We start from the raw sequence: 57135 nt of genomic DNA on the forward strand, positions 1-57135 counted from the left end.
CGGGCGATCCGGTTGCTGGCCCGCGTACCCGCCGTGGTGCGGCGGGACTACGTCGCCACGGCGGGAACGTTCTGGCTGACGACCGCCTCCGGGCTGTTGCTGTTCCACCTGGTCGCGCAGCGGTCAGGGGTAGCGGGGTTCGCCTACTACCAGGTCGCGCGCGGGGCGGTCGCCACGGTTCAGCCGCTCGTGCTGGTCGGGCTGGTGCCGGCGCTGCACCGCTACCTGCCCCGGGCCGGGCGCCGGATCCGCGTGCTCGCCCGGCAGGTCTTCCTCCTCGAGGTCGTCGTGCTGAACGTGCTCGGCCTGATCACGCTGCTGTTCGCCGAGGACGTCGGGCGGCTGTTCGGGATCGGCGGGGCGCCAGAGGTCCGCGCGGTGGTGCTGCTGACCGCGGGAAGCAGCCTGTCTGCGCTGGCGGGGGCAGCGCTGCGGGGGTGCGGGCAGGTACAGGTGTCGAATCTCGTCGTGCTGATCGGGGTCGGCGTGCTGCCGCTCGCGGCGTTCGCCGTGACCAGCGAGATCCACGTTTTCCTGACGCTGCAGGGAGTGGCGCTGACGGCGGTGGCCGTGTGGGGGATCGTCCAGGCCGGGCCGCGCGACGCGGAGAAGTCCCCCGCCGGTCCGCGGCCGGCGCCACCGTTGCGCACCCTTCTCCGGTACGGGATCCGCCGCGTGCCCGGTGACGTCGCGTTGCCAGGTCTGTTCGCGTTTCCCACGTTCTTCGTGGCCGGGGCGGCGAGCAACTCGGCCGACGCCGGGTACGTGGGGTTCACCACCTCCACCATCACCTTGGTCTGCTCGATCTTCGGGATGTTGACTCCGGTCCTGCTTCCCCGGCTCAGCGGGCACGCGCACGAGGCGGCGGCCGCCGACCGCGGATTCGACCCGGAGCTGGCCCACGGACTGCGTGTCCTGCCGTTCGCGGCGGCCGGGGTGGCGGTCCTGACGAGCGTCGTGGTGATCATCACGGCCGTGCCGGTGGTGCACTGGTTCCTCGGTGCCGACTTCGGCGGGGCGGTCGCGGTCGTCCGGTTCGGGGTCCTGGTGTCGATTCCGCTCGCGGTGTTCTTCGCGGCCCGGCCGACGATCGACGCGCTGCGCGAGGCCCCGGTCACCATGTGGCTGCTGGTGGGCGCGCTCGCGGCCGAGGTCGTGGCGACCTACGCCGCCGCCCTGGTGATGCCGGCCTGGCCCGCCGCGCTGGCCGGGTTCGCGGCGGCGGCCGTCCTGCTCGCGGTGTTCTCGTACCTGGCGCTGCTGCGCGCGATCCCCCGGACGCCACGGAAACCGTCGCCGTGACCTCGCCGCGGCCCAGCCCGTTCCTGGTGGTCGTCATCTTCCTGACGACGCTGGCCGGGCACTTCACCCTGGACCGGGCCGGGCTCACCGTCCCGGTCCTCAACGACGTGCGCGTGCTGCTGTTCTCGGCGGTGCTGATGGCGTTCGTGCTCGAGGGGCACCACGGCGGGGTCCACCCGCTGCACTCGGCGCCCGCCCGGCGCTCGCTGCAACCGATCCTGCTGCTGTTCGGATACCAGATCCTCTCCGCGGCGTGGGTGCCCCCCAACGCCGTGATCGCTGACGTCCTCGGCGACCTGCTGTCGTTGATCGTGCTGGTGAGCGTCTACGCGGCCCTCGCGGAGTGGGACCGCGACCGGGTCGTCCGCATGACCATGAGCTGCATGTACATCGCGGGCTGGCTCTATTTCCTGTACGCGGCATCCGGCCGGGGCCGTGCACCGGGGAACCGGTGGACAGCCTTCGGCGGCGGCCCGAACGTCTTCGTCCGGGTCGAGGCGCTCGCCCTGCTCGCCACCGCGTACTTCTACTTCCGCAGCGGGGGTCGCCTGGTCTGGCTGATCGGGGCGCCCGCCTTCCTGCTCGGCGCGGTGGCCTCGGGCTCCCGCGGCGGCATGATCGCGCTGGTTCTCACCACGGCGCTGGCGTTCCCCAGTCTGGTCCGCTTCGGCCGGCACCACGGCGCCCTCAAGCCCCTGGCGCTGCTCCCGCTGATCGGCGCCGTGATCTGGCTCCTGCTGGGCGACGCGATCATGGCCCTGATCAACGACCGTTTCGTCGGCGCCACGGTCGAGCAGGGGTACACCTCCGACCGCGACGTCCTGTACGCGAAGGGCCTCTGGCTCTTCCTGGAGCGCCCGATCGTCGGCGTCGGCGTGCACGGCTTCTATGCCATCACCAACCTCGGCCCGGGCGAGAGGTACGTCCACAACCTCCCGCTGGCGGTGGCCGTCGAGGGCGGCGCGGTCGGCCTGCTGCTCCTGCTGCTGGCTTTGGGGGCGCCGGCGTACGAGTACGCGAAGGTCCCGCGGGCGCGGCGCGCGCTGGAGGCTCGGGTGTGCGCCTACTCCGCCATCTTCATCCTGGTTTCGGGCTTCTTCTCCGGCGACTACTACGACGCCCGGTTCCTCTGGATCTTCCTGCTCCTCGCCGCGATTCCCGCCTCTCCCCCGCGGCCGGTCCGCCCGCCATCCATCACGCTTGTCCCGCACGGCGGACCGCGGCCGCCGCCCTGACCGCGCTGAACGGAGGGTTCCTCAGCGCGGCCGCGCATGCTCGAATGAGGTCCCGGCCACCCGATTTCCGCGAAGGGGACCCCCGCATGCTCAACCTCTCCGTCCTGCTGGAAGACAGCGCACACCATTACCCGGAGCGCACCGCGGTCGTGCTGGGCGACACGCGCCTCAGCTACGCCCAGGTGGACGCGGCGGCCCGCCAGGTGGCCGGCCTGCTGGCCGAGCGGGGCATCCGGCCCGGCGACAAGGTGGCCCTGTCCTGCCCCAACCTGCCGTACTTCCCGGTCGTGTACTACGGCATCCTCAAGGCGGGCGCGGTGGTCGTCCCGCTCAACGTGCTGCTCAAGGGCCGCGAGGTCGCCTACCACCTGGCCGACTCGGAGGCGAAGGCGTACGTCTGCTTCGAGGGGACGCCGGAGCTGCCGATAGGCGCCGAGGGGCATGCCGGGTTCGCCCAGACCGACGGCTGCGAGCACTTCTTCCTGATCACGGCCGATCCCGCGGCGGCGTCGCCGATCGAGGGCGCCGAGACGCTGGGGGCCGCGCTGGCCGGCCGGGCGCCGGACTTCGAGACCGTGCTGCGGGCCGAGACCGACCCGGCCGTGATCCTCTACACCAGCGGCACCACCGGGCAGGCCAAGGGCGCCGAGCTGTCCCACTCCAACCTGGTGCTCAACGCGCTGACCTGCAACCGGCTCTTCCGCACGACGCCGGGCACCGACACGCACCTGCTGGTGCTGCCGCTGTTCCACTCGTTCGGCTCGACGGTGAACATGAACGCGGGCTTCGCGACGGCGTCCACGCTCGTGCTGCTGCCCCGGTTCGAGGCGGCCGCGGCAGTGCGGCTGCTGCAGTCGGAGAACGTGACCTTCTTCGCCGGCGTGCCGACGATGTACTGGGGCCTGCTCAACGCGCTGACCGAGGACGTGGATGTCGAGCGGATCGCGCGCAACATGCGGGTGGCGGTCTCCGGCGGCTCGAGCCTGCCGGTCGAGATCATCAAGGCGGTCCAGGAACGCTTCGGGGTGACCATCCTCGAGGGGTACGGGTTGTCCGAGACCTCGCCGGTCGCGACGTTCAGCGACCCGGACAGCGACCCGCGGCCCGGCTCGATCGGCATCCCGATCTGGGGCGTCGAGGTGAAGCTGATCGACGAGTCGTGGAACACGGTCGAGGGCGTGGACGAGATCGGCGAGATCGCGATCCGCGGGCACAACATCATGCGCGGCTACTACAACCGCCCGGAGGCCACCGCCGAGGTGATCCGGGACGGCTGGTTCCGGAGCGGCGACCTGGGCCGGCGCGACAAGGACGGTTTCTACTACATCGTCGACCGGGCGAAAGACATGATCATCCGCGGCGGCTTCAACGTGTACCCGCGGGAGATCGAGGAGGTGCTGATGACGCACGAGGCGGTCTCGCTCGCCGCGGTCATCGGCGTCCCGCACCCCAGCCACGGCGAGGAGGTGAAGGCGTTCGTGATCCTCAAGGACGGCGCCACGGCGACCGAGGACGAGCTGATCGCCTGGGGCAAGGAGCAGATGGCCGCCTACAAATACCCGCGGATGGTCGCGATCGTCGACTCGCTGCCCATGACCGCCACCGGCAAGCTGCTCAAACGTGCGCTGAGCTAGGCGTACGACCGGCTAGCATGGCCAGAGGTACGCCGGGCTGTCATGCCGAACGCATCCCCCTGTGCAAGCGGGCACCTGACGCTCAGGTGTGGGTGGCGGGGGGATGGGTTCCGCATGATGGACATCTTCGATCGAGTCCTCGCCCGTGCGGCCGCGGATCCCGGCGTCCGCGGCGTGATCCTGAGCGGGTCGCGGGCGCGCGGCATGGCGCGCCGCCTGCTAGCGGTGACGAAGCTTGGCAGCTCACTCATCGCTGGGTCTGGAATCGCGTTCGGATCGAGACGGCCATCGCTGCGTCCGGTCATCCGGATGACGTGGTGTTCGTCTGCGGGATCGCACTGAACCAGGACCGGATGCTGGATCTGTTCGAGCGCGTCTTCGTGCTGACGATCGAGGCGGACGAGCAGGATGCCCGGCTCGATCGAGCGCCGTCGCCGCAGCGCACCGAAGGAGTCAGGCAGCAGATCCGCGACGGGCGTCCGGTTTTCCAGGCCAAGATGCTCGCCGCCGGGGCGATTCCCCTGGACGCAACTGCCTCGCCGGCGTCGCTCGCAGACACCGTGCTTGCCGTCGTTCAGATCTGACGAGGACTCCCCAGCGGAAACGGCATGAGACGTGGAGGCTCACCACGACGTCCGGCTGGTTCGCCACTGGTCTCCGACGTGCTCAAACAGGCCCGAGCGATTCGTGCCTACGTCCTACAGTCCGGGCAGAGGTCGGCGGCGATGGTCGCAGCGACCGCTCGCCACGACAACTCCTGCCCCGCGCGGCGGATGCGTTGTTCGAGCGCCGCAGCGTCCTCGGGTGACAGACCGGCATGACGGCGGAGGGCTTCAGCCGCCGCATCCACGTCGTGGGGCGGGACGGTGTAGCCGACGCCCCACTCGGTGACGTAGTCGAGCAGGTCCGGGGGGCCCGCCGCGAGCAGCGGCCGGGAGAACGCGCGCACCCGCTTCGCCGTCCCGCTCTCGTGCGTCATCGCCGGGTCGTAGAACGCGGACACCAGATCGGCCGCGCCGAAGTAGAGGGGGTGCTCGACCGCCGGGATGAACCGATTGTGGATCACGAGCCGGTTGCCGAGCCCGTTGGCCTCACCCAGCTGCTCCAGCTCCCGGTAGGACGCGTCGCCCTCGGGGCCGGCGTGCACGAGCACCCAGTCCGGGCTGGCTGCGACGGCGCGCACCGGCGTGGACAGATCCTTGTCGCGGCGGAGCGTGCCCAACGACAGCAGGATGTTCCCGGCCGGGAGCCCGAGCACCTCCCGCGCCTTCTCCCGGGTGGGGAGCACGACTTCGGCGGGGTCGGGGGCACCGTAAGCAAGCACCCGCACGGGCGAGGTCTCGGGCAGGGACAGCTCGTCGAGGAGCCTGCGGCGCATCTGCGGGCCGTGCACGTACACCACGGCCAGGCTGCGTGCGATTCGCCGTGCCGCCCGGGTCGAGACCCGCTTGTATGCCGTCCGCAGCACGCCTTCCCGTTCGGAGCGGAACGTGGTGGTGTGGAAGATGCCCCCGGTGCGCCCCCCGTTGTGCCGCCGCAGATAGCGGGCGAGGCTCAGGTACTCGAACGTCTCGAACAGCACCGGGGCGTCCGGGTGCTGCGCTCTGACCCGGCGCAGCGTGGACAGCAGGCGAGGCTCCGCCAGCAGCCGGAATGCGTGCCTGCGCAGTCTCGACGGCAGGACGTCGAGCAGCCGGTCCCAGGCCGCGGAGGTGGCAGTATGCACAACGACATCGGACAGCTCCAGCGGCCCGTCGTGCGTCACGACGTGCACCTGGTGGCCCTGGTCGCACAGACCGGACCCGAGTCCGCCGACGTAGTCGAAGGCGTGACCGTAGGGCTGCAGCGCACCGGGACTGTAGATGATGAACGTCGCCACCCACGGAAACCTACCGAGCGGCCCGCCCCCGTGACGCGAAACGCCCGAATTGAGCCCCAGCGAACCGTTCCCCGCCGCACACCGTCGAACGCGCGCTCGGATTGCGTCAACGGCGCTGTGGAGCAGGGCCGCCGGCGCTTCTATACCAAGCTTCTCGACTCGGACACCACGACGACGTTGCCGGTGCCCTGGCCATCGAGCCGGCCTTCATCGATGGATCGAGGCTTGGCCAAGCGACGGGTGAGGAAGCTGCGTAGCCACCGTTCGGCCGGTCGTTCAACGGCAACGTAGAGAAGATGTGCGGCGCCGACGGAAGCGGCTAGCAGCCCGATCGCCAGCGCCAGGTTGGCGGTGGGGTTGAGGTTTCGCCCGGCCACACCCGCCTGGAGGGCCATGATCAGCTGCCAATGGATTAGGTACAGTGCGAATGAGCGGTCCCCCAGAATTACCAGCGAGCGCTTTCGTAGTAGCGTTCTTCTGCCCTTGATGTCGGCGGTTGCCGCTGCTGCGATGATGGCGAGGAAGAAGGGTAGCAGCGCCAAGTTCGTGAGAAATCTCGGTATATTTCCCATACTGTCGTGCGGAGCAAACATCAGTAGCGCCACGAAGGGGAACACGCAACCCGCGGCAGGGATCCAGGTTGGCCATGATGCCCGCCAGCCACGTCGCATTGCTATGGCAAGGAGCATCCCGAGGATGAATTCGCCAATTCGGTAAAGAGGGTTCGTAACCAGCAGGTACCCCCACTGGATATCGGGGGTGAGAGATACGACGGCAAGCGCGGATATCGCCATCATTGCTACGGTGGTGGCGGCAAGGTAGCGCAGGCGCCGTTGTTGCCATCGGGCCACTCCGATCAGAAGTGGGAACAGCGCATAGAAGAAGACTTCGGCTGCGAGTGACCAGGCCGGCGGGTTAAACGCGTTGCGCCACTCCTTGCTGGGAATCCACAATTGCGTCAAGGTCAACACGAATGGGAGTGCGCCCCAGACGATCTTTTTTCCAGCCAGATAGATCACGGGAACAGCGAGTGCGATTACGGCGACATGAGCGGGCCAGATCCGGGCGAATCGACGGCTGTAGAAAAGACGGGCGGTGTCACCGGGTTTGGCTGTCCAGGTGAGGACGAAACCGGACAGGACGAAGAAAAAGGTGACGCCTGCGTATCCAAGGCTCGCTACATCCTCGATTACGTGCAGATCGAAAGCAGCCTGGAGATGGTGTATTACGACTGCTGCGGCAGCGAAGAACCGAAGACTGGTCAGGGAGTCCAGACGGCTTGGCGGGGCCGGGCTCGCGGGTGTCGTCATGGAGGTCCTTTCGCCGACCGGGTCGTCGGAAGTAGGTAGCCGCCCGGTCCCGACGGCCACAGCTGGGTCGTGGCTCATCGAGAGTTAAGCGGGGTTGAGGTGTCCGCGGCAGCGTCAGGTGGTTGTGGTTCGGGTGCATAGCCGCTCACGGCTCACCGAAGCACGCAGCGGTTTTCCGTCGACCACGGTCGGACGAGACCGCCGCCCGTCGCAGCCTGTCCCGGATCGCCTCGGCCAGGACGGGCTCGTCCTCGACGATCAACGCATGCATGCGGCCGGCGGATGGGGCTTGTCAAGGACGCCTGAAAACTGAGACTGACCCAAGCTCACGGGAGTCCACTGTGTATGGTCGGCCGTCGTGCGGGCTTCTGATCTTGCTGTGGTCCTGCCTCACCTGGCAGTTGTGGTTGTCGAGAAGGTCGAACGCGTGGCGTCTGGGCTGCGGCTACGTGTTCGAGCACGCGCCCGCCGGGCTGCGTGTCCGCGATGTAGCAGCCGGTCGAGCCGGGTGCATAGCCGATACGAGCGTCGCTTGACGGACGCCGCGGTGGCGGGCTCCCCGGTGGAGTTGCGATTGCGGGTTCGCCGATTCTTCTGCGACGTCGATGTCTGCCCGGCCCGGACGTTCGCCGAACAGGTTCCGGGACTGACCAGCAAGTGGGCGCGTCGCAGCCCGCTGATGCGCAGATCGCTCGAGATCATCGCGCTCGCCCTTGCCGGGCGCGCCGGCGCCCGACTGGCCGTGCTGATGGGGCTTGCGGCCAGCCGCAGCAGCATGCTGCGCCTGATCCGCGCGCTGCCAGATCCCGCTGACGGTGAGGTGACGGTCCTCGGCGTCGATGACTTCGCATTGCGCCGGGGCCACCGCTACGCGACCGTGCTGGTCGACGTCGATACCCACCGACCGATCGACGTGCTTGCCGACCGCCGTGCGGAGACGTTGCAGCGCTGGCTGGCCGCGCATCCCGCAGTGCGCGTGATCTGCCGCGACCGCGCCGGCAGCTATGCCGAAGGCGCGCGGTCCGGTGCCCCGGACGCCGTGCAGGTCGCCGACCGATGGCACCTCTGGAAGAACCTGGGCGAACATGCCGAGAAGACCGTCGCCCGACACCTGCGCTGCCTGCTCGCAGCACCCGCCGAACCCGCGGTGGCGGTCGCAGATTTAGAAGAGATCGCTCTGCCGGCCCCCGTCTACCGGTCCGAGCAGGGCTTGCTGGCACCTCGCACCCGCCAGCGCTACCAGCGGGTCCAGGACCTGCTCGAGCAAGGTGCCACCATCCGGGCGATCGCCCGAGAACTTGGCCTGGCCCGCGGAACCGTGCGCCGGTTCGCCCGCGCGACCAGCGTCGACGAACTCCTGGCCAAGCCCCATCCCGGACGTCCCCGCGTCCTCGACGACCACGCCGACTACCTGCGCGCGCGCCTGGCCTGTGGCGTCACCAACGCCGTCACGTTGTGCGCCGAGCTCCGCGAGCGCGGCTACCGCGGCAGCGCTACCACCCTGCGCACCTACCTGCGGCCGCTGCGAGCCGCCGCCGGCCGACCACCGGCGCCACGACGGCCACCGAAGACCCGCCAGCTGACCAGCTGGCTACTCACCCACCCCGACCGGCTCGCCGACGACGACCGCGACCAACTCGCACGAGCGCGTGCCGCCTGCCCGCATCTCGATGCCCTGGCCACCCACGTCTCGGCGTTCGCCGAGATCTTGACCGCCCGACAAGGGCAGAGGCTTAACGACTGGATCACCGCGGTCGAAGCCGACGACCAGCCCGACCTGCGATCCTTCACCGCCGGCCTACGCCGTGACCACGACGCCGTCGTCAACGGGCTGACCATGACCTACAGCTCAGGAGTGGTCGAAGGGCACGTCAACCGCATCAAGATGATCAAGCGCCAGATGTACGGCCGCGCCAACCTCGACCTGCTCCGCAAACGAATCCTTCTCGCCTAACGGGTCAATCCCGATCACGAAAAGTGGGTCAGATCCAGATCCAGTTTTCAGCCGCCGTCGACAGGGCTGACGGCGCCACCGGTCCCGGGCCTGGTTGTGGCCGGGTTCGCTCGGACAGGCGGGGTGTCCGGCGCAGCCTTGACGGTCTCGCCGAGCGGCAGGCGCCGCACCGGAAAACCTGTTTCGGAGCCCGTGCAGGTCTGCTCAAACGCGCACCGAGCCCGGCATATCACGGGTTAGCATCACCAAAGGTACAGGCTGTCATGCCGAACGCATCCCCCTGTGCAGGCGGGCACCTGACGCTCAGGTGTGGGTGGTGGGGGGATGATTGCCAATAGTCAGGCCATTCTGCTGTCGGCACCCGGCGATCTCGGCGTGCTCATAGTGGTCCACCGGCACGGCAAGGTCCGCCGGGAGCCCGGCGACGTCACGGACTTCCTGGACGGCCGGGAATGAGCATCGCGACCCGCACCACCGACCTCGTGCAGCGCGCGATCGACATCGTGGTCGCCGCCGCCGTCCTGGTCGTCCTCTCGCCCGTCCTGGCCGTGGTCGCCGCGGTCGTCGCGGTCGGTCTCGGCCGGCCGGTCATGTTCCGCCAGCAGCGGCCGGGCCTGCACGGCCGGGCGTTCACCCTGGTCAAGTTCCGCACGATGCGGGACGTGAACGAGCGGCGCGGCCTGGTCACCGACGCCGACCGGCTCACCCGCCTGGGCCGCGCCCTGCGCTCCACCAGCCTGGACGAGCTGCCGACGCTGGTCAACGTCCTGCGTGGCGACATGAGCCTGGTGGGGCCACGACCGCTGCTGATGCGCTACCTCGACCTGTTCACACCGGAGCAGGCGCGCCGTCAGCTCGTCCGGCCCGGCGTGACCGGACTCGCCCAGGTCAGCGGGCGCAACGCGCTGACCTGGGAGGAAAAGCTGGCGCTCGACGTCTGGTACGTCGACCACCGATCCCTGGCACTGAACGCGCGGATCCTGGCGCGAACCGTCCGGACCCTGGTGCGCCGCGAGGGCATCGCGGCCCCGGGCGAGTCGACCATGCCCGAGTTCACCGGCACGCCGCAGCCTGGCCGGGAGGGGAACGGCAATGTCTGAACCCGTCGTCATCGTGGGGTGCGGGGGCTACGGACGTGAGGTCTTCGGCGTCATCTCGGCCGTCAACGACGCGGACGGCGGTCCCTGGAAGGTAGCGGGCTTCCTCGACGACGCGCCGACCGAGTCGAACCTTCGCTGCCTCGACCGGCTCGGCGTCGCCTGGCTGGGGCCGGGCAGTCTGCTGGGACAACTCGACGCGCACTATGTCATCGGCATCGGCGACCCGCGAATCCGCGCCGACGTCGCCGCGAAGCTGGACGAACTCGGCAGGCCCGCGGGTCGGCTCATCCATCCGGCGGCGACCGTCGGAATGGCGAACGACCTGGCCGACGGCGTCGTGGTGTTCGCCGGCGCCCGGATCACCACGAACGTGACCCTCGGCAGGCACGTTCACGTCAATCTCAACGCGACGATCGGCCACGACGCGGTCCTGACCGGGTTCGTCCAGGTGAATCCTCTCGCGGCCATCTCCGGCAACTGCACCATCGGCCGGGAGGTGCTCATCGGCACCGGTGCCTCGATCATTCAGGGCCGGGCCGTGGGCGACCGGGCGACGGTGGGAGCCAACGCCTGCGTCGTCCGCGACGTGAGTGCGGGAACGACGGTCAAGGGCGTTCCGGCGAGATAGTCCGTTTATGGTGATTTTGTGAAGATCACATATATCCATCAGCATTTCAAGACACCCGGCATGGCTGGGGGGACGCGCTCCTACGAGTTCGCCCGGCGACTGGTCGAGCGCGGCCACGAGGTGCATGTGATCACCGGGGATCCGGCCGCCGACCGGGCGCGGATCAGCACGGAGTCCGGCATCGTGGTGCATTGGCTCCCGGTGCCGTACGACAACGCGATGAGCTACGGCCGCCGGCTCTGGTCGTTCCTCGGCTTCGTCCGCCGGTCGACGGCGGAGGCCGGACGCCTGCGGCACGATCTCGTCTTCGCCACCAGCACCCCGTTGACGGTGGCGATCCCGGGCGCGTACGCGGCGCGGCGCCGGCGGGTGCCGATGGTGCTGGAGGTGCGGGACGTGTGGCCCGAGCTGCCGATCGCGATCGGTGCCCTGCGCTCGCCGGTCAGCCGCTGGGCCGCCCATCGGCTCGAGGCGTGGGCCTACCGCCGGTCGGCGCACGTCATCGCGCTCTCCCCGGGGATGGCCGCCAGCATCCGGCGCCGCTTCCCCCGGGTCCCGGTCACCGTGGTGCCCAACAGCTCCGACCGGTCCCTGTTCGCCGGCGCCGACGACGCCGGGGCGGACCTGCGCCGGGCCACTCCGTGGCTGCAGGATCGGCCGCTGGTCCTGTACGCCGGTACGCTCGGCCTGGCCAACGGCGTCGACTACCTGGTACGGATGGCGGCCCGGCTGGCCGACACCGACCCCGAGATACGGATCGCGATCATCGGCGACGGGAAGATGCGGGACGGGCTCCGGGAGCAGGCCGCCGAGCTGGGTGTGCTGGAGAAGAACCTCTTCCTGCTGGGATCGGTCAGCAAGGCGGAGGTGGTGGCCTTCTTCGGCGCCTGTGACCTGGCGACCTCCATGTTCATCAACCTCCCCGAGCTGGGCAACAACTCGCCGAACAAGGTCTTCGACGCCTTCGCCGCCGGGCGGCCGGTCGCCGTGAACCACGGCGGGTGGATCGCCGAGTTGCTCGCCGCGAGCGGCGCCGGCGTGGTGCTGCCGCCGGACGACCCCGGCGGTGCGGCAGCCGCGGTGTCCGCCTTCCTGCGTGACCCTGCGGCGGTGGCGGCCGCCCGGGCGGCGGCAAGCGAGCTCGCCCGCGATCGCTTCGACCGGGACCTGCTGTTCGAGGACTTCGAGCGGGTCCTGACCGATGCCGCGGCGCACGCCGATCGATGACTTTCCGCAGGTGCTGAGCGGCCCCGAGGAGGTTTCCGGAGGCCAGGGCGCGGGACCGCCGTTCCGCCGACGAGGGCGCGCCCGGTGGGGGACCCCACCGGGCGCGCCTGCTCCGTACACTCATCCGATCGCCGGGAGTCGTCGACCGGTGACCGATGGTCGGAGTGCGGTCCGCGGGGTGGAATGATCACTTGCGCGGATACCGCACAGTAGGACGGGCGGTGGCACTGCCCGACGGAGGAAGCTTGAGCACAGCCTTGGTGGCCCGGCCGTCTCCGGGCGCGCAGGTAACAGCGGGTCCGGCCGGCGTCACGCCCGCCCCCGGCAGACGCGGGCTGTTGCGGCGGGTGGGCAGCCTGCGGCACACCTCGCCGGGGCGGCTGCAGCTGATCCTCGGGGTGCTGGTCACGCTCGGTGCGCTCACCGGACTGCTCGCCGGGATCACCGGTGCGGCCACCTCGTCCGGCACCAGCGACCTGGGCGACCGGGCGCAGCCGCTGCTGGTCGAGGCCGAGACCATCTACTCGGCGCTGGCCGACGCCGACACCACGGCCGCGCAGGCGTTCCTGGCCGGTGGTCTCGAGCCGGCCGCGCTCACCCAGCGCTACAACGACGACCTCGAGCGGGCCACCACGGCGATCAGCGCGGCGGCCCGGCTCACCCCGGACGGCAGCGAGGGCGCCGCCTCGGTGCGCGCCCTGTCGAACGGTGTGGCCCGATACTCCGCGCTGGTCGCCACCGCCCGGGCCGACAACCGGCAGGGGCTTCCGGTCGGCTCGTCGTACCTGTCCGCCGCCTCCGACCTCAACCGGAAGACCCTGCTCCCCCAGGCGCAGAACCTGTTCCGGGTGGCCCAGCAGGGCGTGCACGACGGCTACTCGAACGCGGCGAGCGCGGTCTGGGCGACGCTGCTGGTGCTCATGCTCCTCGGGCTGACCGGGGCGCTGCTGCTGGCCCAGCGCTACCTGAGCCGCACCACGCACCGCACCTTCAACGTTCCGCTGGTCGCGGCGACCGTGCTGACCGCGGTGCTCGGGCTCGGCACGATCCTCGTGCTGGCCGCGCAGAACACCCACCTGGACCGGGCCGACAGCACCGGCTCGACGCCGGTCGCGCAGCTGGCCGAGGCGCGGATCCTGGCGCTGCGCGAGCGCGGCGACGAGGCGCTGACCCTGGCCGCGCACGGCAGCGGCAGCCAGTACGCCACCGACTTCACCGACGCCTCCGCCGGGCTCGCCGGTGCGTTGCGCAACGAGTACTTCTCCGACGACCTGCGCGGTAAGCACCAGGCCTACCTGGCGGCGCACGACAAGGTCAGCACGCTCGACGCCGACGGCAGCTACGACGACGCGGTCAAGCTGGCGATCGGCTCGCAGACCAGCCAGACCTTCGAGTCGGTGACCGCCGGCATCGGGTCGGCGCTGGACGAGCGGAAGGCCGCCTTCACCGAGCAGATCCACGCGGCCGGGCGTGGGCTGACACTGCTCGCCGTGCTCGGGCCGATCGCCGCGCTCGCGATCTGCATGCTGGCCGGCATGGGTATCCGCGCTCGACTCCAGGAGTACCGGTGACCGTCATGACGCGTAGGAGAATCGGACTTGCCGTCGTGGCCACGGCCGCGACCCTGCTCGCCCTGGCCGGCTGCAGCGGAGATTCGTCGAACAGCGGCGATTCGTCGCTGTTGCCCGGCACGGCCTCGGCCGGCGCCACCCCCGGGGCAGCCGCCGCGCCGGACACCTCGTGCAACCCGCGGGCCAGCGTGAAGCCGCTCGCCGCGCTCCCCCCGCCCGGGCACATGCCGGCCGGCAGCTATATGGCGAAGATCCAGGCGAACGGGCGGCTCGTCCTCGGCACCAGCCAGGACACCCTGCTGTTCAGCTCGCGCAACCCGTTCACCGGCAAGATCGAGGGCTTCGACGTGGACATGGCCCGGCAGATCGCGCAGGCCATCTTCGGCAACCCCGACAAACTCCAGATCAAGGTCATCCCGTACGACAAGCGGGTCAAATCCGCGATGGACGGCAGCGTCGACATCGTCGCGGACACCATGACGGCCAACTGCGCGCGCTGGAAGGACGTCGACTTCTCCAGCATCTACTACGAGGCGGGCCAGCGCGTCCTGGTCTCCAGCGACTCGGCCGCGAAGACCATCGACGACCTCGGCGGCAAGAAGGTCTGCGCCGCGTCCGGCTCGACCTCGTACGACAACATCGGCAAGGTCAAGACCAAGCCGCTGCCGGTGGCCAAGGCGACGTTCGGCGACTGCCTGGTCGCGTTCCAGCAGAACGAGGTCGACGCGGTCTCGACCGACGACACCATCCTGGCCGGCATGGCCGCGCAGGACCCGTACGCGAAGGTGGTCGGCCCGAAGTTCACGCAGGAGCCGTACGGGATGGCGATGTCGAAGATCCACCCCGAGTTCACCGCGTTCGTCAACGCGGTGCTCGCGAAGAACCGGGCGAACGGCACCTGGACCGCCACCTACAAGAAATGGCTGGGTGCGTTCGGCGCGCCACCGGCTCCACCGGCGGCCGAGTACAAATGACCGCTCCGTCGATCGCGCCGGCCGACGCCGAACTGCTCCGCCTCGAGACCGCGATGACCGCGATCGCCTCGAACCTGGTCGACCTCGACGACAACCCGGCCCGCAAGGACCTGGACAAGACGAAGCTCACCGGGCGGACGGCCGAGGCCTGGGCGGACGCCACCGACGCGCTGACCCAGCTCTGGGACGGCTACCGGATGCTGACCGACGTCATCGCCGAGGCCCGGTCGATGCGCGACAAGCGCAAGCTCAGCGACGCCGACCGGGCCGCGTTCGTGCACCGGGTGCAGGGCCGGTCGATCACGCTGTCCACCACGACCGTGCCGCTCGCCCAGCGCGGCCTGCTCGGCGCCGGCCAGGTGCACACCACCTGCTCCCCCGCCGAGCTGCTGTCCGCCATGGAGGCCGCCTTCCAGACCGCCGTCACGGTCGCCACCCAGGCCGGCGACGTGTGGCAGAAGCTGCTGCCGGCCGCCGCCGACGCGACCACCGCGGTCGACAACGTCCGGGTGCTGATCCGGCTGCACGGCGGTCCGCAGGCCACCATCGACGAGGCCGACCGGCGGCTCGGTGCGTTCACCCGGACCCTGGCGACCGATCCGCTCGGCGTGGACGAGCGGGAGCTCACCGCCGTACGCGATCTGGTGGCGCGGGCCGATGCGGAGCGCACGTCGGCCGCCGAGCTGAAGGAGGCGCTCACCCAGCGCCTCGCCGACGCGCACGCGCTGCTCGACCAGTTCGCCGAGGCGCAGCGCGCCGCCGACGCCGCGCTGGACGCGGCCGCCGACCGGTTCAAGGAGCAGGACCTTCGTGTCGTACGCGGGCCCGACCTGCGCCCCGACCTCGCCGCGGTGGACGCCCTCGCCGCGGCCGGGCAGTGGGCGCTGATCAGCCCCCGGCTGGCCGACTGGAGCCGGCGCGCCCGGGAACGCCTCGCGGCGTTGCGCGACGCCGCCGCGCACAACGACGGCCTGCTGGTCGCCCGCAACGAGCTGCGCGGCCGGCTCGACGCCTACCGGGCCAAGGCCCTGCGGCTCGGGCAGGGCGAGAACGCGGAGCTCACGCCGCTCGCCGACGCGGCCCGCACGGCGCTCTACACGGCGCCGTGCGATCTGGACGCGGCGCGGGCCGCCGTCAACGCCTACCAGGATGCGCTCACCGCCACGATCGCGAGGAACGACCGATGAAGTGCGAACGCAACTGCCCCGGAACGATCGAGGACGGCTACTGCGACACCTGCGGCATGGCGCCGGCCGCCGGTGCCGCCCCGGCGAACGGCAACGGCAACGGCAACGGCAACGGTTCCACGAGCTCCACGCCCACCTGGGCGAGCGCCGGCACCGCGCCGCGCCAGCGGGTGAGCGAGAACACGTCGCCGTCCGCCCGCACCGGCGCGCTCTCCACCCGTACCGGATCGAGCGGGCGCACCGGCAGCTCCCGCACCGGTTCGCGGCGCCGCCGGTTCGGCGGCGGGCTGGTCGAGGTCACCCCGATCGTGCAGGCCGACCCGGCGACCGCCGTGATGGCCACCGCCGAGGTGCCCGAGGAGAAGCGGTACTGCGCGAAATGCGGCAACCCGGTCGGCCGGTCCCGCGGCGACCGCGCCGGGCGAGCGTCCGGCTTCTGCCCGTCCTGCGGCGAACCGTTCAACTTCACCCCGAAACTGGGCAAGGGCGACCTGATCGGCGGTCAGTACGAGGTCGTCGGCGCGCTCGCCCACGGCGGCCTCGGCTGGATCTACCTGGCCGTCGACAAGAACGTCTCGGACCGCTGGGTGGTGCTCAAGGGCCTGCTCAACTCCGGCGACGAGGACGCCCTCGCGGCGGCGGTGGCGGAGCGGCGGTTCCTGGCCGAGGTCGAGCACCCGAACATCGTCAAGATCTACAACTTCGTCGAGCACGACGGCGCCGGCTACATCGTGATGGAGTACGTCGGCGGCCAGTCGCTCAAGGACATGCTCAAGAAGCGGCGCGCGGCCAACGGCGGCAACGCCGACCCGATCCCGGTCGACCAGGCCCTCGCCTTCGTCCTGGAGATCATGCCGGCGTTCAACTACCTGCACGACCGCGGCCTGATCTTCTGCGACTTCAAACCGGACAACGTGATCCAGTCCGGCGACCAGATGAAGCTGATCGACCTGGGCGGCGTCGTGCACATCGACGACCTGGACGCCGCGATCTACGGCACGGTGGGCTACCAGGCGCCCGAGATGGCGACCGAGGGCCCGTCCATCGCCTCCGACCTCTACACCATCGGGCGTACGCTCGCGGTGCTCACCACCGATTTCCGCGGTTACCAGAGCACCTTCAAAGACAGCCTCCCCGACCGCGGCGAGTTCGCCGTCTACCGGCAGTTCGAGTCGTTCTACCGGCTGCTGCTGCGGGCCACCCGCATCGACCCGGCCGAGCGGTTCGTCGACGCCGGCGAGATGAGCGACCAGATGCTCGGCGTGCTGCGGCAGGTCCTCGCGGCCGGCGGCGAGCCGCGCCCGGCACCGTCCCGGCTGTTCACCGGCGAGCTGCGCACCGACCTCAAGAGCGACGTGCCGCGCTGGCAGGACCTGCCCAGCCCGCTGATCGACCTGACCGACCCGGCCGCCGCGTTCCTCGCCTCGGTCACCGTCACCGACCCGTCGGAGGTGCTCACGCTGCTGCGCAACGCGCCCGAGGAGACGGTCGAGGTGCGGCTGCGGGCGCTGCGGGCGCACATCGACATGGCCGACTACGACGGCGCGCGCGAGGCCCGCGACGCGCTGCTGGCCAGCGACGGCGCGGACTGGCGGGTGGCCTGGTACGACGGCCTGCTCGCGCTGGCCACCGAGCAGTTCGAGTACGCCCGGGGCCGGTTCGACGCGGTCTACTCGGCGCTGCCCGGCGAGCTCGCCCCGCAGCTGGCCGTGGCCCTGGCGCTGGAGCTGGCCGGGGACCAGGCCGCGGCGGCGTACTACGACGTGGTGAGCCGCACCGACCCCGCGTACACCACCGCGGCGGCCGGGCTGGCCCGCTGCCGGCTCGGCGCCGGCGACCGCAGCGGCGCGGTCGAGGCGTACAACCGGGTGCCCGGCACGTCCTCGGCGTACCGCAGCTCGCAGGTCGGCGCGGTGCGGGCGCTGGTGCGGGCGCACCCGGCGTCGGCGGCCGACGTGTCCTCGCTGTCCGCGGCGGCGGCGCTGATCGAGCGGCTGGAGATCGAGGCGGCCCAGCTCGCCGAGCTCCGGGCCGAGCTGCTCGAGCAGGCGCTGCGGTCGGTGAGCGGCGGCCAGGCGCTGCCCGCTACGGTCTTGGGGTCCGCGCGCAGCGGGGACGTGCGGGAACGGGACATCAGGTTCGCGTTGGAGGACGCGTACCGGGAGATGGCCCAGGCCGCGCACGGCCCCGAGAAGATCCGGCTGGTGGATCTGGCGAACGCGTCCCGCCCGCGGACACGTACCTGAGGAACGAGGCACGATGACGATGACCGACTGCGCCTCGTGCGCCGACGAGCGCGCCGCCGGAGCGGCCTTCTGCGAGGCCTGCGGGCGGCCGTTGGGCACGCCCTGCCCGAACTGCGGCGCACCCGGCGGCGTGGGCGAGGACGGGTACTGCGAGCAGTGCGGGCTGCTCGCCGGCCGGCCGCGCGACCATGTCGAGACGGACTGCGGCGAGGTCGCGGCGGCGGCGACCGACCGGGGCCGGCGGCACCACCGCAACGAGGACGCGATGTGGCTGGCGGTCCGCGGCACCGACGTGGACGTGGTGGTCAGCGACGGGGTGTCCGCGTCGTTCGACCCGGACGTGGCCTCGGAGACCGCCGCGAACACGGCCGGTGCGCTGCTGGCCGGGTCGCCGGACGTGTCCGCCGCGATCCTCGGCGCCAAGCAGGCCGTGGCCGAGCTCGCGAGCAGCGGGGACCCCCGCCGGGCCGCCTCCAACCCGGCCTGCACCATCGTCCTCGCGACCGTGCGCGGCGCCGAGATCAACGTCGGCTGGGTGGGCGACAGCCGGGCGTACTGGCTGCCGCCGGAGGGACCGGCCGAGCAGCTCACCGAGGACGACTCGTGGGCCACCCACGCGATCGCGATGGGCGCCGACCCGATCACCGCGATGCAGGACCCGAAGGCGCACGCGATCACCGCGTGGCTCGGTGCGGACGCGGCGCCGGTGCTGCCCCGGACCGGGGCGTTCACCGTGGTCGGGTCCGGCCACCTGGTGCTGTGCAGCGACGGCCTGTGGAACTACCTGCCCGATCCGGAGGCGTTCGCGTCGACGGTGCGGGCGCACTTGCACGCGGGCGGCACTCTGATCTCTGCGGCCCGGTCGCTGGTGGACTTCGCCAACGCGGCGGGTGGCGCCGACAACATCACCGTGGCCCTGATCCCCGTCTCCTCCCCCGCTCCCTCCGACACCGCTGCCGAACCCGTCAAGGAGTAGGAATGCCGTACACCGCCGAGGCCTTCCAGAACGAGTTCCTCGCCCTGGGCGCGACCGAGGTCAACGCGATCATCACGGTCACCTCGTCCGGCGCCGAGGGCGGCCGGCGCACCGCCGGGGCCACCGAGATCATCATCGTCGACGCGTCCGGATCGATGCAGGCCGAGGGGCGGATCAGCGCCGCCCGGCAGGCCGCCAAGGCCGCGGTCGAGTGCATCGACGACGGCGTCAACTTCGCGATCATCGCCGGGGTCAGCACCGCCCAGCAGCTGTTCCCCGCGCCCGGCCAGCTCGCCGTCTCGTCGCCGCAGTCCCGGGCCGAGGCGGTGCGCTCGATCGACCGGTTGCAGGCCAGCGGCGGTACGGCGATGGGCGCCTGGCTCCTGCTCGCCGCGCAGCTGTTCGCGCTGCGGCCCGGCGACATCGCGCACGCCATCCTGCTGACCGACGGCGACAACGGCGAGCGCGTCGGCTACCTCGAGCAGGTACTCGACTCGATCGCCGGCCGGTTCACCTGCGACTGCCGCGGCGTCGGGGTGAACTGGAAGGTCTCCGAGCTCCGCAAGATTGCCACGGCGATGCTGGGCACGGTCGACATCGTCGCCCAGCCGTCCGGGCTGACCGCCGCGTTCGAGCAGATGATGACCAAGGCGATGGGCAAGACCAGCGCCGACGTACAGCTGAAGGTGTGGACCCCGGTCAACTCCACGGTCCGGTTCGTCAAGCAGGTCGAGCCCGAGGTGATGGATCTGACCGGCAAGCGGGTCGAGGACGGGCCGCGGGCCGGCCGCTACCCGCTCGGCTCGTGGGGCGCCGAGAGCCGCGACTACCACGTCTGCGTCGACGTGTCGCCCGGTGCGGCCGGCGACGAGATGCTCGCCGCCCGGGTCTCCGTGGTCGAGGGCGACACGGTGCACGCCCAGTCGCTGGTCCGGGCCGTGTGGACCGAGGACACCGCGCTCTCCACCCGGATCAACCGGCAGGTCGCCCACTACACCGGGCAGGCCGAGCTGGCCGATGCGATCCAGGCCGGCATCGAGGCGCGCAAGGCGGGCGACGACCGCACCGCGACGATCAAGTTCGGCCGGGCGGCGCAGCTCGCGCACGCCAGCGGCAACAAGGCCACCGAGGAACTGCTCGCGACGGTCGTCGACATCGAGGACCCGGTGACCGGCACGGTCCGGCTGCGGCGCAAGGTCGAGGCGGCCGACGAGATGGCCCTCGACACCCGCTCGACCAAGACGGTGCGGGTCGGGCGGTCGCAGTGACCACGTACACCTGCCCGAAGGGGCACACCTCCAGCACGGACGACTTCTGCGACGAGTGCGGGGCGAAGATCGGCGGCACGACGACCGTGCCGATGCCGGTGGCCGCACCCACCACCGCGTCCTCGTCGCCCGCGGCCGCGCCGTGCCCCAACTGCGGCGCGCCGCGGGCCGGTGGGAGCCGGTTCTGCGAGGACTGCGGGTACGACCACAGCACCGGCAAGGTGCCGACGCTGGCGCCGCCGCCCGAGACCTCGGCGCCGGCCGCTGCACAGTGGACGGCCACGATCTCGGTGGACCGCGAGTACTTCGAGGACAACGCGATCGAGGGCGTCGAGTTCCCGGCCGACACGCCGTCCCGGGAGGTCGACCTGCCGGCCCCGCAGGTGCGGATCGGGCGGCGGAGCCGATCGAAGGGCACCAACCCGGAGATCGACCTGGCCGACTCGGACCCGGGGACCTCACACAGCCACGCGCTGCTGACGCTGAGCGTGGACGGGGTGTGGCTGGTGTCCGACCTGGGCTCGACCAACGGGACGTACGTGAACGACGAGCAGCAGCCGCTGACGGCGGGTCAGACCCGGTCGCTGAAGGACGGCGACCAGGTGCACGTCGGGGCCTGGACGACGATCACGCTGCACGCCCCGGCCGGCTAGCCACCCGTACGGGGCGAATTCGGGCATAGCGGCACGCGGGGCGCGCGCGGCGGGTTATCTTGCCGAACGTGCCGATCGTGTCGTCTGCCGGAGCCCGCCGTTGAAAGATCAGCGAGTCGGGCACGCCGAGCGCACCCAGGTGCTGGGGCTGCTCGGGAACGCGTTCGAAGCGGGTGTGCTGCCGGTCGGTGAGTACGACGCGCGGGTGGCGGCCGTCGGCGGGGCCACGCGTGCGTCGCAGTTGCGGCTGCAGGTGGCGGACCTCCCGCCGCCGTACGCGTGGGGCGCGGCCGGGACGGGCCTGCCCGACCACCCGCCCGGACGGCATGCGGCCGGGGCGCACCGCCCGCATGCGGCGAACGGTGCGCCCGCGCGGGCGGCGGGGTCGGCCATCTCGGCGGGGTCGGCCGTCTCAGCGCCGGGGACGGCCATCTCGGAGCCGGGGACGGCCATCTCGGAGCCGGGGACGGCCATCTCGGAGCCGGGGACGGCCATCTCGGAGCCGGGGACGGCCGTCTCAGCGGGGAGGCCGGCCGTCTCGGCGCCGCGGTCCGGGCGCGGGGCGCTGATCCTCGGAATCGCGTCGGTGCTGTTCTCGGTGTGCGGCATCGGGCTGGTGCTCGGGCTGCTCGCCGTGATCGCCGGCCGGAGCCGCGGTCCCCGGGCGGGCCGGCCGCGGATCTCGATGGCGCTGGTCGGGCGGGTGCTCGGCCTCATCGGGATGGCGCTGTCGGTGGCGGCCATCGCGGCCGCCTTCGTGGCCTGGCACGGCCGGACCATCCCCTGATGCGTGGTGTTTCCGTCCCCGAAACCGGATGGCAGTCTCGGGTGGGTGGGGTGGAGTGTCCGTTGTTCCCCGTATGCCTGGAGGATGGCCCTGGTGGAAACTGATCTTCAACTGGCCCAGCGTGCGGTGATCTCGGGGGCGGCGGTGGCGTTGCGGTACTTCGAAGCCCTGGACGAGCTGTCGCACGAGCGCAAGGTGGACGGGTCGGTGGTCACCGCGGCGGACCGGGCGGTGGAGACCGCCGTACGGGAGGTGCTGTCGGCGGCGCGGCCGGACGACGCGGTGCTCGGCGAGGAGCAGGGAAACGGGCAGGGCGGGAGGTCCGGGCCGGGCAACGGGCGCCGGTGGATCGTCGACCCGATCGACGGGACGCGGCTGTTCGTGACCGGGGACGATCGCTGGCTGGTGCTGCTCGGGCTCGAGGTGGACGGCGAGATGGTCGTCGGCGTCGCGGCGCACCCGGCGCAGGGGAGCATCTGGTGGGCGGAGCTCGGCGAGGGCGCCTTCGAGGGGCGGATCGTCGGCGGCCGGGCGGTGGCGGCCACCCGGATCGAGGTGGCGGCGGACGGGCCGGACACGCCTTCCGGGTGCCGGCTCTCGGTCGTGCCGGCGGACTGGGAGGCCGAGCTGGTCGCGCCGCTCAAGGCGGTTGCGTCGACCCTGCCGTGGGGCGTTCATCCGGCGCTGATGGTGGCGCGCGGTGAGATCGACCTGGCGATCCAGACGGGCGGGCAGATCTGGGACTTCGCGGCGACGTCGCTGATCGTGACCGAGGCGGGCGGCTCGTTCAGCGGGCTGTCCGGGCGCCCCCGCCCGGAGCCGGGGGCGGCACTGTATGCGCGGAGTCCGGCGCTGCGGGAGGCCGCGCTCGAGACGCTCGGCGGCGCACGCCACGCCCCCACGACCTGAGACTGCGCGCTACCGAGGCTGGTGGGTCTTGCAGCCCGGGCCGGCGGCCACGCCACCGACGATCCGGTACGCGGTGATGTCGCCGTCGACGTACTCGGTCAGGTCGGTGATCCGCACCGGCGCCTTGTCGTTCAGGGCCACGTAGGCGGCGATCGCCGAGTTGACCGTGCGGCAGGTGGCCTGGTTCGCCACCTCGCGGGCCTGCTCCTCCGTCTTCTCGGGGCTCAACGTAGCGTAAGAAACCCCTGCAATACTGACAGTGACCGCGGCGGACATGAGTACCTGGGTTAAATGCACAGAAGCACCCTAAGCCGCATCACGCTAAGTATCGGGCCGTCCGAACGGTCAGGATGATCACCACTCTCGGTGAAAACCCTAAGGATTGTGTACGGCCCGGCGCAGGAACTCGAGGATCGTCCCGGAAATGCGCGGGTAGGCCGGGTTGCCGGGATTGAGGTAGTCCCCGTGCCTACCGCCGGGCACCACCACGAAGGTCTTGTGCCAGGGCAGGGCCCGGTACGCCGCCCGGCCGGCGCCGATCGGCACCGTCGGGTCGGTGTCGCCGTGCACGAACAGCACCGGAACCGGCGCGCCGCCGAACGACGACGCCGGACGGCGGCCGGCGATCGAGATCGCGGCGACGATCCCGGGCGAGTGGCCGCGGCGAAGCAGGCCGAGCGTCGTGGTGGCCCCGGCCGAGAAACCGGCCGCCACGACACGGTCGAGATCCAGGTGCCGGTCGCCGGCCAGCGAGCGCAGCACGAAGGCGGCGTCGGCGGGCTGGTTGCGGATGTCCGCCGGATCGACCTCGACCTTGCCGTTGGTGTGCGGGTAGACCGGCGCGACCACCGCGAACCCGGCCGCGACCCACGTCGAGATGATCGGCGTGAACTGGGCCGGCAGGCCGCCGAGGCCGTGGCTGAACAGCACGACCGGGTGCCGCCCGGCGCCGGCCGGGTACCAGATCGAGGTCTCGAGGGGCCGGGCCGGGCCGCGCGCGAGACGCAGGATCAGCGGCGGCGCCGCGGTGGCGGCCTTCTCTCTTGGGCGCGACGCCGAGACGGCGCCGGCGGCGCCGCTGCCGCACCCGGACAGCAGGGCGAGTGCCAGCACCACCGCACCCAGCCGTCGCATAGGCGCAGCCTAAGGACGTCACGGAAACGGACATATCCCCGTTGTGGTGGCGATGAGACGACGAATCCTGGTAGGAGGCGCCGCAGCGCTCGCCGCCTATGTCGGAGTGGCCGGGTACCGCGCCCGAACGGCGGAGTCGCGGCCGGTCATCCCCTCGGCGCCGCCCGGCGACGAACGCCTCGACCACCGCTGGTCGGCGGCCCGCGGGCGGACCGTCGGGTTCTACACCGCGGTCCCGGCCGGCTACGGCAGCGGGCGCGGCCTGCCGGTCTGCCTGGTGCTGCACGGCGGCTCGAAGACCCCGGACGACTTCGCGGCGCTCGGGTTCGGCCGCTTCCTCACCGACGCGGCCCGGCGCGGCCTGCCCCCGTTCGTGCTGGCCGGCGCCGACGGCGGACGGCTCGGCTGGCGCCCGAACGGCGGCGACGATCCGCAGCGGATGGTCCACGAGGAGATCCCGCTCTGGTGCCGGCAGCGCGGCTTCGACGTCCGGCGGCCGGCGGCGTGGGGCTGGTCGCTCGGCGGGTACGGCGCGTTGCTGCTGGCCGAGGCGTTCCCGGGCTTCCTGGCCGCGGTCGCCGCCCTCTCCCCCGCGGTGACACCGGTCGACGACGCCGACCGGTCGGCGCGGCTGCTGCGCGGCACGCCGGTCGGACTGTGGTGCGGGAAGCAGGACGGGCTGTACGACAACGTGCAAGCGCTGCGCGACCGGCTGCCCGAGCCGCCGAGGGCCGGCAGCTTCGGCGACGGGCGGCACGACTTCGCCTACTGGTCGCGATGCATCCCGGACGCTTTCGACTTCATCGCCGGTGCGTTGTAACGCGATCGTCAACTCCATGACCGACAATGGCCGGATGGCGACCGAGAGTCTGCCGGTCAACGGTATCGAGCTCTGCATCGACACGTTCGGCGAGCCGCAGGACCCCGCCGTGCTGCTGATCGCCGGCGGTGCCAGCTCGATGGACTGGTGGGAGGACGAGTTCTGCCGCCGCCTGGCCGCGGCCGGCCGGCACGTGATCCGCTACGACCATCGCGACACCGGCCGGTCCACCTCGTTCCCGGCCGGCGCGCCGCCGTACTCGGGCGCCGATCTGGCCAACGACGCGCTCGGCGTGCTCGACGCGCTGAACGTCCGCCGGGCGCACCTGGTCGGTCTGTCGATGGGCGGCGCCCTCGCCCAGAAGATCGCGGCCGAGCGCCCGCACCGGGTCCTGTCGCTGACCCTGATGTCGACGGCGCCCGGCCCGGCCGAGGAGAGCGCGGCCACCCCGCAGGAACCGGACCGGTCGTGGGCCGACCGGCGCATCGCGGTGCCCCGCCTGGTCGCCACGGTGCAGGAGATGGGCGGCCCGTTCACCGCCGACGAGCCGCACCTGCGCCGGCTGATGGAGCGGATCTTCGACCGCACCCTGGACATGCCGGCCAGCCAGACCAACCACTGGTGCTGCGCGAGCGGCCCGCCGTTCCGCCACCGGCTCGGCTCGATCGCCGCGCCCACGCTGATCATGCACGGCACGCTCGACCCGATGTTCCCGGCCGCGGAGGCGCACGCGCTCGCGGCCGAGATCCCCGGCAGCCGTCTGGTGTGGCTGGAGGGGGTCGGTCACGAGTTCCCGCCGGCCGCGGTCTGGTCCCAGGTGATCGACGAGATCATCGCCCAGGCGGCGCCGAACCCCGCCGCCGGCGCGTCACGCTGAGCAGCAGGCAGCAGGCAGCAGGCAGCAGGCAGCAGGCAGCAGGCAGCAGAGATCATCGCCCGGGCAGTGCCGAACCCTGTCTCCGGCGCAGCGCGTTGAGCAGCAGCATGCCCGCGGCGAACGAGCCCGCGGTCAGCACGAAGTAGACCAGCAACAGCGCCGCGTCGGTGTGGAACGGCATCGATGCGAAGAACAGCGTCAGGAACACGCCGGCCGCCGCCGACCCCGCGGTCAGCGTCCAGCCGGTCGCCTTCTCCGCGGCGGTGAAGTGCGGGGAGGCGCTGGCCAGCAGCATCCCGCCGACCGGGCTGACCACCGGCACGAAGAGCGCACCCGCGGTGAGCATGCCGACGGCGAAATACTCGGCGACCCCCGCGGCGTGGCCCCGCACCAGCGGCGCGAGCGGCGGCGGCGGAGGCGGCGGGATCAGGGCGGGGAGCCGGATGTGCGCCGGCATCTGCCCGCGCCGGGCGGCCTCGACCAGCGATTCCGGCGGCCCTAACCGCTGCACGATCGCCGCGGCGTCCTCGAGCGGCGCGGCGGCCATCCGCCGGGCCTGGATGTAGTCGGCCACCGTACTCATCAGGTCGTCGCGCAGTTGCGGTGACAGGTCCTCGCTCTGCGCCCAGAGCGCCGCGAGATAGTCGAGAACGATCACATCGGTGTGCGCGAGCGGTGCCGTGCTCATGTTTCTCCCCCATGCTGGTCCGGCGGGTAGCAGTCAGCATCCGCGCCCGCCCCCGCCCGGCACATCCCTCCGTGGACCGACGAGTTCGGGCCCACGCCTCCGACTTTCGGCCGATGTCGATCGCCGCCGCGCGGAGAAACCGGGTTCCTGTTGTTCACGAGGGGATCGACGCTCTCGCCGCGCGCGAACGGCAGCGTCGGGCCCGCCGCACGACGACGGCCAAGGCAGGATGGTGGGCATGCGCCTCGTGTCTCTCCTGCCCTCCGCCACCGAGATCGTGTACGCCCTGGGCCTCGGCGACGACCTGGTCGGCGTGACCTTCGAGTGCGACGAGCCACCGTACGCGCGCGAGCGGAACACGGTCGTGGTCGGCGGCCGCGACACCCGGGGCATGACCCCCGCCGAGATCGACGAGTACGTGAAGTCCCAGCTGACCGCGGGCGGCGACCTGTACACCCTGCACGCCGACGCCCTGGCCGGCCTGGCCCCCGACCTGATCCTCACCCAGGACCTGTGCCGCGTCTGTGCCCTGCCGTCGGACCACGTCGACGCGGCCCTCGACCACCTGGGCTGCCGCGCCGACGTCCTCTCCCTCGATCCGTACACACTCGACCAGGTCCTCGAGACGTTCGCCCAGGTCGGCGAGGCGGCCGGGGTGCCCGACCGGGCCGCCGCGCTGGTGGCGTCGCTGCGCGCCCGGCTGGCTCGGGTCGCGCGGGCGGTCGCCGGCCGCCGCCGGCCGAGGGTGGCCGTCGTCGAGTGGGTCGACCCGCCGTTCACCGCCGGACACTGGGTCCCCGACCTGGTCACGGCCGCCGGGGGCGATCCGGTCGCGGCGCGCGGCGGGTTGCGCTCCACCGAGACCTCGTACGCCGACCTGGCCGCCCCCGACCCCGAGATCGTGCTCGTGACACCCTGTGGCTTCCACCTGGACGGCGCCGCAGCGCAGGCCAGGGCCGTAATCCCGCACTTCCCCGGCGCCCAGATCTGGGCCGTCGACGGCGACGGCCTGGTGGTCCGCCCCGGCCCTCGCCTGATCGACGGCGTCGAGGCGATCGCCGCGATCCTGCACCCGGACGCCGTCCCGGCCCCACCCCCGGGCCGCATCGAACGCGTCGCCTAGGCACGTTGCGGTCGCCGAACCCGACGCCTACGCGGGCAGATTCCTGTAGGCGGTCCCGAGCGCGTCGGCGAGGGCGTCGCTGTTCACGCCTTTGATGGTGATCGTGCAGTCCGTGCTGCCCTTTTTCTTGATCGTCATGCCGATCGCCGTCTTGCTGCCGATCCGATACCGGTCCGGGTTGGTGCCGATCTGCGTGACGCCCAGGTTGGTACGCATGGCGTTCAGCGTCTCGGTGGCGTGACCGCTGCAGTCGACGTCGATGGCGCCGAGCGCCTGGCCGGCAGTGATGATGCATTCGTCCGGGACGGTGCGATCCTGGCTGGGCTTGTCCTGGACCTGGGTGGGCGCCTGCCCCAGCAGACTGGCCATGCCGGCGGCGTCCAGCAGGGCACAAGTGCCGGTGGGCTGCGCGACCGGGTCAGCCGTGGCGGCACCGGCAGCATGACCGTTCGCGGCGGGGCCGGAAGACGCGGCCGGTTTGTCCGAGCTGCCGCTGCATCCGCCCACGAGGAACATCAGGCACAGGGCACCGAGGCGGAAACGGGACGTGCGTGTTTTCATCGGACCAGCCTGACCGCTCGACGAGTGGAACAGGATCGCCTATCGGTATGGTTTGTCCGGATCGTCGGACTAACCCGTATGGTCGACGTTGCCGGCCGTAACCGAGCCGAGCCGCGCCCCGCGAAGGTCGAGACAAGTCTCAGCGATGGCGGCGAGCGCGGAGCCGGTCGAACGCTTTCGGCGACGTCAGCGCGTCGAGGGCGGGCACGATCGCCGCGGCGCACTCGTCGGCGCTGGTGCTCGTGGGGTCCACGACGATGTCGACCTCGCCGATGCCGTAGACCGCCGCCTGGGAACGGGCGAGGCCGACCGGCCGATCTCCGCGAGCGGTCTCCCGCCGGTCGAGCTCGTCCGGCGCGCAGCGGACCTCGACCAGGGTGACGTCGTATCCGTCCAGAGTCGCCAGCAGGTCGGTCAGGCGCCAGCCCTCGCTGAGCGGATAGTCCATGATGACGTCGTTGCCTGCGGAGGCGAGCGCCGCCACGGCCCGGTGGTAGCCCAGGCGAGTCCGCCGGAGCATGTCGGCGATCTCCGCGTCGTCGAGCACGCGGGTGTGAACGGTGGACCGCAGAGCACCGAAAACATCGACGGGAACGAAGAACCACGGGTCGGGCAGCAGCGGAAGCAGCGCCCGGCCGATACTGGTCTTGCCCGAGCTCGAGGCGCCGTTGAGCAGGAGGATCCGACCCGTTCGCGCCTGCGTCACCGGGAAACCCTAGCGGACCGTGGTGCCCGTCGTGTCGTGCCGGGTGACGGTCCAGCCGCGGGCGTCCAGCATGGCGCCCGCCCGCTCGGCCGTCTCGGTCATGTCACCCGCCATCAGCACGCCGGTGATGTCGAGACCGGGCAGCGGCAGCGGGCCGGTCAGCCGGCGGCCGCCGAACCAGGCGATGAGCCGCTCGGTGGCGGGCTGTACCACGGCGACGTAGTCCCGGACGCCACCCAGCCGTTCGAGCCCCACCGTGGCGGTCACGTACAGCAGGAGCGCCAGCAGATCGAGCGACCGGGCACCGCGGGTCGACACCAGCCGCTCGCAGAAGACGACTCGCGGCACCCCGGGTGGCAGCGCATCGATCATCTCGGCCGGCACGTACCCCCATCGCCGGCGGTCGTCGCGCCGGCGTACGACCAGGCGAGCGCTGGCCAGCGGCACCTCACCGTCCCGGCAGAGCATGACGACGCCGTTCTCGTCATCGGCCTCCCAGGAGGGCAAGGGCAGCGGGTACGCGTCGGCCTCGCGCAGTGCGACGACGAGGTCACGGCGGCCGGCCGCGGTGGGGTCCTCGATCCGCAGGACCCGCCCGTTCCGGGCGCCGGTGAAGACCGCCATGCCGGGACCTCTTCCACGTCGCTTCGGCGGCGCGCGCCGCGGCCTCAACAGTCCATAGGGGACGGCAACGATTTCCGGCGAAGCCTAACGAGTCCGCGCAACTCGCCCGTCAGCTCTTGAGCGAGGCAATCAGCATCGACGGGATCCACAGGACGGCGTACGCCGTGATCACCGTACGGGCGGCCGCTCCCGGAGCCAGGTGATAGACGGTCAGGTAGCCAGCCGCCAGGAGCACCAGCGTCACCAGGCTGACGGCGCGGATGCGCCGGGCGGCCCGCACCCGTACCCGGCTCTTGCGGCGGTTGGTTTTCGGGGTGACGAACCAGGGCTGGGCCACGCGGCGGAAGCCCTTGATGTTGGCCACGGAATACGTGTGCACCACCGAGAGCGCTATCCAGCAGGCGGCGGGAATGTAGAGCAGGTTGATCCAGTCGCGCTTTTTGATCGTTGCCACGATCAGCGGCAATGCGCCGCCGAACAATGCCAGCACCATGATGGGTACCAGAATGGCGCCTGCCCGGGACAGCAGAAGATCGTGCTCCAGCCTCTTTCCGAGACCGGCGTGCACGGCGGTCAGAAGTCCCCAGAGGACGGACGCCTCGATGCCGAGCGCGGCGGTGTAATAGGCGTTCTGGCGTAGCAGGCTCAGCTTGGTGCGCAGGTCGAGTCGCGAGCGCAGGACGGGCAACAGGTATTCCTTGAAGGTGCGGGCCGAGCCGATCGCCCAGCGTTCCTGCTGCCGGCGGAACGCCTTGTAGTTCGGCGGCACCTCGCCGACGTTGGCGACACCCTCGAGGTAGACCCCGCGATAGCCGGCCAGGTAGAACCGGTTGGACAGGTCGATGTCCTCGGTGAGGTGCCCGGCCCGGAAGCCGCCGACGGCGTACAGGGATCTCAGGTTGAACATGGCGCAGCAGCCGGAGAACAGGATCATGTGACCGAGGCGCTGCCGCCCGGCGAGGTCGACGAGGTAGCAGGCCTCCTCGTTGATCGCCAGGCAGCGCTGGAAATGATCGGCGCGCCCGTGGTGGTACATCCGCTTGGTCTGCACGTACCCGATGGTCGCGTCGGCCTCGATCACCTCGAGGCAGCGTTCGACGGCGTCGGCCTGCGGACGCCAGTCCGCGTCGAGCAGGTACATGTAGTCGAAACCGCGCTCGCGCAGGTATTTCTCGAGGGTCTTCAGGTTGCCCGCCTTGAAGCCGACGTTGTCCGCGCGGTGAAAGACGACGAAGCCGTCGGACTCCCACAACTCGATGTCGGTGTCGGCGTATCGCGCACCCTCCACGGGCACGCACCCGCGCTCCACGGCCAGCCGCCGCAACAGCGCGATGGTCGCCGGATCCTTGGAGTCGTCCCCCACGATGATCGTCTTGTGGGGGTAGCTGAGGCGTTCACACCCGGCAATGGTGTCGGCGAGAACCTCGCGTTCGTTGAACGAAACCACGACGACGGCGACCCGCGCTCCCGGCCGGGGCTTGACCGTAGGCAGCCGCACGGGCGACAGCGCGGCCACCGAGTACGCATAGTTGTATACAGCAAAACAGACGAAATAAATCAGCAGCAGCAGGGATACGGTTTGCAGCACGGTGGAGACCATGGTGGGGTGAGGACGCCCTTCGTCGACACGATCGGTTTACCGCCACGTTTCCGGTTCTTTTCCCAGGAAACGAATCCGAGATGTCCGCAAAGGACTCCCGGAACGGCGATCGTAGGGGCGAACGCGTCAGCGTGTTGTCCCGAAGAGCAATTCTGTGACCAGCGTCAATGGTTAACAACAAGGCAATGAAAAGATGCCTATTTCGGGGCGCGGGCTCAGATCTGTGCTCTGGCCTGCTCGATGTGGCTCACTATGGCGTGCGCACCATGCGCGCCGGCGATGGCGTTCGCCTCGTCCAGCGTGGCGAGCGCCTCCGCGCGACGGTCCTGCGCGGCCGCGATGTAGGCCAGCCCGATCATGTTGGACGCCACCCCGGGCAGTGCCCCGATCTCCCGGCGCAGCCGCGACGACTCCTCCAGCCGCTCGCGCGCCTCGTCCAGCCGACCGGCCCGGTGTGCCGCGATGCCCAGGTGCCGCAACGCCTCGGACCGGGTCGACCTGTCGCCGGTCTGCTCGGCCAGCAGGCAGGACCGCTCCAGGTACGGAACCGCGGTCTGGTCGTCACGCCGGATGAACTGGTGCAGGCAGCCGATCCAGAACAGCGCCTCGGCCTCGCCGCGCGGGTCGCCCAGCGCCCGGTACGACGCGAGCGCGCGCTCGAACAACGGCAGCTCCGCCGGATCCTCCGCGGGCGACGAACCGGGCGACGAACCGGACGACGAACCGGACGACGAACCGGACGACGAACCGGCGCCGGTGGACGCGGCCTGAAGCCGAGCATGCAGAATCAGTCCACGCGCCAACGCCGCATCGGCCTCGACGGCGTCCAAGCCCTGTTCGGCGTCGCTCAGCGCGCTGGTGTCGCCGCCGTACACCGCCCGTTCGTAGGCCTCTCTGGCCCGTTCGATCCGATCGTCGATGCTCATCGCCGCCCCCGCCGCCATCGCCGTCGCCTGCAGGCCACCGTGGCCCTCATCCGGCCGAGTGCTTCAGGTAGCGCAGACCCTTCTTCAGAAAGGTACGCGGATTCGTGTCCAGGAAGCGTCCCCAGGCCGGGTCGGTCTCGCCGCGCATCCACGCGTACCGCGCCAGCGCGTACCCGAACATCGGCTCGGTGAGGTAGCCGAGCCGGCTGGCCGACCAGCGGCCGGCGGTGCTGGCGAACTCGAGCGAGGCGTTCGCCGCGAACAGCCCCACGCCCAGATAGACCGTGAGCAGGTCGGTCAGCGGCTCCTGGTCGGGCCGGTCGTGCGCCACCCGGCCTTCGCCGAGCAGCCGCGCGTGGGCCAGCTCGTGCGCGATCGTCGCCACCAGAAGGCGGGGACTGCCGGCCAGCGACTCCTCGAGCGAGACGACCGCCTTGCCGTCCACGGTGCGGTAGTGCCCGGCCGCACCGGACCAGGACGAGGCCGCCCCGATCGCACGGGCGAGCGCGTCGTCGCGACCGGTCTCGTGAAACTCGACCACGATCCGATCGACGTCGACGCCCATGTACGAGCACACCGACGCGACCGCGGCACGCACCTCGTCCGGCGAGCCGGTGAAGACGCCGGGGAAGTAGTCGTCGGTCGGCAGCACCACCGGCCGGCTCAGCCACCGGTCACCGAATTGGACCCGGAACCATTCCATGTTCTCGTCGATCCAGGCCTGCTCCGCGGCGACCACCGGGCATGTCGGCTTGAACACGGGCCCTACCGAACGCCGGCCCGTACCCGGGCGGCGGCGTCACCGATCATCGCGATCTCGTCCGGCGACATGGTGAGCTGCCGGCGGCGGAAGGCGGCCGCGTCGTCGAGCAGGCGCACCGGATCGCCCGGGGCCAGCTCGAGGAACCGGTCGAGCATGGCGTGGACGGCCCCGCCGAGCGGGTGCTCGATCGAGCCGATCGCCACCTGGGCGAGGATCAGCGCGGTCAGCGCCGTGTCGAGATCACCCGGGCCGTCGCCCGCGTTCCGCCAGTCGATCACCACCGGACCGCGGGCGGTGAGCAGCACATTCTCCGGATGCAGGTCGAGGTGGATGACCGTCTCGCCACCGCCGTCGCGGGCCGGTAGCTCGTGCAGCCGCCGTAGCAGGTCGGCGAGCATGGCGGCTCCCTCGGCCAGGCCGAGCCGGCCGGCCAGCGCCGCCTCGGCCATGGTGGGGCCGTGCAGGCGTTCCATCACCATGTCCGCGCCGTCCGCCGAGTACACGGCCGGCACCGGGTAACCATGGGCGGCCGCGTACGCCATGATCTCGGCCTCCCGCGCGGTGTCCGCGCCGGTGCGGTAGCGCCGCAGGACCCGACCGCCGTCGAGCAGGAAGACGTCGGCCTCCCGGCCCGCGGCGAACGGATGCTGCACAGGCATCGCCTCAGACCCAGTGCCGCCGCTCGGCGGCCTCCAGGCGCAGCGTACGCAGGCCGGCCAGGTTCACGGCGAGAGCGTCCCGGATCGCCGCGCAGGTGAGGCAGTCGTCCTTGCCGCAGTCGTCCTCGTGCGCGGACGCGATACTCACCAGCGCCCCGAGAGCCGTGCCCGCGGCGTACGCGCTGCGGCCCTGCTCGTCGAGATGGTGTACGTCCCGCAGCCGGTCGGCGACCTCGGCGGGGGTGACCCCGAACCGGTGGGCGGCCTCGTCGGCACGGTGGATGGTGTGGTCGAGGGCTTGCACGGTGTCCAAGACGACTCCCCGTCACATCGTGTGCACGTACCGATCACGGTATCGATCGGCGGCGCGGGCCGGGATCATCCGGAGAGCCGACCCGAACGGGGTTACCCTGCGCCGGTACCCCTGGGCTAGCCTGTCGCCGTGCATGCGCCGCTGATCGCCTCCGCCGTGGTGACCGCGGCCTACCTCGTCGGCTACCTGGCCCTGTCGCTGGCCTACGACCGACGCCTGGACGCGCGCCTGCGGGCCGCTCTGGGCCGGCGGCTCGGCGCCGACGTGGCCTGGACGCACCACGCCGGGTGGGCCGACCCGTTCAGCGACGCGACCTCGGCGGCCTACGAGGGCTGGGGCACCGACGCCGGGCCGGTCAAACGCCTCGTCGTCAGCGTGGCGCACCTGGCGGTCATCGTGCTGCTCGGCGTCGGCCCGATCGTGGTGTACCTGCTGGCCACCTTCGCCGGACTGCTGCATCCGCTGGTCGCCTGGGTGGCGCTGTTTCTGCTGCTGCCGATCTTCGGGCTGTTCTGGGCCGGCCGCTTCCGGCCCCGCAGCGGCCGGCCGTAACAACCGGCTCAGCGGCGTCCCACCGCGGCTGCCTGCCAGCGCAGTTCCTCCGCGCCGTCGTCCGGCCGGGCGTCGTCCGGCGCGGATCCCGGCGGCCGCCAGCGCGGCAGCAGCTCCAGGCCCGGCCCGATCAGCTCGAAGCCCTCGAAGAACGGCAGGATCTGCTCGGGCGTACGCGGGTACCACGCGGGCGCCCCGGCCGCCTTGAGGATCCGGCCGATCTCGTGCGGCCGCGGGTCGTCCAGGATGTGCGAGATCACCAGGTAGCTGCCCGGCGCCATCCGCTCCCGCAGCCGGCGCAGGATGCCGGCCGGGTCGTCCTGGTCGCCGATGAAGTGCAGGGTGGCCACGACCAGCACGGCCACCGGCCGGTCGAAGTCGATCAGCGCGCGCACCTGCGGATCGTCCAGGATCCGGCCCGGCTCGCGCAGGTCACCGTGGATGTACCGGGTGTTCCGGTCGACGGCGAGCAGCGCCTGGCCGTGCGCCACGGCGAGGGGGTCGTGGTCGACGTACACGACCCGGCTGTCGGGTGCGGCGGCCCTCGCCACCTCGTGCACGTTCTGCCGGGTCGGCAGCCCCGAGCCGATGTCGAGGAACTGCCGGATGCCCGCCTCGGCGGCCAGGTAGCGCACGGCGCGGACCAGGAAGGCCCGGTTGGACGCGACCATCTGCACCGATTCGGGAACCGAGGCCATCATCGCCTGCGCGGCCGCCCGGTCGACCTCGAAGTTGTCCTTGCCACCGAGGTAGTAGTCGTACATCCGGGCGACGCTCGGCCGGCTCGCGTCGACGCCGGTGGCCCGGGAGGGGTCGGGTGCCATGACACCATCCTTCCGGGTACCGGGGACGTGCGTCCAATGAGTACGGTGCCCTAGCCGACCAGGGCGGGCTGGGCCGGTGCCGACCAGCGCAGCCGGGCGGCGGCCCGCACCCGCGCAGCCTGGTACAGCCAGCGGGTGTCCCGCCCGAACGACCAGGTCAGCGACGCCAGCGCGACCAGCAGCGCGCCCTGGGCCGCCACCTCCGGCAGCAGGTTCGCGGTCACCAGCGCCAGCACGACCCCCTGCAGCGCCGCCACCACCTTGCGCGAGAACCGGGGCGGCAGCGCCGCGTTCAGCCAGGGCAGCGCCCACGAGGCCGCCACGAACAGATAGCGGTACGCGCCCAGCGCCACCGTCCACCAGCCGAAACGGTCACCGGCGTACACGCTCAGCACCAGGATCAGGAACGCGTCGATCTCCATGTCGAAGCGGGCGCCCAGCGCCGTGGTGTTCCCGGTCCGCCGGGCCACCTGGCCGTCCACCCCGTCGAGCGCGAGCGCCACGCCGGCCACCGCCACCAGGGCCGGGGTGCTCACCGGATGGGTGAAGGAGGTCACCACCAGGGCGGTCACCCCGCCGACCAGGATCGCCCGGGACAGCGTCACCGTGTTCGCCGGGCCGAGCGCCACCATCCCGGCGCGCCGCAGCCCCGCCCCGAGCAGACCGCAGAGCACCAGGCCGTACGCCGCGCCGGCGGCCAGAGCGCCCGGGGTGAGCCCGAGCGTCAGCGCCAGGGCGGCCAGCAGGAGAACCTGGGCCGCGAGACCGACCATCGGTCCCCGGGTCGGCGCGATCGGCGTCGCTGCGAGTGTCACCGTTCCTCCAGTGCAAGATCGGCTGCGTATGGTTACCGCTGTCAGCGCTTAACACGCGCGGCAGCGACGATCGGTTCAGCAGTTGAGGAGACCGCCCCATGTCGGGTGACGCACGGGCATTCTGGCTCGCCTCCCCCGGACGGGGTGAGATCCGCGCTCTCCGCGTCCCGCCGCCGACCCGCGACGAGGTGCAGGTCCGCACCCTGCACAGCGGGGTGAGCCGGGGCACCGAGACGCTGGTCTTCGCCGGCCGGGTGCCGGCGAGCCAGTGGCCGCACATGCGGGCCCCGTTCCAGGAGGGCGACTTCCCGGCGCCGGTGAAGTACGGCTACCTGAACGTCGGCGTGGTCGAGCAGGGACCGGACGATCTCGTCGGCCGGACGGTCTTCAGTCTGTACCCCCATCAGACCCGCTTTAACGTGCCCGCCGAGGCGGTCACGGTGGTGCCGGTGGACGTGCCCGCGCACCGGGCGGTGCTGGCCGGCACGGTGGAGACCGCGGTGAACGCGCTGTGGGACGCCGCCCCGCTGATCGGGGACCGGATCGCGGTCGTGGGCGGGGGCATGGTGGGTGCCTCGGTCGCGGCCATCGCCGCGACAATTCCGGGCGTACGGGTGCAGCTCGTCGACATCGATGCATCCCGCGCGGAATTGGCCAAAACGCTCGGCGTCGAGTTCGCGCATCCGGACGCGGCGCTGGGCGACTGCGACATCGTCGTGCACGCCAGCGCCACCTCGGCCGGCCTCACCCGGTCGCTGGAGCTGCTCGCCACCGAGGGCACCGTCGTCGAGCTCAGCTGGTACGGCGACAAGCAGGTCAGCGTGCCGCTGGGCGAGTTCTTCCACTCCCGCCGGCTGACCGTCCGGTCGAGCCAGGTCGGCGGCATCGTCCCGGGCCGCGGGCGAAGTTACGGTGAACGTCTGGCGCTGGCGCTCGCCCTGCTGGCGAACCCCGCGTTCGAGGCGCTCGTCACCGGCCGTTCGCGCTTCGACGAGCTGCCCGAGGTGATGCCGCGGCTCGCGGCGGGTACCCTTCCGGCCCTGTGCCATGTGATCGACTACCCCGAGGAGTAGGCATCTTGTTCAGCGTCACCGTCCGCGATCACATCATGATCGCGCACAGCTTCACCGGCGACGTCTTCGGACCGGCGCAGAAGCTGCACGGCGCCACGTTCGTCGTCGATGCCACTTTCCGCCGTCCCGAGCTCGACGACGACAACATCGTCGTCGACATCGGCCTGGCGAGTCAGGAGCTGCACGCGATCTGCGGCGGCCTGAGCTACCGCAACCTCGACGACGAGGCCGACTTCAAGGGCGTGAACACGTCCACCGAGTACCTGGCCAAGGTGATCGCCGACCGGCTCGCCGCCAAGGCGGCCGCGGGCGACCTCGGCGCGGGCGCGGCCGGGCTGACCGGCATCGCGGTCACGCTGCACGAGTCGCACATCGCGTGGGCCTCGTACGAGCGAGATCTGTGAGCTCTCCGCTGTGGGCGGTGCTGCCGGGCTCGATCGACGACCCGGCGGCGCCGAGCGGCGGCAACCGCTACGACCGGGTCGTCCTCAACCTGCTGTCCGGCGCGGCTACCCCGCAGGACGGCCAGACCGTGCCGACCCGGCCGGTCTACGAGGTGGCGGTGGACGGCTCGTGGCCCCGCCCGGCAGACGAGGACCGGGAGTCCCTGGCCCGGGCGTTGTCCGACATTCCCGACGGTGCCGACGTGCTGCTCGACGGCCTGGTCGCCTGCGGCGTGCCGGAGGTCCTGGCCCCGCACAAGAAGCGCCTGCGCCTGATCGTCCTCGTACACCTGCCGTTGAGCGACGAGACCGGCCTCTCCCCCGCCGAGGCCGCCGACCTGCGCGCCCGCGAGCGCACCGCCCTCCACATGGCCGCGACGGTCATCGCCACCAGCGACGCCGCCGCCCAGCACCTTTCCGATCTGCACGAGTTGTCCCGGCCGGACGTCAAGGTCGTCGAGCCCGGCGTCTCCCCCGCCGAGCCGGCCGTGCCGGACGAATCCGGAGCTCGCCTGCTCTGCGTCGCCGCCGTCACGCCGCGGAAAGGCCAGGACCTGCTGGTCACGGCCTTGGAGAAAGGCCTCTCGGATCTCGCGTGGACGTGCGTGCTCGCCGGCCGGGTGCTCCGGCCCGTGCCGCACACCAGCCGGAACATCCGGTTCGTCGGTCCCTTGCACGGAACGGCGCTGGACAATGCGTACGGGAAATGCGATGTGCTCGTCTTTCCGTCGCGCAACGAGACCTACGGCATGGTGGTCACCGAGGCCCTGGCCCGCGGCGTCCCGGTGATCGCGACCGCGGTCGGCGGCGTCCCCGAGGCCCTCGGCGTCGCGCCGGACGGCACCCGCCCCGGCCTGCTGGTCCCGCCGGACGACGCCCGGGCCCTGGCCGCTGCCCTGCGTGCCTGGCTCACCGACGCCGACCTGCGCGTCCGGCTGCGCGCGGCCGCCCTGGCCCGCCGCGCCACCCTCCCGACCTGGGACGACACCGCACGACGACTGAGCGAGGTGCTGGACAATTGACCGGGGAATTCAGCGAGAGCTGGCTGAGCCTGCGCGAGCCGGCCGACGCCGCCGCCCGCAGTGCCGAGCTGGCCGGGATGCTGCCCGAGGGCATCCACACCGTACGTGACCTGGGCTGCGGCACCGGATCGCTGGCCCGCTGGCTGGCCCCGCTGCTGCCGGGCGCGAAGCGGTGGATCCTGGTGGACCGCGACCCGGCGCTGCTCGCCCACGCCGCCGCGATCACCCCGTTCCCGGTGGAGACCGTCCAGGGCGACGTCACCGAGCTGACCGCCGCGGACCTGGCCGAGACCGACCTGGTCACCTGTTCGGCGCTGCTCGACCTGCTGACCGCCGGCGAGGTGGACCGGCTCGCCGGGGTCTGCGCCGAGGCGCGCACGCCCGCGCTGTTCACGCTCTCGGTGGCCGGCGAGGTCCGCCTCGACCCGGCGCTTCCGGAGGACGCGGCGATCGAGGCGGCCTTCAACGAGCATCAGCGCCGCACCGTCGGCGGCCGGCGGCTGCTCGGCCCGGACGCGCCCGCCGCCGCGGCGGCCGCCTTCGAGCGGGCCGGCGCCACGGTGATCACCCGTCCGAGTCCGTGGCGGCTCGGCCCCGACCAGGCAGCACTGACCGCCGAATGGCTGCGCGGCTGGACGGCAGCGGCCGTCGAACAGCGCCCCGACCTGCGCCTCGACCGTTATCTGAGTGATCGGGCCGGTGATCCGCCGACGGCCTCGATCGGGCATGTTGATCTTTTGGCGATCTTCGGCTGAACCCTTTGTGCCCGTCCCGGCGTACTAGGGGAAGACGGGCAAACAGAGGGGGACGGCGAACGTGACGCGATCGATCTGGCCATGGCTGCGGCTGCTGGGTGGGGCCGGCATCCTCGTGGTGCTGCTGTGGCGGCTCGGCACCGGCGCCTTCCTCGACGGCCTGCGCGTGCTGAACCTGCCGATGCTGGCCGTGGCGTTCGTCATCGGCGTGGTCACCACGCTGTTCAGCGCCTGGCGCTGGTGCCTGGTGGCCCGCGGCCTGGGCCTGCGGCTCGGCCTGCGGGGCGCGGTCGCCGACTACTACAAGGCGCTCTTCCTCAACGCGGCGCTGCCCGGCGGCGTGCTCGGCGACGTGGACCGGGCCGTCCGGCACGGCCGCGACGAGGGCGACGTCGGCCGCAGCATCCGGGCCGTGGTGCTGGAACGCACGGCGGGCCAGATCGTCCTGGTCGGCGTCGGCGTGACCGTGCTGCTGTCCGTACCCTCGCCGGTCCTGACCCTGCTGGAGCGGCACGGAGCGGTGGCCGCCGTCGTCACCGCGGGCCTCGCCGCGGCCGCGGTCCTGATCCTGCTGGCCTGCCGCAGCCTGCGGCAGGGCGGCTCCCGGCTGGCGGCCGGCGTGCGCACCGGTATCGCCGAGATCCGCACCGGCCTGCTGGCCCGCCGCAACTGGCCCGGCATCACCCTCGCGTCGACCGTGGTCCTGGTCGGGCACCTCGCGACCTTCGTGGTCGCCGCCCGCGCCGCCGGCTCCACCGCCTCGCTGCTGCGGCTGGCCCCGCTGATGCTGCTCGCGCTGCTGGCCATGTCGCTGCCGCTGAACATCGGCGGCTGGGGGCCGCGCGAGGCGGTCACCGCGTGGGCGTTCGGCGCGGCCGGCCTCAGCGCGACGCAGGGCCTGACCGCCGCGGTCGTCTACGGCGTGTTCGCCTTCGTGGCCGCCCTGCCGGGCGCCTTCGTCGTGCTGGTCCGGGCGGTCCGCCCGCTTGCGGTGGATCATGCGGTACGGGTGGCGGCGCCCGTCTCACCGGCGCCTGCCCTCTCACCGGCGCCCGTCGTCTCACCGGCGCCCGTCGTCTCACCGGCGCCCGTCTCACCGGCGTCCGCCGGCTACCTGGCACCGCAGCGTGAGCTGGCCCGCACGGGCGCCTGATGTCACCGATCTTCGCTGAACCGGTCGGAGAGGGCGTACCGCAGGAGCACGACGTCGCCGATCTGCCGCACCCCGGCCAGCCGGGCGCGGTGGCCCGGTCCCCACGGGAACTCGCCGTCGCCGACGAACCGCGGGGCCCGGGAGTCGCCGACGAAGAACGGCGCGACCACCAGCTGCAGCTCGTCGACGAGCCCGGCGGTGAGGAACTGCGTGTGCATCGTGCCGCCGCCCTCGACCATCAGGCGCCGTACGCCCCGGGCGGCCAGGTCCGCGGTCACCAGATGCAGGTCGACCGGGTCGCCGCCGTCGATGACGGTGGCCACCTCGCCGAGCCGCTTGCGGGCGTCCGGGCAGGTCGCGCTGGCACAGTAGACGAGCTTGTCGACGTCGCCCAGGGTGAAGAACCGAGCGGTCGGCTCGATGTCGCAACTGCCGGTGACGGTCACCTTCACCGGGTGTGGCGGCTCGCCGCGCGCCGCGCGGGCGGCCTGCCGTTCCGCCGAGCGCACCAGCAGGCGCGGGTCGTCCTGCCGGATGGTGGTGGCGCCGACCAGGATCGCGTCGCAGCCTGCCCGCACCTCGTCGACCCGGTCGAAATCGGCGTCGTTGGAGAGCAGCAGCCGCTCCTGCGCGGCGTCGTCGAGGTAGCCGTCGATGGACATGCCGCAGCTCAACAGCGTGTAAGGACGATCAGCCACCGATGACGCCTCCAGTAGAGCGACGATCGTCACCCCGGTCGAACAGTTGCGTACAAGATAATCCGCGCGACGATGACAAGCACGTTCGCAACCTGTTGCGTTCCGGGAACCTCGGCGGCGGGCATAGACCAGCGGGGAACCAACGAGGAGGACCGATACCGATGGACAAGGCCAAGGTGCGTCAGCAGGTCACCGTGCCGCTGCGCTTCTCGGACGGATATACGACGACGGCGCGCGTGATGACCTTCGACAACCTGGTCGACGGCAAGGAGCACATCGCACTCGGCCTCGGCGACTGGCAGCGGGCGCTGACCAAGTCGGCGGCCGGCGGGCGGGCGCCGCTGGTCCGCCCGCACAGCGAGTGCCTGACCGGTGACGTGTTCGGCAGCCAGCGCTGCGACTGCGGACCGCAGCTGCGCGAGGCGGCCGAGCGGATCACCGACCAGGGCGGCTTCCTGCTGTACCTGCGCCAGGAGGGCCGGGGTATCGGGCTGTACGCCAAGCTGGACGCCTACGCGCTGCAGGACGCCGGCCTGGACACGTACGAGGCGAACGTGGCGCTCGGCCACGGCGAGGACGAGCGGGACTACACCGCGGCCGCGCAGATGCTGCTCGCGCTCGGCGCCGACCGGGTCCGGCTGCTCTCCAACAACCCGGACAAGGCGGTGCAGCTGGAGTCCTGCGGCATCGAGGTGGCGCAGCGGATTCCGACCGGCGTGCACATGTCCGCGGCAAATGTCCGGTACCTGGCCACCAAGGCCACGCACACCGCGCACACGATCGAGCTACCCCTGGCCGAGTAGCCGGGGGTTATCCACAGGGCGCCGCCGAATGTCGGCCGGTCTCTCTACTATCGCGGGGTGACTTCGGCTCCCATGGTTCCCGCGTCCGCCGCCACCGATGTGCTCAACCGCGTCTTCGGCTATCCCGCCTTCCGGGGCAGCCAGGGCGAGATCATCGAGCACGTGGTGGCCGGCGGTGACGCGCTCGTGCTGATGCCGACCGGCGGTGGCAAGTCGCTGTGCTACCAGATTCCCGCCCTGGTCCGCCCCGGCACCGGCGTGGTCGTGTCCCCGCTGATCGCCCTGATGCAGGACCAGGTCGACGCGCTGCGCACGCTCGGCGTCCGGGCAAACTTCCTGAACTCCTCGCAGGACTACGAGGAGCGGCGCATCGTCGAGGCCGAGTTCGTCAACGGCGAGCTGGACCTGCTGTACGTCGCGCCCGAGGGTCTCGGCGTGCCGGCCACCCAGCGGCTGCTCGACCGCGGCAAGATCTCACTGTTCGCGATCGACGAGGCGCACTGCGTGTCGCAGTGGGGCCACGACTTCCGCCCCGACTACCTCGGCCTGTCGATGCTGCACGAGCGCTGGCCGGAGGTTCCGCGCATCGCGCTGACCGCGACCGCCACCAGCGCCACCCGGGAGGAGATCGCCACCCGCCTGCAGCTGACCGGCGCGCGCCACTTCACCGCGAGCTTCGACCGGCCGAACATTCAGTATCGGATCGTCGCCAAGGCCGAGCCCCGGCGTCAGCTGCTCGACCTGCTGCGCGGCGAGCACCCGGGCGACGCGGGCATCGTCTACTGCCTGTCCCGCGCCTCGGTGGAGAAGACGGCCGAGTTCCTGGCCCAGCAGGGCATCCCCGCGTTGCCTTATCACGCGGGCCTCGACAGCCGCACCCGCGCGGCAAACCAGTCCCGGTTCCTGCGCGAGGACGGCCTGGTCATGGTCGCGACGATCGCCTTCGGCATGGGCATCGACAAGCCCGACGTCCGGTTCGTGGCCCACCTCGACCTGCCCAAGTCGGTGGAGGGCTATTACCAGGAGACCGGGCGCGCCGGGCGCGACGGGTTGCCGTCGACCGCCTGGCTGGCGTACGGGCTGCAGGACGTCGTGCAGCAGCGCAAGATGATCGAAAGCGCGGACGGCGACGCGAACTTCCGGCGCAACGCGTCGCAGCACCTCGACGCGATGCTCGCGCTGTGCGAGACGGTCTCCTGCCGGCGGGCCCAGCTGCTCGCGTATTTCGGGCAGACGGCCACGGCGGGCGGCTGCGGGAACTGCGACACCTGCCTGACCCCGCCCGAGTCGTGGGACGGAACGGTCGCGGCGCAGAAACTGCTCTCCACCGTGCTGCGGCTGCAGCGCGAGCGCGGGCAGAAGTTCGGGGCCGGGCAGTCGATCGACATCCTCGTCGGCAAGCAGACCGACAAGGTGTGGCAGTTCCGGCACGACGAGCTGTCCGTCTTCGGGATCGGCGCCGACCTGCGCGACCAGGAGTGGCGCGGGGTGGTGCGGCAGTTGCTCGCGGCGGGCTACCTCGCGGTCGAGGGCGACTACGGCACGCTGGTGCTGACTGGCACCAGCGCGGAGGTGCTGCGCGGGCAGGTCAAGGTGATGATGCGGCGGGAGGCGCCGAAACCGGCCCGGCAGCCGCGGGCCCGCACCTCGACCCCGGCCGCGGCCGCGGCGGCCGCCGACTTCCCGGCCGAGGCGGCGCCGGATTTCGAGCGGTTGCGCGCCTGGCGGGCGGCCACGGCGAAGGAGCAGGGCGTCCCGGCATACGTCATCTTCCACGACGCGACGCTGAGGGCGATCGCGGCGCTGCGGCCGACGTCGCTCGCGCAGCTGGGCACGGTGAGCGGGGTGGGGCAGAGCAAGCTGGCCAAGTTCGGCCAGCAGGTGCTCGACACGCTCGCCGAAAGCGACTCCACGCCCGCCCCGCCGGCCGCCGCAGCCCCGCCGGCGACGGCCGCGCGATCCGCCCCGGCCACCGCGGCCCCACCGACCGGGGCCGCGCGATCTGCCCCGGCCGCGGCGCCTGCCCCCGACGATTACCTCTGGGCGACCGACGAGGAGCCGCCGGACGAGGAACCGCCCTACGACGACTACGCCTGACCGCCTGACCGCCGCGCCGCCCGACCGCCGCGCCGCCCGACCGCCGCGCCGCCGCGCCGCCCGACCGCCGGGCCGCCTGACCGCCGGGCCGCCTGACCGCCGGGCCGCCTGACCGCCGGGCCGCCTGACCGCCGGGCCGCCTGACCGCCGGGCCGCCGCGCCGCCCGACCGCCGGGCTGCCTGACCGCCGGGCCGCCTGACCGCCGGGCCGCCTGACCGCCGGGCCGCCTGACCGCCGGGCCGCCCGGCCGCCTGACCGCCCGGCCGGGCGGCGATGCCTATGCGGTCCGGCCGGGCTGGGCGGCCAGTTCTTCGATCAGGCCGACCTGGGCGACGATCAGCTTCTCGATCTCGCTCGGGTCGACGCTCTCGTCGGACGCGTGGATGCGCGACGCCGCGACGTCCTCCGGTCCCCAGAGGATGAACTCCGCCCGCGGCGCGACCTCGTGCAGCGTGCCGAGCAGCGGGATCGACGCGCCGTTGCCGGCCTCCTCGACCGGCTTGCCGAACGCCTCTTCCAGGGCGCGGCGGGCGGCGGCGTAGCCGGGTCCGTCGGTGCGGCAGGCGAAGGGCGGCGCGGCCTTGGTGCGTTCGACCTCGACGTGTGCGCCCCACGGTGCGTGGCTGCGCAGGTGTGCCTCCAGCGCGTCCAGTTCCTTGGACGGGTCGGAGCCGGGCACGATGCGCATCGACAGCTTGGCGCGGGCCTGCGGGATGAGCACGTTGGACGAGCCGGCGACGCTGGTCATGTCGACCCCGATCGCGCTGATCGACGGCTCCGCCCACAGCCGCCGGGCCAAGCTGCCCGACCCGGCCAGCCCGACGCCGTCGAGCAGGTCCGCACTGGCCCGGAACTCCTCCTCGTCCAGCTCGCCGCCGGTCCACGGGTTGCGGGACACCCCGGCCACCGCGACGTTCCCCGCCTCGTCGTGCAGCGTCGACAGCAGCCGGGCCAGGGCCATCATCGCATCCGGTGCCGGGCCGCCGAAGACACCGGAGTGCAGCGGGTGCTGCAGGGTACCGACCGTGACCACGCACGCCACGTCACCGCGCAGGACGGTGGTGAGCACCGGGTCGCCGACCCGCAGGTTGCCCATGTCGCAGACCACGAAGACGTCACAGGCGAACAGCTCCGGGTGGGCCAGGACGAAGGCGGGCAGGTTGCTCTCCGTCTCCTCCATGCCTTCCACCACCAGCCGTACGGTGCACGGCGGCCGGCCCTCGAAGATGCGCATGGTGCCCAGGTGGGCGACCAGTCCGCCCTTGTCGTCGGCGGCACCGCGCCCGTAGATGCGCCCGTTCTTGTGGGTCGCGGTCCACGGGTCGCTCGTCCAGCCCTGCGACTCGGGGGCGGGCTGCACGTCGTAGTGGGCGTACAGCATGACCACCGGGGAGCCGGGCGGGCCTGGCACCTCGGCGTAGATCGGCGGGTAGCCGCTCGGCACCGGCATCAGCTCGGCGTTGGTGAATCCCGCCGCTCGCACGAGGTCGAGGGCCTGGTGGCCCATCCGCTCGACCGGCTCGGCCGGATACCCCGGGAACGCGACCGACGGGATGGCGACCAGCCGCTCCAGACTCTCCACCAACGACGGCATCATCGCCGCCACTCGCTCCCGCGTACCCATGAAGATCCTCCGTCCTCGAGCCCGACTCCATTGCCGCAGCGAGCGTTGACGATCACCTCATCCTTTCCGGATGACGCCCGTGACCAGTGCCGAATGCGAATCTCCCCACCACACACCACCGCGTGAGGGGTAACCGGTCATGAGCGCAAAATTCGTTCTCGAGGCCCTGGTCGTCCTCGGGTGCATCGTGATGGGCACCCGCTCCAGCGGCGTGGGTGTCGGTGTCTGGGGCGGCCTCGGCACGTTCGTCCTGGTCTTCATCTTCCGCGAGGCGCCGGGCGAGCCGCCCGCGGGCGCGGTGGCGATCATCCTGGCCGTGGTGACGGCGGCCGCGATGATGCAGGCGGCCGGGGGCATCGACTGGATGGTGAAGGTCGCCGCGAAGGTGATCGAGGCGCATCCGCGGCAGATCACCCTGATCGCGCCGCTGACCGCCTTCGCCTTCTCGATCGGCGCGGGCACCAGCAACATCCTGTATCCGCTGCTGCCGGTCATCTACGACGTGTCGTACCGCAACGGGATCCGGCCGTCGCGGCCGCTGTCGGTCAGCGTCGTGCAGTCCGGCGTCGCCCTCGCCGCCTCGCCGGTGTCCGCCGCGATGGCCGCGATGCTGACGCTGACCGACACCGAGCAGTACAACTTCGGCCTCACCCAGATCCTCGCCGTCACCATCCCGGCCTGTCTCGCGGGCATCGTGGTGACCGCGCTGGTGGCCAACCGGATGGGCAAGGAGCTGGCCGAGGACCCCGAGGTGCAGGAGAAGGTGGCGGCCGGCCTGATCCCGGCGCCCGGCCGGGCGCGTACGGCCGTCAAGCAGCCGGTGACCGGCGCGGCCGGCACCGGTACGGACGCGCCCGAGGAGGCCGCCTCGGCCCACCTGACCGCCACCAAGGAGGGCCGCAACGCCGCGGTCGCCTTCCTCATCGGCGTGCTGGTGATCGTGCTCCTCGGTCTCTTCCCCGACCTGCGCCCCTCCTTCGAGTCGGACGGCAAGTCGACCCCGCTGGACATGACCAGCACCATCGTCATGGTGATGTTCGTGGCCGCGGTCGCGATCATCTTCCTCGGCAAGCCCGAGGTGAAGAAGGTCCCGGAGATGTCGGTCTTCAAGGCCGGCATGATGTCGGCGATCGCCCTCTTCGGTATCGCCTGGATGACGTCGACCTTCATCGAGGCGCACGAGACGTTCATCGTGGACACCGTCGGCGGCTGGGTGAACGACTACCGGTTCATCTTCGCGCTCGCCGTCTTCCTGGTCGCCGCGCTGACCACCAGCCAGTCGACCGCCACCCGGACGATGGTCCCGATCGGCCTCGCCGCCGGGCTGGCACCCGGGCTGGTCACCGGCATGTGGGCCGGCGCGATCGGCGGCGTGTACGCGCTGCCGACCGGCGGCCCGCAGATCGCCGCGGCCAACTTCGACCTCTCCGGCACGACCAAGCTGGGCACCAAGCTGTTCGACCACAGCTACTTCGTCCCGATGCTGGTGCTCTCGTTCACCACCGTGGTGGTGGGCGCGGTCATCGGCGCCGTGTTCTTCTGAGGAAAGGCCTGCCATGGACATCCCGAACAAGGTGGCGGCGCTGATGCCGTCGTTGGTGGCCGACCTCGAGCGGCTGGTCGCCATCCCGTCGGTCGCGTTCCCGGGGTATCCGGCCGAGCCGGTCGAGCGGATGGCTCACGAGACCCTGGAACTGGTACGGGCGGCGGGATTCACCAACGCCGAGCTGATGCCGGTGCCGAGCGGCTACCCGCCGATCTACGCCGAGGTGCCGGGCCCGCCCGGCTCCCCGGTGGTCATGCTGTACGCCCACTACGACGTGCAGCCCGCCCCGGAGAGCCAGGGCTGGACGAGCGACCCGTGGACCGCGACCCACAAGAACGGGCGCATCTACGGGCGCGGTGCCGCCGACGACAAGGGCGGACTGGTCGCCCACCTGGGCACCATGCGCGTGTTCGACGGGCAGCCGCCCTGCACCGTACGGCTGATCCTGGAAGGCATGGAGGAGACGGAGAGCAACCTGCCCGCCTTCGTCGAGGCCCACCCGGAGCTGTTCGCCTGCGATCTCTTCGTCATCTGCGACACCGGCAACCTGCGGGTGGCCGAGCCGGTCTTCACCACCGTCCTGCGCGGTGACGTGGCGTGCGTGGTCACGGTCGGCACCCTGCAGCACCCGCTGCACTCCGGTGTCTTCGGCGGCCCGGCACCGGACGCGATGATGGCCCTGGCCCGGCTGCTGTCCACGCTGCACGACGACGAGGGCAACGTGACCGTGGACGGCGCGTCGACCGGGGTCTGGGACGGGGCGGACTTCGGCGAGGACGAGTTCCGGGCGAGCGCCGACCTGCTCGACGGCGTCCGGCTGGCCGGTTCCGGCCCGGTCAGCCGCCGCCTCTGGGCCCGGCCGTCGGTGAACGCGATCGGGGTCGACATGACCAGCGTCGCCGGCTCGTCCAACGTGCTCATCCCGCAGGCCCGCGCCAAGCTGTCGATGCGCATCGTGCCCGGCTCCGACCCGTCCAAGGAACTCGACGCGCTCGAGGCACACCTGCGCAGCCACGCACCGTGGGGCGCACACGTCGAGGTCGAACGCACCAAGGCCGCGCCGCCCTTCGCCTGCCGCACCGACGGACCCGGCTACGCCGCCGCCCGCCGCGCCCTCGAAGAGGCGTTCGGCAAGGCGCCCGGCGAGGCCGGCAACGGCGGGTCCATCCCCCTGCTGCGCTACCTGCAGAACGCTGCCCCGGAGGCCGAGTTCCTGCTGTGGGGCGTCTCGGACATCGCGGCCTCCCGCATCCACGGCTCGGACGAGAGCGTCGATCCGGCCGAGCTGCAGCGCATGATCGTCGCCCAGTCCCTGCTGCTGAGGAACATCGCCTCCGGGGAGTGACCGAACACCGTCATTTGTGCGAGGCTGTCCGGAAACTGAACGGACCTGCCACCGTGGAGTGACGGTTTGCGCTTCTTCAACAAGACCCGGACGCTCGGGCTCGCCGCGTCGCTGACCGTCGGACTGATCGCCTGGGTGATCAGTGGTGACGCCATCAACGCCCTGATCGTCGCGGTGCTCGGCGAGATCATCGCCCTGCTGATCGACCTGCACCTCACGGTGACCGGCGAACTGGAGGACTTCAAGCGGGCCGATGCGCTCCGCTCGGCGCTGCCGGCCCGCGGCCCCAACAAACCCGACCTCGAGGCGTACGTGGCGAACTACGCCACCGTCACCAAGAACGGCAACGCGCTGCTCGCCGCGTACGCGGAGGAACGGATGCTGGAAGCGGTCGAGGAGATGCACAACCTCGCCGAGGGCCACATGGAGATCGGCCCCGAGCAGTTGCAGGAGAAGGGCGCGCAGATCCTGCGGAACCTGAAGGTCGGCGGGTTCGCCACCGCGCTCGGCCACCTCTACGACTTCTGGCTGCTGGAGGAGCAGGACAACGCCGCCGTGAACCCCGCGGTGGCGGACGACGACGACGCGGCCACCGACGCGGCCAGGCGCGACTACCAGCGGCAGAGCCTGGAGGCGGTGCAGACCCGCAAGGTGCCGATCACCCGGGTGTTCCTCCTCGAAAGCCGTGAGGTGAGGCTGCCGGCCGAGTTCTTCCGGCTGATCGACGACCAGGCCCGGGCCGGCGTGGTGGTGCTGGTGGCCTACGTGGACCGGATCCCGGAGAACCTGGTCGAGGACTTCGCCATCTGGGACGACAAGCTGGTCGCCCGGGTCAGCTGGAAGCCGCGCCCGGTGGTGGCGCCGAACGGTGAGAAGATCGTCACCTCGACGGTCGGCAAGACGGCGTACCACACCACGCCGGGCGAGTTGCAGCGCGCCCGCCGCCAGCGCGACGAACTGCTGCGGCACGCGGTCAGATGGGCCGAGGTGCGCTCCCGCCACACCAGCTAGCGATGCCGGCGCAACCAGCGGCGCTGTCGGCGCACCAGCTGTCGCTCCCGGCACACCGGCGGGAACGGCGCGGTCAGGCCGGCCTCTCGGCGACCAGGCGCAGGTACCGCGTGGGGGCGAACTCGCCGGGGACCACCGCGATCGCCTCGTGCACGATCGTGAAACCGGCCGCCTCGAACAGGCGCCGGATGCTCTCCTCGGAGCCCAGGTTCGCGCTGGTCATCTTGTCGGCGTAGACGCCGGCCGCGGCCACCAGGTCGGCCGTGCCGAGCTTGCCGTGCGCGGCCGAGCCGTCCAGCCGCTGCCGGAACCGCTCGGCGAACCGGGCCCGCCCGCGAGCCTCGCCGGTGGCGTCGAACTCGGAGCCGGAGTGGATCCGCACGGTGGTGACGACCCGGCCGCCCGGGGCGAGCGCGGCGAACCACTTCTTCGCGACGATCGCCGCGTCGGCCGGCGCGAAGCGGGTGAGCAGCGCGTCCGACACGATCACCGTGGCGTCGGTGACCGGCAGATCGTCGCGCAGCAGGTCGCCCTGCCGGGCGGTCAGCGGGACGCCGGCGCGCCGGGCGTACCACTCCGAGGCGTCGAGCGGGGTGCGGCACTGGTCGAGGACGATCACCTCACCGCCGGCCTCGATCGCGTACGCCACCATGGAGAAGTCGGCGGTGCCGGAGACCAGGACCCGGCCGCCGGGGTCGCGCGGCAGCCAGGTGCGGTAGAAGTCGTGGTGCCAGGTCGGCGAGCTGACCATGTCGACCTCGCGCAGGAACGGCCAGACGCCGTGGTACCAGGCGCAGGAGACGGCGTCGACGGGGCCGTGCGAGCAGGAGGCCGGGCTCAGCGAGGAGACGGTGGCGCACCACTCCGCGACGCTCGCACGCAACTCCGCGAGAAACGCGGGCGCAGAGCTCACGGTCAACGGACTTCGCCTCCCGAGCCTCCCGGCCAGCCGCCCTGGCCTCTCCAAATGCTACTCGTCCGGGTCGGCGGCGACCGCGCCGACGATCAAACGCCCCGCCGTGTCGTCCAGTTGTAGACGGTCGGTGGACCAGCCGCCATCCGCCAACAGGCCAACCACCTCGGCGGCCTGGAACCGGCGGGAGCGGAAGCACCGGACCCGCTCCCCCGCCGCCAGTTCGGCGTCGTCGAGAGTGACAGCCGTCCGCAACACCGCGTCCACCACCACCTCGTCGTTCTCGTAGCCGAGCCGGTCGTCGATCGCGTCGGCCGGGACGCCGACGGCGAGCAGCGGCTCGAGCGCCGCCCGCCGGAAGGTCTCGTTCCGGTACGGCGCGAGGTAGTCCTCGGCCGTGGCGCCCGGAACCCGCGCGCTGAGGCCCAGCAGCAGACGGTCGCCGGGACGCAGGCTCTCCCGGATGTTGCGCAGCGTCGCCGGGACGTCCTCCACGTTGCCCAGCGTCTGGCCGAGGAACAGGACCACCACCGGCGAGGGACCCCGCCGCCAGTCGGCGATCGCGGTCGTCGGCCCCTGCTCGACGTCCCACAGCGCCGTGTCGGCCCGCACCCCGCCGGACCGCAGGCTCTGGGCGGCGATCCCCAGCAGCGTCCGGCTGAAGTCGAGACCGAGGTACCGCCCGTAGTGCCCGGCGGTGGCGAGCAGCGCGGCGCTGTGCCGGCCGTTCCCCGGGCCGATCTCGACGATCTGGTCGCCGGCGTGGCCGCGCAGGAACGAGGCCACCTCGCGCACCTCGTCCGAGCCGACCACGCTCGCGTAGGTCTCCAGCTGTGCGAGGGCGTCGTGCGTGTGGGCGGCACTGCCGGCGTACGCGTACTTGAGCGGAAGTTGACCTTTGGCGATGTACGCGATGATCTCGGCGCGATGCGAATCCGACTCGAGGAAGGTCGACACGCCGTCAGTCAAGAAGGACGACACGCCGCCAGTCAATCAGCCGGACGGGCCGGGCGGCGAGACCGCCCGGCCGCGAGCCGCGTCACGCGCCGACCACGTCGACCATCCACTGGACGCCGAACCTGTCGCGGCACTGGCCGTAGAGGTCGCCCCACATCTGCTTCTCGAACGGCATCATCACCTCGCCGCCGTCGGAGAGCTTTTCCCACGCCTCCTCGAGGCCCTCGCCGGGGTCGCCGCTGACGCTGACCGTGATGCTGTTGCCGGGGGTGAGCGTCATGCCGGGGCCGAGGTCGGACGCCATCAGGCGGTAGCCCTGGGGGGTGTCGAGGTTGGCGTGCATGACGAGGTCTTTCATCGCCGGGTCGGGGACACCGAACTCGCCGAACGTGTTGATCTTGAGCTCGCCGCCGAAGACCGACCGGTAGAACTCCATCGCCTGACGGGCCGTGCCGTCGAAGGTCAGGTACGGGTTGAGCTGAGACGCCATCACAGGCTCCTTTGCCGGCTGACTGTCGTTTCCAGCCCGACGCTAGACCTGCCCTACGACAAAAAGAGCCCTCCGGCGCAGACATCCACCGGAGGGCCCACGAACAATTCGTCAGCGGTGGTCGGAACCGGTCGATTCCACCGCGGCGCGACCGGCCTCGAGTCGCGCGACCGGCACCCGGAACGGCGAGCAGGACACGTAGTCGAGCCCCACCTCGTGGAAGAAGTGCACCGACTCCGGGTCGCCGCCGTGCTCGCCGCAGACACCCAGTTTCAGGCCGGGGCGGGCCGCGCGGCCCTCCTCGGCGGCGATCCGGACCAGCCGGCCGACCCCGTCCCGGTCGATCGACTCGAACGGGCTGATGCCGAAGATGCCCAGCTCCAGGTAGCGCCAGAAGAACGCGCCCTCGACGTCGTCCCGGGAGAAGCCCCAGCCCATCTGGGTGAGGTCGTTGGTGCCGAAGGAGAAGAACTCGGCCGCCTCGGCGATCTGGCCGGCGGTCAGCGCCGCCCGCGGCACCTCGATCATCGTGCCGATCAGCACCTCGACGCCCGAGTCGCCGACCACCTCCGCGATGATCTTCTCGGCCTCCGCGCGTACCGTCTCCAGCTCCTGGACGGCGCCGACCAGCGGCACCATGATCTCCGGCCGCGGGTGGCCGCCCTCGGCCGCGAGGGCGACCGCCGCCTCCGCGATCGCCCGGACCTGCATCGCGAACAGACCGGGAATGACCAGACCGAGGCGTACGCCACGCAGGCCGAGCATCGGGTTCTGCTCGTGCATCCGGCGCACCGCGGCCAGCATCCGCTCGTCGCGCTCGGACTCCTCGCCGCGCGCCTTCGCCACCGCGACCTGCACGGCGAGCTCCTCCAGCGAGGGCAGGAACTCGTGCAGCGGCGGGTCGATCAGCCGTACGGTGACCGGCAGGCCGTTCATCTCGCGGAAGATGTCCAGGAAGTCGGCCTTCTGCAGCGGCTGCAGGGCGGCGAGCGCGTCGTTGCGCTCGGTCGGGTTGTGCGCCAGGATCAGCCGCTCGACCAGCTCGCGGCGGTCGCCGAGGAACATGTGCTCGGTGCGGCAGAGGCCGATGCCCTGCGCGCCGAACCGCCGCGCCCGCGCGGCGTCGGCGCCGGTGTCGGCGTTGGTGCGCACCCTGAGCTTGGCCTTCTCGTCGGCGTGCGTCATGAGCAGGTGTACGGCCGCCACCAGCGGGTCGTTCGCGCGGGCCGGATCGAGGTCGCCCTCGAAGTACTGCACCACCTCGGACGGACGAACCGGCACCTCGCCGAGGTAGACCCGGCCGGTGGTGCCGTCGATCGAGATGGTGTCGCCCTCGCGGACCACGTGCCCGTCGACGGCGAACTGGTCGCGGCCGACCTCCATCTCGTCGGCGCCGCAGACGCAGGTCTTGCCCATGCCGCGGGCCACGACGGCGGCGTGCGAGGTCTTGCCGCCGCGGCTGGTCAGGATGCCCTGCGCCGCGATCATGCCGGGCAGGTCGTCCGGGTTGGTCTCCCGGCGTACGAGAATCACGTTCTTGCCCTCGGCCGCCCGGGCGACGGCGTGCGCGGAGGTGAAGACCACCTCGCCGAACGCCGCGCCCGGGGACGCGCCCACGCCGCGGGTGATCGGCTGCGGGTCGCCGGCCAGGTCGAAACGCGGGAACATCAGCTGGGCGAGCTGCGCGCCGCTGACCCGGGTGACCGCCTCGTCCAGATCGATCATGCCCTCGTCGACCAGCTGCGCGGCGATCGTGAACGCGGCGGCCGCGGTCCGCTTGCCGACCCGGGTCTGCAGCATCCACAGCTTGCCGCGCTCGATGGTGAACTCGATGTCGCACAGGTCGTGGTAGTGCCCCTCGAGGGTCGCCATGATGCCGAGCAGCTCGCCGTACGACTGCTGGTCGATCTTCTCGAGGTCGGCGAGCGGGAGCGTATTGCGGATGCCGGCCACCACGTCCTCGCCCTGCGCGTTCTGCAGGTAGTCGCCGTAGATGCCGCTCTCGCCGGTGGCCGGGTCGCGGGTGAACGCGACGCCGGTGCCCGAGTCGGGGCCGAGGTTGCCGAAGACCATGGCGACGACGTTGACCGCGGTGCCCAGGTCGGCCGGGATGCGCTCCTGGCGGCGGTAGAGGACGGCCCGGTCGGCGTTCCACGAGCGGAAGACCGCCTCGACCGCGAGGTCGAGCTGGTGCCGCGGATCCTGCGGGAAGTCGTGGCCGACGTGCTTGGTGAAGACCTTCTTGTACGCACCGACCAGCGCCTTGAGGTCGTCGGCGTCCAGCTGGAGGTCGTCCTTGACGCCCTTGGCCTGCTTGGCCTTGTGCAGCGCGTCCTCGAACTCCTCGCCGGGCACCTCGCACACGGTCTTGCCGAACATCTGGATCAGCCGGCGGTACGAGTCCCAGGCGAACCGGTCGTTGCCGCCGGCCTGGCGGGACAGCCCGGCCACCGACTCGTCGTTGAGCCCGACGTTGAGAACGGTCTCCATCATGCCGGGCATCGAGAACTTGGCCCCGGAGCGGACCGAGACGAGCAGCGGGTCGGCCGGGTCGCCGAGCTTGCGGCCCATCGCCTCCTCGAGCGCGGCGAGGTGCCGGTCGATCTCCTCGTCGAGACCGTCGACATGGGTGCCCTGGGCAAGGTAGCGCTGACATGCCTCGGTGGTGATCGTGAAGCCGGCCGGCACGGGCAGGCCGAGGTTGGTCATCTCGGCGAGATTGGCCCCCTTGCCGCCGAGCAGATCCTTCATGTCCTTGTTGCCCTCGGCGAAGTCGTAGACGTACTTCTCCATGCCGACCACCTCCGGTTTCGATTCCGCGGCCGAACTGGTTTCTGCCCCGAGATTCGTAAGGCTAAGCAGAGTTGGGCCGAATAGTTAACTACCGGGTGGGGTTTTCCACAACCTCCCGCAGCTCCCTGTTCGGGAAGCGCTCTCTTCGCGCAGTTCCGTGCAAAACCACCGCCGGGTAATCTGCGGCCATGCTAGGTCTGCGGTGGCGGAGCGAGCGGCGCCTGCGGGGCATCATGGTCCCCCGGCCGTTCGATCTCGACGCGTTCTGCGCCGAGGTCGCCGCCGGCCGCGGGCGCCCGCTGATCCGGCGCCCGGTCCCCGGGCTCTCCGCCGAGGCGCCGTGCGGCATGTGGATCGCCACCGATCGGGCCGACCACATCTTCTACGACCCGGGCACCTCGCCGCTGCACGCCGAGCACATCGTGCTGCACGAGCTCGCGCACATCCTGTGCGGTCACTCCGGCTCGGACGGCGCGGTCGCCCAGCTCTTCCCCGACCTCGACCCGGCCACCGTACGCCGGGTGCTGGGCCGGGCCGCCTACACCACCGAGCAGGAGCGGGAGGCCGAGATGCTGGCCTCGCTGATCGGCGGCCGCTCGGCACCGTCGCCGGGCACGATCGGCCCGCTGGCCGACGCCTTCGGCTTCCTCGAGTGAGCTTCGCCGTCGTACTGCTGGCCGTGCTGTGGGCGGCCACGATCGCCCGGCTGCCGACGCTGCTGCGCGACCGGCGGCAGCGGGCGATGTGGGCGTCCCTGTTCGCCGGGGCGCTGGCCGAGACGTCCATCTATCCGCCGGTGGCCCGGGCGGTCGGCCGGCCGATCCTGCCCTACCTGCTCGCCGACGTCTCGACGTTCGTGCTGCTGTGGTTCCTGGCCGTGCTGACCGGCCGGGGGATCCGGCGGTGGCAGTGGGCACTGACGGTCGTCGCGCTGGTCGCCCTGCTCGCCCTGGACGCCGCCGGGCCCTCGTCGGCCGCCGCGGTGGCGTTCTGGGTGGTGGTCGAGGGCTACCTCATAGCGGTGCTGACGAGCGGGACCGTGCTGTTCCTGTCGGTGGCCCGGGCGGCGCCGGCCGGGCTGCCGCGGCTCGGGCTGCGCACGATCGCGGCCGGCTGGTCGCTGATCTCCCTCGCCGCCGCCCTGACGACGGTGCCGATCGTGCTGGCCGATTTCGAGGAGGTGGCGACGCCCGCCCCGTACGTGCAGGGCGCCGGGACGCTGCTCGCGGTGGGCGGCGCGCTGGTTCCGGCCGGCCGACGGGCGCGCGTGGTGCTGGGCGAATACCGGTCGCTGCTCGTGCTGCGCCCGCTGTGGACCGCCATGCGGGACGCGTTTCCCGAGGTCATCCTGTTCTCGCCGGGCCGGGCCGTGGTGGAGATGGCGGGGGTCGACGAGGTGCGCCTGCGGCTGTACCGGCGGGTGATCGAGATCAGGGACGGAATGCTGGCGCTCCGCCCGTACCTCTGCGGTGGGGTGCCGGAGACGCCGCAAGCGGAAGCCGCGGCAATCGCGGAAGCACTGCGGCGTCGCGCCCGCGGCATCGCGCCCTGCGCCGAGTCGCCGGGATTTGCCCCGGTCGGGCCGGAGATGGCCGACGAGGTGGCGTGGCTGAGCCGGGTGAGCCGCGCCTACCGCCGGGGCACGGTCACACCGGCGGCTGCTCCGACTCCCAGACCTTCCGGATCAGCTCGCTGATCGTCTCGCGGCCGCGCGGCGACACGTCCGCGGCGCGCAACGCGATCTCGGTGACCCCGGCGTCGCGGATGCACCGCAGCAGGTGCAGCTGGGCGTCGACGCGCCGGGTCTGCTCGTCGTCCAGGAAGTACGACACCGGGACACCGAAGTAGGTCGCCAGGGCGGTCAGATGCTGGATAGTCGGGTTGTCCCGGCGGCCGGTGCGCAGCTGCCAGATGTAGGTGTGCGAGATCGGCACACCCTGCTGCGCGCGGATCGCCTCGGCGACCGCCACGTAGCTCGGCTCCGCCTGGCCCGGGGCGCGGACCTGACGGAACAAGCCGTCGAGCTTGGCGGCGATGGAGAAGGCGCCCACCACGCCCTCCTCCCCGCTTGCACTGCCTGCACCGACGCCCATGAGCAGGGACGCGCGACCCGCGCCCATGCACATCCCCCGATGTAGGACGTCATAAACTGTGGTTGATGAGGACGAGGAGAGCCTAAGGCACAGCCCATTGCGGCTCAAGCCCCGGTTCGGGGTCTTGCCATCGGGGGCGCTGCATTGTGGAGTCGGCTCGAACGATCCGGGGCTGTGCGCCACTGCGGGTCGGTGCCGTAGACGTTAGACGCCGCTGCGAATTCCACGGGGGAAGAACTCGCAACGGCGCACGCCGAACATTAGACGACCCGGGCAGGTCTGTCTATCCCACCCGCTGCACGACCGTGCCGACCAGCTTCTTCCAGTCGCTGTCGAAGCTCGCCGCCGGGCTCGCATTGTTCAACTGATAGATCGCGTACGCGTCGACGAGCACGACGTTCGACGTCTGGGCGACGGTCACGGCGGTGTCGGCGGTGCCCGGATGGGCGGCCTCGTAGCTCTTGTGCCGGATCACCACGAACCCCGTCCAGCC

Annotated in this window: 57 protein-coding genes (2 of these 57 running past the window's edge); 34 read left to right on the plus strand and 23 right to left on the minus strand. The window is 71.6% G+C overall.

Annotated features, from left to right (window positions below; translation table 11 throughout):
- The 4 genes from ODJ79_RS03045 to ODJ79_RS03060 all read left to right on the plus strand — a co-directional run.
- On the plus strand, positions 1-1302 hold the 3' portion of the coding sequence (locus tag ODJ79_RS03045) for a lipopolysaccharide biosynthesis protein (protein WP_263021740.1). 3 nt of this gene lie to the left of the window's left edge; only the last 1302 of its 1305 coding nucleotides appear in the window; the start codon falls outside the window, past its left edge; it ends in the stop codon at positions 1300-1302.
- On the plus strand, positions 1299-2537 hold the full coding sequence (locus ODJ79_RS03050) for an O-antigen ligase family protein (RefSeq protein ID WP_263021741.1): 1239 nt from the start codon (positions 1299-1301) through the stop codon (positions 2535-2537). The genes ODJ79_RS03045 and ODJ79_RS03050 overlap by 4 nt, the downstream gene beginning before the upstream one ends.
- Positions 2538-2623: 86 nt before the next feature.
- Entirely contained in the window at positions 2624-4171 is a 1548-nt protein-coding gene (locus ODJ79_RS03055) for a long-chain-fatty-acid--CoA ligase (protein WP_263021742.1), read from the plus strand.
- Positions 4172-4485: 314 nt separating this feature from the next.
- Complete coding sequence (locus tag ODJ79_RS03060) at positions 4486-4755, plus strand: hypothetical protein (protein ID WP_263021743.1); 270 nt, start codon at positions 4486-4488, stop codon at positions 4753-4755.
- A 107-nt stretch (positions 4756-4862) separates the two neighbouring features.
- On the opposite strand, the gene ODJ79_RS03065 is transcribed toward ODJ79_RS03060, so the two are convergent.
- Positions 4863-6050 carry a glycosyltransferase gene (locus tag ODJ79_RS03065; protein WP_263021744.1) on the minus strand — a complete coding sequence of 396 codons (1188 nt, stop codon included), beginning with the start codon at positions 6048-6050 and terminating at the stop codon, positions 4863-4865.
- Positions 6051-6190: 140 nt separating this feature from the next.
- Positions 6191-7360, minus strand: coding sequence for an acyltransferase family protein (locus ODJ79_RS03070; protein ID WP_263021745.1), 1170 nt, complete (start codon positions 7358-7360; stop codon positions 6191-6193).
- Between the two features lie 358 nt (positions 7361-7718).
- On the opposite strand from ODJ79_RS03070, the gene ODJ79_RS03075 reads away from it, so the two are divergent.
- The 14 genes from ODJ79_RS03075 (at position 7719) to ODJ79_RS03140 (ending at position 22840) form a co-directional block, all read left to right on the plus strand.
- The gene (locus ODJ79_RS03075; RefSeq protein WP_263021746.1) at positions 7719-9314 is read left to right on the plus strand and encodes an ISL3 family transposase; all 1596 of its coding nucleotides are present in this window, start codon (positions 7719-7721) and stop codon (positions 9312-9314) included.
- 324 nt (positions 9315-9638) lie between these two features.
- The gene (locus ODJ79_RS03080; RefSeq protein WP_263021747.1) at positions 9639-9770 is read left to right on the plus strand and encodes a hypothetical protein; all 132 of its coding nucleotides are present in this window, start codon (positions 9639-9641) and stop codon (positions 9768-9770) included.
- Positions 9767-10414, plus strand: a complete 648-nt coding sequence (locus tag ODJ79_RS03085) for a sugar transferase (protein ID WP_263021748.1) — start codon at positions 9767-9769, stop codon at positions 10412-10414. The genes ODJ79_RS03080 and ODJ79_RS03085 overlap by 4 nt, the downstream gene beginning before the upstream one ends.
- On the plus strand, positions 10407-11042 hold the full coding sequence (locus ODJ79_RS03090; protein ID WP_263021749.1) for a NeuD/PglB/VioB family sugar acetyltransferase: 636 nt from the start codon (positions 10407-10409) through the stop codon (positions 11040-11042). The genes ODJ79_RS03085 and ODJ79_RS03090 overlap by 8 nt, the downstream gene beginning before the upstream one ends.
- Before the next feature lie 18 nt (positions 11043-11060).
- Positions 11061-12269: a glycosyltransferase family 4 protein gene (locus ODJ79_RS03095; RefSeq protein WP_263021750.1), complete on the plus strand. Its 1209-nt coding sequence runs from the start codon at positions 11061-11063 to the stop codon at positions 12267-12269.
- A 245-nt stretch (positions 12270-12514) separates the two neighbouring features.
- Complete coding sequence (locus ODJ79_RS03100; protein WP_263021751.1) at positions 12515-13840, plus strand: hypothetical protein; 1326 nt, start codon at positions 12515-12517, stop codon at positions 13838-13840.
- Between the two features lie 5 nt (positions 13841-13845).
- On the plus strand, positions 13846-14814 hold the full coding sequence (locus ODJ79_RS03105; protein WP_263021752.1) for a glutamate ABC transporter substrate-binding protein: 969 nt from the start codon (positions 13846-13848) through the stop codon (positions 14812-14814).
- Entirely contained in the window at positions 14811-16001 is a 1191-nt protein-coding gene (locus ODJ79_RS03110; protein WP_263021753.1) for a hypothetical protein, read from the plus strand. Before ODJ79_RS03105 ends, ODJ79_RS03110 begins: the two co-directional genes overlap by 4 nt.
- On the plus strand, positions 15998-18247 hold the full coding sequence (locus tag ODJ79_RS03115) for a serine/threonine-protein kinase (protein WP_263021754.1): 2250 nt from the start codon (positions 15998-16000) through the stop codon (positions 18245-18247). The genes ODJ79_RS03110 and ODJ79_RS03115 overlap by 4 nt, the downstream gene beginning before the upstream one ends.
- Before the next feature lie 13 nt (positions 18248-18260).
- The gene (locus ODJ79_RS03120) at positions 18261-19223 is read left to right on the plus strand and encodes a PP2C family serine/threonine-protein phosphatase (protein WP_263021755.1); all 963 of its coding nucleotides are present in this window, start codon (positions 18261-18263) and stop codon (positions 19221-19223) included.
- A 2-nt stretch (positions 19224-19225) separates the two neighbouring features.
- Complete coding sequence (locus ODJ79_RS03125) at positions 19226-20491, plus strand: vWA domain-containing protein (RefSeq protein ID WP_263021756.1); 1266 nt, start codon at positions 19226-19228, stop codon at positions 20489-20491.
- Positions 20488-21144 (plus strand): FHA domain-containing protein, encoded by a 657-nt coding sequence (locus tag ODJ79_RS03130; RefSeq protein ID WP_263021757.1) that lies wholly within the window; start codon positions 20488-20490, stop codon positions 21142-21144. The genes ODJ79_RS03125 and ODJ79_RS03130 overlap by 4 nt, the downstream gene beginning before the upstream one ends.
- Positions 21145-21244: 100 nt before the next feature.
- A complete protein-coding gene (locus ODJ79_RS03135; protein WP_263021758.1) occupies positions 21245-21931 on the plus strand; it encodes a DUF1707 domain-containing protein in 687 nt (228 codons plus the stop codon).
- Positions 21932-22024: 93 nt separating this feature from the next.
- Positions 22025-22840, plus strand: coding sequence for an inositol monophosphatase family protein (locus ODJ79_RS03140; protein WP_263021759.1), 816 nt, complete (start codon positions 22025-22027; stop codon positions 22838-22840).
- Positions 22841-22849: 9 nt separating this feature from the next.
- On the opposite strand, the gene ODJ79_RS03145 is transcribed toward ODJ79_RS03140, so the two are convergent.
- Together ODJ79_RS03145 and ODJ79_RS03150 are read right to left on the minus strand one after the other, a co-directional pair.
- The gene (locus ODJ79_RS03145; protein WP_263021760.1) at positions 22850-23068 is read right to left on the minus strand and encodes a hypothetical protein; all 219 of its coding nucleotides are present in this window, start codon (positions 23066-23068) and stop codon (positions 22850-22852) included.
- A gap of 147 nt (positions 23069-23215) precedes the next feature.
- Complete coding sequence (locus ODJ79_RS03150) at positions 23216-23974, minus strand: alpha/beta hydrolase family protein (RefSeq protein WP_263021761.1); 759 nt, start codon at positions 23972-23974, stop codon at positions 23216-23218.
- 52 nt (positions 23975-24026) lie between these two features.
- Between ODJ79_RS03150 and ODJ79_RS03155 the strand changes: the two genes are divergently transcribed.
- Together ODJ79_RS03155 and ODJ79_RS03160 are read left to right on the plus strand one after the other, a co-directional pair.
- Positions 24027-24794 carry an alpha/beta hydrolase gene (locus tag ODJ79_RS03155; RefSeq protein ID WP_263021762.1) on the plus strand — a complete coding sequence of 256 codons (768 nt, stop codon included), beginning with the start codon at positions 24027-24029 and terminating at the stop codon, positions 24792-24794.
- A 16-nt stretch (positions 24795-24810) separates the two neighbouring features.
- Entirely contained in the window at positions 24811-25671 is an 861-nt protein-coding gene (locus ODJ79_RS03160) for an alpha/beta fold hydrolase (protein ID WP_263021763.1), read from the plus strand.
- 52 nt (positions 25672-25723) lie between these two features.
- On the opposite strand, the gene ODJ79_RS03165 is transcribed toward ODJ79_RS03160, so the two are convergent.
- Positions 25724-26359, minus strand: a complete 636-nt coding sequence (locus tag ODJ79_RS03165; RefSeq protein WP_263021764.1) for an HAAS signaling domain-containing protein — start codon at positions 26357-26359, stop codon at positions 25724-25726.
- A 238-nt stretch (positions 26360-26597) separates the two neighbouring features.
- On the opposite strand from ODJ79_RS03165, the gene ODJ79_RS03170 reads away from it, so the two are divergent.
- A complete protein-coding gene (locus ODJ79_RS03170) occupies positions 26598-27482 on the plus strand; it encodes an ABC transporter substrate-binding protein (RefSeq protein WP_263021765.1) in 885 nt (294 codons plus the stop codon).
- 27 nt (positions 27483-27509) lie between these two features.
- On the opposite strand, the gene ODJ79_RS03175 is transcribed toward ODJ79_RS03170, so the two are convergent.
- The 8 genes from ODJ79_RS03175 to ODJ79_RS03210 form a co-directional block, all read right to left on the minus strand.
- Positions 27510-28043, minus strand: a complete 534-nt coding sequence (locus ODJ79_RS03175) for a hypothetical protein (protein ID WP_263021766.1) — start codon at positions 28041-28043, stop codon at positions 27510-27512.
- 139 nt (positions 28044-28182) lie between these two features.
- The gene (locus ODJ79_RS03180) at positions 28183-28749 is read right to left on the minus strand and encodes a chloramphenicol phosphotransferase CPT family protein (protein WP_263021767.1); all 567 of its coding nucleotides are present in this window, start codon (positions 28747-28749) and stop codon (positions 28183-28185) included.
- Between the two features lie 9 nt (positions 28750-28758).
- Positions 28759-29373 (minus strand): hypothetical protein, encoded by a 615-nt coding sequence (locus ODJ79_RS03185; protein WP_263021768.1) that lies wholly within the window; start codon positions 29371-29373, stop codon positions 28759-28761.
- A 109-nt stretch (positions 29374-29482) separates the two neighbouring features.
- A complete protein-coding gene (locus ODJ79_RS03190; RefSeq protein ID WP_263021769.1) occupies positions 29483-30961 on the minus strand; it encodes a glycosyltransferase family 2 protein in 1479 nt (492 codons plus the stop codon).
- A 227-nt stretch (positions 30962-31188) separates the two neighbouring features.
- On the minus strand, positions 31189-31899 hold the full coding sequence (locus ODJ79_RS03195) for a tetratricopeptide repeat protein (protein WP_263021770.1): 711 nt from the start codon (positions 31897-31899) through the stop codon (positions 31189-31191).
- Positions 31900-31945: 46 nt separating this feature from the next.
- Positions 31946-32659, minus strand: coding sequence for a hypothetical protein (locus tag ODJ79_RS03200; protein ID WP_263021771.1), 714 nt, complete (start codon positions 32657-32659; stop codon positions 31946-31948).
- A 5-nt stretch (positions 32660-32664) separates the two neighbouring features.
- Positions 32665-33321, minus strand: coding sequence for a phosphotransferase (locus ODJ79_RS03205; protein WP_263021772.1), 657 nt, complete (start codon positions 33319-33321; stop codon positions 32665-32667).
- A 4-nt stretch (positions 33322-33325) separates the two neighbouring features.
- The gene (locus ODJ79_RS03210) at positions 33326-33634 is read right to left on the minus strand and encodes a hypothetical protein (protein ID WP_263021773.1); all 309 of its coding nucleotides are present in this window, start codon (positions 33632-33634) and stop codon (positions 33326-33328) included.
- A gap of 129 nt (positions 33635-33763) precedes the next feature.
- Between ODJ79_RS03210 and ODJ79_RS03215 the strand changes: the two genes are divergently transcribed.
- Positions 33764-34186: a hypothetical protein gene (locus ODJ79_RS03215; RefSeq protein ID WP_263021774.1), complete on the plus strand. Its 423-nt coding sequence runs from the start codon at positions 33764-33766 to the stop codon at positions 34184-34186.
- 8 nt (positions 34187-34194) lie between these two features.
- On the opposite strand, the gene ODJ79_RS03220 is transcribed toward ODJ79_RS03215, so the two are convergent.
- Together ODJ79_RS03220 and ODJ79_RS03225 are read right to left on the minus strand one after the other, a co-directional pair.
- Complete coding sequence (locus ODJ79_RS03220) at positions 34195-35010, minus strand: SAM-dependent methyltransferase (protein WP_263021775.1); 816 nt, start codon at positions 35008-35010, stop codon at positions 34195-34197.
- A 50-nt stretch (positions 35011-35060) separates the two neighbouring features.
- Positions 35061-35825 carry a CDP-alcohol phosphatidyltransferase family protein gene (locus tag ODJ79_RS03225; RefSeq protein WP_263021776.1) on the minus strand — a complete coding sequence of 255 codons (765 nt, stop codon included), beginning with the start codon at positions 35823-35825 and terminating at the stop codon, positions 35061-35063.
- A gap of 98 nt (positions 35826-35923) precedes the next feature.
- Here ODJ79_RS03225 and ODJ79_RS03230 point away from each other — a divergent pair, with 98 nt between their 5' ends.
- The 5 genes from ODJ79_RS03230 to ODJ79_RS03250 all read left to right on the plus strand — a co-directional run bounded on the left by ODJ79_RS03230 (position 35924) and on the right by ODJ79_RS03250 (position 40271).
- On the plus strand, positions 35924-36898 hold the full coding sequence (locus ODJ79_RS03230) for a zinc-dependent alcohol dehydrogenase (protein ID WP_263021777.1): 975 nt from the start codon (positions 35924-35926) through the stop codon (positions 36896-36898).
- Positions 36899-36903: 5 nt separating this feature from the next.
- Positions 36904-37302, plus strand: a complete 399-nt coding sequence (locus ODJ79_RS03235) for a 6-pyruvoyl trahydropterin synthase family protein (protein ID WP_263021778.1) — start codon at positions 36904-36906, stop codon at positions 37300-37302.
- Positions 37299-38363: a glycosyltransferase family 4 protein gene (locus ODJ79_RS03240; RefSeq protein ID WP_263021779.1), complete on the plus strand. Its 1065-nt coding sequence runs from the start codon at positions 37299-37301 to the stop codon at positions 38361-38363. The genes ODJ79_RS03235 and ODJ79_RS03240 overlap by 4 nt, the downstream gene beginning before the upstream one ends.
- Complete coding sequence (locus ODJ79_RS03245; protein ID WP_263021780.1) at positions 38360-39118, plus strand: class I SAM-dependent methyltransferase; 759 nt, start codon at positions 38360-38362, stop codon at positions 39116-39118. Before ODJ79_RS03240 ends, ODJ79_RS03245 begins: the two co-directional genes overlap by 4 nt.
- A 61-nt stretch (positions 39119-39179) precedes the next feature.
- The gene (locus ODJ79_RS03250; protein WP_263021781.1) at positions 39180-40271 is read left to right on the plus strand and encodes a lysylphosphatidylglycerol synthase transmembrane domain-containing protein; all 1092 of its coding nucleotides are present in this window, start codon (positions 39180-39182) and stop codon (positions 40269-40271) included.
- 2 nt (positions 40272-40273) lie between these two features.
- On the opposite strand, the gene ODJ79_RS03255 is transcribed toward ODJ79_RS03250, so the two are convergent.
- Positions 40274-40969: a RibD family protein gene (locus ODJ79_RS03255; protein WP_263021782.1), complete on the minus strand. Its 696-nt coding sequence runs from the start codon at positions 40967-40969 to the stop codon at positions 40274-40276.
- Positions 40970-41130: 161 nt separating this feature from the next.
- On the opposite strand from ODJ79_RS03255, the gene ODJ79_RS03260 reads away from it, so the two are divergent.
- Both ODJ79_RS03260 and recQ read left to right on the plus strand, forming a co-directional pair.
- Positions 41131-41772 (plus strand): GTP cyclohydrolase II, encoded by a 642-nt coding sequence (locus ODJ79_RS03260; RefSeq protein ID WP_263021783.1) that lies wholly within the window; start codon positions 41131-41133, stop codon positions 41770-41772.
- Between the two features lie 72 nt (positions 41773-41844).
- Positions 41845-43869 (plus strand): DNA helicase RecQ, encoded by a 2025-nt coding sequence (gene recQ, locus ODJ79_RS03265; RefSeq protein ID WP_263021804.1) that lies wholly within the window; start codon positions 41845-41847, stop codon positions 43867-43869.
- Between the two features lie 278 nt (positions 43870-44147).
- On the opposite strand, the gene ODJ79_RS03270 is transcribed toward recQ, so the two are convergent.
- On the minus strand, positions 44148-45494 hold the full coding sequence (locus ODJ79_RS03270) for a M20/M25/M40 family metallo-hydrolase (RefSeq protein WP_263021784.1): 1347 nt from the start codon (positions 45492-45494) through the stop codon (positions 44148-44150).
- Positions 45495-45633: 139 nt separating this feature from the next.
- Here ODJ79_RS03270 and ODJ79_RS03275 point away from each other — a divergent pair, with 139 nt between their 5' ends.
- The 3 genes from ODJ79_RS03275 to ODJ79_RS03285 all read left to right on the plus strand — a co-directional run bounded on the left by ODJ79_RS03275 (position 45634) and on the right by ODJ79_RS03285 (position 49396).
- Complete coding sequence (locus ODJ79_RS03275; protein ID WP_263021785.1) at positions 45634-47037, plus strand: anaerobic C4-dicarboxylate transporter family protein; 1404 nt, start codon at positions 45634-45636, stop codon at positions 47035-47037.
- Positions 47038-47050: 13 nt separating this feature from the next.
- Positions 47051-48385: a M20/M25/M40 family metallo-hydrolase gene (locus ODJ79_RS03280; RefSeq protein ID WP_263021786.1), complete on the plus strand. Its 1335-nt coding sequence runs from the start codon at positions 47051-47053 to the stop codon at positions 48383-48385.
- Between the two features lie 66 nt (positions 48386-48451).
- Positions 48452-49396 carry a hypothetical protein gene (locus ODJ79_RS03285; RefSeq protein WP_263021787.1) on the plus strand — a complete coding sequence of 315 codons (945 nt, stop codon included), beginning with the start codon at positions 48452-48454 and terminating at the stop codon, positions 49394-49396.
- Between the two features lie 73 nt (positions 49397-49469).
- On the opposite strand, the gene ODJ79_RS03290 is transcribed toward ODJ79_RS03285, so the two are convergent.
- The 4 genes from ODJ79_RS03290 to ppdK all read right to left on the minus strand — a co-directional run bounded on the left by ODJ79_RS03290 (position 49470) and on the right by ppdK (position 54549).
- The gene (locus ODJ79_RS03290) at positions 49470-50309 is read right to left on the minus strand and encodes a class I SAM-dependent methyltransferase (protein WP_263021788.1); all 840 of its coding nucleotides are present in this window, start codon (positions 50307-50309) and stop codon (positions 49470-49472) included.
- Positions 50310-50366: 57 nt separating this feature from the next.
- Entirely contained in the window at positions 50367-51266 is a 900-nt protein-coding gene (locus tag ODJ79_RS03295; RefSeq protein ID WP_263021789.1) for an L-histidine N(alpha)-methyltransferase, read from the minus strand.
- An 82-nt stretch (positions 51267-51348) separates the two neighbouring features.
- Positions 51349-51756 (minus strand): VOC family protein, encoded by a 408-nt coding sequence (locus ODJ79_RS03300; protein WP_263021790.1) that lies wholly within the window; start codon positions 51754-51756, stop codon positions 51349-51351.
- Between the two features lie 111 nt (positions 51757-51867).
- On the minus strand, positions 51868-54549 hold the full coding sequence (gene ppdK / locus ODJ79_RS03305) for a pyruvate, phosphate dikinase (protein WP_263021791.1): 2682 nt from the start codon (positions 54547-54549) through the stop codon (positions 51868-51870).
- A 188-nt stretch (positions 54550-54737) separates the two neighbouring features.
- Between ppdK and ODJ79_RS03310 the strand changes: the two genes are divergently transcribed.
- The gene (locus ODJ79_RS03310; protein WP_263021792.1) at positions 54738-55205 is read left to right on the plus strand and encodes a hypothetical protein; all 468 of its coding nucleotides are present in this window, start codon (positions 54738-54740) and stop codon (positions 55203-55205) included.
- Positions 55202-56245, plus strand: a complete 1044-nt coding sequence (locus ODJ79_RS03315; RefSeq protein WP_263021793.1) for an MAB_1171c family putative transporter — start codon at positions 55202-55204, stop codon at positions 56243-56245. Before ODJ79_RS03310 ends, ODJ79_RS03315 begins: the two co-directional genes overlap by 4 nt.
- On the opposite strand, the gene ODJ79_RS03320 is transcribed toward ODJ79_RS03315, so the two are convergent.
- Together ODJ79_RS03320 and ODJ79_RS03325 are read right to left on the minus strand one after the other, a co-directional pair.
- The gene (locus ODJ79_RS03320; protein ID WP_263021794.1) at positions 56196-56600 is read right to left on the minus strand and encodes a helix-turn-helix domain-containing protein; all 405 of its coding nucleotides are present in this window, start codon (positions 56598-56600) and stop codon (positions 56196-56198) included. The two genes, ODJ79_RS03315 and ODJ79_RS03320, sit on opposite strands and share 50 nt — an antisense overlap.
- Before the next feature lie 325 nt (positions 56601-56925).
- Positions 56926-57135, minus strand: the 3' end of a protein-coding gene (locus tag ODJ79_RS03325) for a hypothetical protein (RefSeq protein ID WP_263021795.1). It continues 495 nt past the right edge of the window; 210 of the gene's 705 nt are visible here — the last part of the coding sequence; the start codon falls outside the window, past its right edge — the gene reads right to left on this strand; it ends in the stop codon at positions 56926-56928.

This window comes from Actinoplanes sp. KI2 (genome assembly GCF_025630775.1).
In the GTDB taxonomy this organism is placed as follows: Bacteria; Actinomycetota; Actinomycetes; order Mycobacteriales; family Micromonosporaceae; genus Actinoplanes.

Bases quoted from the DNA above. Each gene is read 5' to 3' on its own strand.
- ODJ79_RS03055 (WP_263021742.1), top strand. From the start codon at position 2,624: ATGCTCAACCTCTCCGTCCTGCTGGAAGACAGCGCACACCATTACCCG.
- ODJ79_RS03070 (WP_263021745.1), bottom strand. From the start codon at position 7,360: ATGACGACACCCGCGAGCCCGGCCCCGCCAAGCCGTCTGGACTCCCTG.
- ODJ79_RS03080 (WP_263021747.1), top strand. From the start codon at position 9,639: ATGATTGCCAATAGTCAGGCCATTCTGCTGTCGGCACCCGGCGATCTC.
- ODJ79_RS03085 (WP_263021748.1), top strand. From the start codon at position 9,767: ATGAGCATCGCGACCCGCACCACCGACCTCGTGCAGCGCGCGATCGAC.
- ODJ79_RS03090 (WP_263021749.1), top strand. From the start codon at position 10,407: ATGTCTGAACCCGTCGTCATCGTGGGGTGCGGGGGCTACGGACGTGAG.
- ODJ79_RS03105 (WP_263021752.1), top strand. From the start codon at position 13,846: ATGACGCGTAGGAGAATCGGACTTGCCGTCGTGGCCACGGCCGCGACC.
- ODJ79_RS03110 (WP_263021753.1), top strand. From the start codon at position 14,811: ATGACCGCTCCGTCGATCGCGCCGGCCGACGCCGAACTGCTCCGCCTC.
- ODJ79_RS03115 (WP_263021754.1), top strand. From the start codon at position 15,998: ATGAAGTGCGAACGCAACTGCCCCGGAACGATCGAGGACGGCTACTGC.
- ODJ79_RS03120 (WP_263021755.1), top strand. From the start codon at position 18,261: ATGACGATGACCGACTGCGCCTCGTGCGCCGACGAGCGCGCCGCCGGA.
- ODJ79_RS03125 (WP_263021756.1), top strand. From the start codon at position 19,226: ATGCCGTACACCGCCGAGGCCTTCCAGAACGAGTTCCTCGCCCTGGGC.
- ODJ79_RS03150 (WP_263021761.1), bottom strand. From the start codon at position 23,974: ATGCGACGGCTGGGTGCGGTGGTGCTGGCACTCGCCCTGCTGTCCGGG.
- ODJ79_RS03155 (WP_263021762.1), top strand. From the start codon at position 24,027: ATGAGACGACGAATCCTGGTAGGAGGCGCCGCAGCGCTCGCCGCCTAT.
- ODJ79_RS03160 (WP_263021763.1), top strand. From the start codon at position 24,811: ATGACCGACAATGGCCGGATGGCGACCGAGAGTCTGCCGGTCAACGGT.
- ODJ79_RS03165 (WP_263021764.1), bottom strand. From the start codon at position 26,359: ATGAGCACGGCACCGCTCGCGCACACCGATGTGATCGTTCTCGACTAT.
- ODJ79_RS03170 (WP_263021765.1), top strand. From the start codon at position 26,598: ATGCGCCTCGTGTCTCTCCTGCCCTCCGCCACCGAGATCGTGTACGCC.
- ODJ79_RS03175 (WP_263021766.1), bottom strand. From the start codon at position 28,043: ATGAAAACACGCACGTCCCGTTTCCGCCTCGGTGCCCTGTGCCTGATG.
- ODJ79_RS03185 (WP_263021768.1), bottom strand. From the start codon at position 29,373: ATGGCGGTCTTCACCGGCGCCCGGAACGGGCGGGTCCTGCGGATCGAG.
- ODJ79_RS03195 (WP_263021770.1), bottom strand. From the start codon at position 31,899: ATGAGCATCGACGATCGGATCGAACGGGCCAGAGAGGCCTACGAACGG.
- ODJ79_RS03205 (WP_263021772.1), bottom strand. From the start codon at position 33,321: ATGCCTGTGCAGCATCCGTTCGCCGCGGGCCGGGAGGCCGACGTCTTC.
- ODJ79_RS03220 (WP_263021775.1), bottom strand. From the start codon at position 35,010: ATGGCACCCGACCCCTCCCGGGCCACCGGCGTCGACGCGAGCCGGCCG.
- ODJ79_RS03230 (WP_263021777.1), top strand. From the start codon at position 35,924: ATGTCGGGTGACGCACGGGCATTCTGGCTCGCCTCCCCCGGACGGGGT.
- ODJ79_RS03260 (WP_263021783.1), top strand. From the start codon at position 41,131: ATGGACAAGGCCAAGGTGCGTCAGCAGGTCACCGTGCCGCTGCGCTTC.
- recQ (WP_263021804.1), top strand. From the start codon at position 41,845: ATGGTTCCCGCGTCCGCCGCCACCGATGTGCTCAACCGCGTCTTCGGC.
- ODJ79_RS03270 (WP_263021784.1), bottom strand. From the start codon at position 45,494: ATGGGTACGCGGGAGCGAGTGGCGGCGATGATGCCGTCGTTGGTGGAG.
- ODJ79_RS03275 (WP_263021785.1), top strand. From the start codon at position 45,634: ATGAGCGCAAAATTCGTTCTCGAGGCCCTGGTCGTCCTCGGGTGCATC.
- ODJ79_RS03280 (WP_263021786.1), top strand. From the start codon at position 47,051: ATGGACATCCCGAACAAGGTGGCGGCGCTGATGCCGTCGTTGGTGGCC.
- ODJ79_RS03300 (WP_263021790.1), bottom strand. From the start codon at position 51,756: ATGGCGTCTCAGCTCAACCCGTACCTGACCTTCGACGGCACGGCCCGT.
- ppdK (WP_263021791.1), bottom strand. From the start codon at position 54,549: ATGGAGAAGTACGTCTACGACTTCGCCGAGGGCAACAAGGACATGAAG.
- ODJ79_RS03310 (WP_263021792.1), top strand. From the start codon at position 54,738: ATGCTAGGTCTGCGGTGGCGGAGCGAGCGGCGCCTGCGGGGCATCATG.